At 49.8% G+C, this 52,439-nt stretch carries 38 protein-coding genes and 2 pseudogenes; 24 read left to right on the top strand and 16 right to left on the bottom strand.

Annotated features, from left to right (window positions below; all coding sequences use genetic code 11):
- Window positions 1–650 precede the first annotated feature (650 nt).
- The 13 genes and pseudogenes from AB1552_07045 (at window position 651) to AB1552_06985 (ending at window position 19,848) form a co-directional block, all read left to right on the top strand.
- The gene (locus AB1552_07045) at window positions 651–2,276 is read left to right on the top strand and encodes a sigma 54-interacting transcriptional regulator (GenBank protein ID MEW6053527.1); all 1,626 of its coding nucleotides are present in this window, start codon (window positions 651–653) and stop codon (window positions 2,274–2,276) included.
- Window positions 2,277–2,684: 408 nt separating this feature from the next.
- Window positions 2,685–3,038 carry a putative quinol monooxygenase gene (locus AB1552_07040; GenBank protein MEW6053526.1) on the top strand — a complete coding sequence of 118 codons (354 nt, stop codon included), beginning with the start codon at window positions 2,685–2,687 and terminating at the stop codon, window positions 3,036–3,038.
- Between the two features lie 188 nt (window positions 3,039–3,226).
- On the top strand, window positions 3,227–3,541 hold the full coding sequence (locus AB1552_07035) for a BON domain-containing protein (GenBank protein ID MEW6053525.1): 315 nt from the start codon (window positions 3,227–3,229) through the stop codon (window positions 3,539–3,541).
- 18 nt (window positions 3,542–3,559) lie between these two features.
- A complete protein-coding gene (locus AB1552_07030; GenBank protein MEW6053524.1) occupies window positions 3,560–5,065 on the top strand; it encodes a DUF4070 domain-containing protein in 1,506 nt (501 codons plus the stop codon).
- A gap of 334 nt (window positions 5,066–5,399) precedes the next feature.
- Complete coding sequence (locus AB1552_07025; protein MEW6053523.1) at window positions 5,400–5,564, top strand: hypothetical protein; 165 nt, start codon at window positions 5,400–5,402, stop codon at window positions 5,562–5,564.
- 112 nt (window positions 5,565–5,676) lie between these two features.
- Window positions 5,677–5,883 carry a LapA family protein gene (locus tag AB1552_07020; protein ID MEW6053522.1) on the top strand — a complete coding sequence of 69 codons (207 nt, stop codon included), beginning with the start codon at window positions 5,677–5,679 and terminating at the stop codon, window positions 5,881–5,883.
- A gap of 115 nt (window positions 5,884–5,998) precedes the next feature.
- Window positions 5,999–6,382, top strand: a complete 384-nt coding sequence (locus AB1552_07015; protein MEW6053521.1) for a hypothetical protein — start codon at window positions 5,999–6,001, stop codon at window positions 6,380–6,382.
- Window position 6,383: 1 nt separating this feature from the next.
- A complete protein-coding gene (locus AB1552_07010; GenBank protein MEW6053520.1) occupies window positions 6,384–6,839 on the top strand; it encodes a cyclic nucleotide-binding domain-containing protein in 456 nt (151 codons plus the stop codon).
- Between the two features lie 226 nt (window positions 6,840–7,065).
- Complete coding sequence (locus tag AB1552_07005; protein MEW6053519.1) at window positions 7,066–15,669, top strand: glucoamylase family protein; 8,604 nt, start codon at window positions 7,066–7,068, stop codon at window positions 15,667–15,669.
- 494 nt (window positions 15,670–16,163) lie between these two features.
- Window positions 16,164–17,249, top strand: a complete 1,086-nt coding sequence (locus AB1552_07000; GenBank protein MEW6053518.1) for an AAA family ATPase — start codon at window positions 16,164–16,166, stop codon at window positions 17,247–17,249.
- A gap of 230 nt (window positions 17,250–17,479) precedes the next feature.
- Window positions 17,480–18,592, top strand: coding sequence for a site-2 protease family protein (locus AB1552_06995; protein MEW6053517.1), 1,113 nt, complete (start codon window positions 17,480–17,482; stop codon window positions 18,590–18,592).
- Between the two features lie 7 nt (window positions 18,593–18,599).
- Window positions 18,600–18,824, top strand: a pseudogene (locus AB1552_06990) (pyruvate kinase).
- Between the two features lie 109 nt (window positions 18,825–18,933).
- Window positions 18,934–19,848 carry a transposase gene (locus tag AB1552_06985; GenBank protein MEW6053516.1) on the top strand — a complete coding sequence of 305 codons (915 nt, stop codon included), beginning with the start codon at window positions 18,934–18,936 and terminating at the stop codon, window positions 19,846–19,848.
- A gap of 26 nt (window positions 19,849–19,874) precedes the next feature.
- Here AB1552_06985 and AB1552_06980 read toward each other — a convergent pair whose 3' ends face one another.
- Complete coding sequence (locus AB1552_06980) at window positions 19,875–21,365, bottom strand: S1 RNA-binding domain-containing protein (GenBank protein MEW6053515.1); 1,491 nt, start codon at window positions 21,363–21,365, stop codon at window positions 19,875–19,877.
- Between the two features lie 750 nt (window positions 21,366–22,115).
- Between AB1552_06980 and AB1552_06975 the strand changes: the two genes are divergently transcribed.
- Window positions 22,116–22,904, top strand: coding sequence for a PilZ domain-containing protein (locus AB1552_06975; GenBank protein MEW6053514.1), 789 nt, complete (start codon window positions 22,116–22,118; stop codon window positions 22,902–22,904).
- 24 nt (window positions 22,905–22,928) lie between these two features.
- Here AB1552_06975 and AB1552_06970 read toward each other — a convergent pair whose 3' ends face one another.
- The 11 genes from AB1552_06970 to selA form a co-directional block, all read right to left on the bottom strand.
- Window positions 22,929–23,822 carry a universal stress protein gene (locus tag AB1552_06970; GenBank protein ID MEW6053513.1) on the bottom strand — a complete coding sequence of 298 codons (894 nt, stop codon included), beginning with the start codon at window positions 23,820–23,822 and terminating at the stop codon, window positions 22,929–22,931.
- A gap of 125 nt (window positions 23,823–23,947) precedes the next feature.
- Window positions 23,948–25,240, bottom strand: a complete 1,293-nt coding sequence (locus AB1552_06965; GenBank protein ID MEW6053512.1) for a TldD/PmbA family protein — start codon at window positions 25,238–25,240, stop codon at window positions 23,948–23,950.
- Window positions 25,240–26,604, bottom strand: a complete 1,365-nt coding sequence (locus tag AB1552_06960; GenBank protein ID MEW6053511.1) for a TldD/PmbA family protein — start codon at window positions 26,602–26,604, stop codon at window positions 25,240–25,242. Before AB1552_06960 ends, AB1552_06965 begins: the two co-directional genes overlap by 1 nt.
- A 173-nt stretch (window positions 26,605–26,777) precedes the next feature.
- Window positions 26,778–27,470 (bottom strand): TIGR04283 family arsenosugar biosynthesis glycosyltransferase, encoded by a 693-nt coding sequence (locus AB1552_06955; GenBank protein MEW6053510.1) that lies wholly within the window; start codon window positions 27,468–27,470, stop codon window positions 26,778–26,780.
- Window positions 27,467–28,174, bottom strand: coding sequence for a TIGR04282 family arsenosugar biosynthesis glycosyltransferase (locus tag AB1552_06950; GenBank protein MEW6053509.1), 708 nt, complete (start codon window positions 28,172–28,174; stop codon window positions 27,467–27,469). Before AB1552_06950 ends, AB1552_06955 begins: the two co-directional genes overlap by 4 nt.
- 147 nt (window positions 28,175–28,321) lie before the next feature.
- On the bottom strand, window positions 28,322–30,757 hold the full coding sequence (locus AB1552_06945) for an HD domain-containing phosphohydrolase (GenBank protein MEW6053508.1): 2,436 nt from the start codon (window positions 30,755–30,757) through the stop codon (window positions 28,322–28,324).
- A gap of 196 nt (window positions 30,758–30,953) precedes the next feature.
- The gene (locus AB1552_06940; GenBank protein ID MEW6053507.1) at window positions 30,954–31,382 is read right to left on the bottom strand and encodes a response regulator transcription factor; all 429 of its coding nucleotides are present in this window, start codon (window positions 31,380–31,382) and stop codon (window positions 30,954–30,956) included.
- A 122-nt stretch (window positions 31,383–31,504) separates the two neighbouring features.
- Window positions 31,505–32,158, bottom strand: coding sequence for a response regulator transcription factor (locus AB1552_06935; GenBank protein MEW6053506.1), 654 nt, complete (start codon window positions 32,156–32,158; stop codon window positions 31,505–31,507).
- 4 nt (window positions 32,159–32,162) lie between these two features.
- Window positions 32,163–33,596, bottom strand: coding sequence for a response regulator (locus AB1552_06930; GenBank protein MEW6053505.1), 1,434 nt, complete (start codon window positions 33,594–33,596; stop codon window positions 32,163–32,165).
- Window positions 33,597–33,685: 89 nt separating this feature from the next.
- Window positions 33,686–35,626, bottom strand: a complete 1,941-nt coding sequence (locus AB1552_06925) for a response regulator (protein ID MEW6053504.1) — start codon at window positions 35,624–35,626, stop codon at window positions 33,686–33,688.
- 270 nt (window positions 35,627–35,896) lie between these two features.
- Complete coding sequence (gene selA / locus AB1552_06920; GenBank protein MEW6053503.1) at window positions 35,897–37,300, bottom strand: L-seryl-tRNA(Sec) selenium transferase; 1,404 nt, start codon at window positions 37,298–37,300, stop codon at window positions 35,897–35,899.
- A gap of 84 nt (window positions 37,301–37,384) precedes the next feature.
- On the opposite strand from selA, the gene purF reads away from it, so the two are divergent.
- From purF to selB, 3 genes are all read left to right on the top strand, one after another.
- Entirely contained in the window at window positions 37,385–38,785 is a 1,401-nt protein-coding gene (gene purF, locus AB1552_06915) for an amidophosphoribosyltransferase (GenBank protein ID MEW6053502.1), read from the top strand.
- A gap of 46 nt (window positions 38,786–38,831) precedes the next feature.
- Window positions 38,832–39,998, top strand: coding sequence for a peptidase (locus AB1552_06910; protein ID MEW6053501.1), 1,167 nt, complete (start codon window positions 38,832–38,834; stop codon window positions 39,996–39,998).
- Between the two features lie 140 nt (window positions 39,999–40,138).
- A complete protein-coding gene (gene selB, locus AB1552_06905) occupies window positions 40,139–42,019 on the top strand; it encodes a selenocysteine-specific translation elongation factor (GenBank protein MEW6053500.1) in 1,881 nt (626 codons plus the stop codon).
- A 237-nt stretch (window positions 42,020–42,256) separates the two neighbouring features.
- Here the strand turns inward: selB and ispF are convergent, their stop codons facing one another.
- The 4 genes from ispF to AB1552_06885 all read right to left on the bottom strand — a co-directional run bounded on the left by ispF (window position 42,257) and on the right by AB1552_06885 (window position 46,121).
- Window positions 42,257–42,730, bottom strand: a complete 474-nt coding sequence (gene ispF, locus AB1552_06900) for a 2-C-methyl-D-erythritol 2,4-cyclodiphosphate synthase (protein ID MEW6053499.1) — start codon at window positions 42,728–42,730, stop codon at window positions 42,257–42,259.
- Between the two features lie 59 nt (window positions 42,731–42,789).
- The gene (gene ispD, locus AB1552_06895; GenBank protein MEW6053498.1) at window positions 42,790–43,512 is read right to left on the bottom strand and encodes a 2-C-methyl-D-erythritol 4-phosphate cytidylyltransferase; all 723 of its coding nucleotides are present in this window, start codon (window positions 43,510–43,512) and stop codon (window positions 42,790–42,792) included.
- Window positions 43,513–43,547: 35 nt separating this feature from the next.
- The gene (locus AB1552_06890) at window positions 43,548–44,552 is read right to left on the bottom strand and encodes a PIN domain-containing protein (GenBank protein ID MEW6053497.1); all 1,005 of its coding nucleotides are present in this window, start codon (window positions 44,550–44,552) and stop codon (window positions 43,548–43,550) included.
- Between the two features lie 102 nt (window positions 44,553–44,654).
- Window positions 44,655–46,121, bottom strand: a complete 1,467-nt coding sequence (locus tag AB1552_06885) for a DegQ family serine endoprotease (GenBank protein ID MEW6053496.1) — start codon at window positions 46,119–46,121, stop codon at window positions 44,655–44,657.
- Between the two features lie 137 nt (window positions 46,122–46,258).
- On the opposite strand from AB1552_06885, the gene AB1552_06880 reads away from it, so the two are divergent.
- The 7 genes and pseudogenes from AB1552_06880 to AB1552_06850 all read left to right on the top strand — a co-directional run bounded on the left by AB1552_06880 (window position 46,259) and on the right by AB1552_06850 (window position 52,311).
- The gene (locus tag AB1552_06880) at window positions 46,259–47,398 is read left to right on the top strand and encodes an alanine--glyoxylate aminotransferase family protein (protein MEW6053495.1); all 1,140 of its coding nucleotides are present in this window, start codon (window positions 46,259–46,261) and stop codon (window positions 47,396–47,398) included.
- A 9-nt stretch (window positions 47,399–47,407) separates the two neighbouring features.
- Window positions 47,408–48,985, top strand: a complete 1,578-nt coding sequence (gene serA, locus AB1552_06875) for a phosphoglycerate dehydrogenase (GenBank protein ID MEW6053494.1) — start codon at window positions 47,408–47,410, stop codon at window positions 48,983–48,985.
- Between the two features lie 15 nt (window positions 48,986–49,000).
- Window positions 49,001–50,287, top strand: coding sequence for an adenylosuccinate synthase (locus AB1552_06870; GenBank protein ID MEW6053493.1), 1,287 nt, complete (start codon window positions 49,001–49,003; stop codon window positions 50,285–50,287).
- A complete protein-coding gene (locus tag AB1552_06865) occupies window positions 50,287–50,619 on the top strand; it encodes a PilZ domain-containing protein (GenBank protein MEW6053492.1) in 333 nt (110 codons plus the stop codon). The genes AB1552_06870 and AB1552_06865 overlap by 1 nt, the downstream gene beginning before the upstream one ends.
- Window positions 50,620–50,772: 153 nt before the next feature.
- Window positions 50,773–50,868, top strand: a pseudogene (locus tag AB1552_06860) (hypothetical protein).
- A 57-nt stretch (window positions 50,869–50,925) separates the two neighbouring features.
- Complete coding sequence (locus tag AB1552_06855) at window positions 50,926–51,429, top strand: ComF family protein (GenBank protein MEW6053491.1); 504 nt, start codon at window positions 50,926–50,928, stop codon at window positions 51,427–51,429.
- 3 nt (window positions 51,430–51,432) lie between these two features.
- Window positions 51,433–52,311: a 50S ribosomal protein L11 methyltransferase gene (locus AB1552_06850; protein ID MEW6053490.1), complete on the top strand. Its 879-nt coding sequence runs from the start codon at window positions 51,433–51,435 to the stop codon at window positions 52,309–52,311.
- Window positions 52,312–52,439: the final 128 nt, after the last annotated feature.

Here is a 52,439-nt window from a genome sequence, read left to right as displayed (position 1 = left end):
CCCAGTTAGGATGTCTCATTATATATTACGTAATTACGTAATATATAGAATATAAAAAATAAGCAGGAAAGTCAATCCCTGCTTATTACCCACCAAGTCCTATTACGTATTTAAGGCGGAGTTACGGAATAATATCTCTTTTGTTTTTCGCATTGTTAGTCGCTCCGCTGCCATCTTTCCTCCTGAAATTTTATTCAAGAGAAAACAATGGCTATTTTGTCATTAGATTGTCCAGCGAAGCTATGCTTTTTAGGCGGGCTTAAGACTTAAGCCGGGTGGCCGGAATGAATCGGAATGGGTGGCCGCTTTGCGTCGGAATAGGTGGCCGACTTGGCCCGGAATTTCCAGCGCAGCTATATCAGCATATGAAATATCGTCGTGCTTGTCCTTGCGGTATCATATTTTGCTGCTGTATATATAGGGCAGAGCATGAAGCTGAAGATGCTGGTTGAGCGGATATTCCTGGTATCAAAGAGGTTTTTCGGTGTTCCCAGTTTCTTCAACTATGCCATACAAGACTGCTTTGCAGGGAATAAAACCAAATACTATCGATGACTTTGAACTATGCTTTGAGTTCGGCTAAAAACTCAGTAAACTCCAAGATGTGATGAATTGACAAACGATTAATATTTTGATAAAAAAATAAAAAAATGAAATATAAAGACAAAACAAAAGAGCAACTTATACATGAATTAGCAGAACTGCATCAGCGTATTGAGGATTTGGAAGCAGAAGCAACCAAACGCAAGAAGGCAGAGGAGGCGCTGAAGGTATCAGAAACCCGTTATCGGAGGCTCTTTGAAACTGCTCAGGACGGGATCGTTCTTCTCGATGCAGACACGGGGAAGATTCTCGATGTTAACCCATTTCTGATAAAGATGCTGGGTTACTCGCAGAAGTATTTTCTGGGAAAGAAACTCTGGGAAATCGGTCCTTTCAGCGACATTGCAGAATCCCAGTTCCAATTTTCAGAATTACAGACAAAAGGGTATGTACGGTATGAACATTTGCCACTTGAAACAAGAGATGGTCTTCTCATTGATGTCGAATTTGTCAGTAATGTCTACCTCGTTGATCATAAGAAAATTATCCAGTGCAACATCCGCGACATTACTTTGCGGAAACATGCAGAGGAGGCACTCCGGAAGACATATGATGAGTTAGAGTTGCGCGTGAAAGAGCGGACTAAAGATTTGGACGAAGCAAATCAGCAACTGTTGCGGGAAATAAAGGAACGCAAGAAGGCAGAGGAGTCACTGCGGGAAGCGCTCAAAGAAGTAAAGCAATTAAGAGACAAATTACATGAAGAGAATATCTACCTTAAGGAAGAAATTAATCTGATACACTCACATAAGGATATCGTGGGCAACAGTGAAGCGATTAGGACTGTTTTGAAGCAGATAGAACAAGTTGCGCCGACAGACTCAACGGTTTTGATCCAGGGGGAGACAGGCACAGGAAAGGAACTGCTCGCTCATGCGATTCATAATCTGAGCGCCCGTAAGGGGCGGCTCATGATTAAGGTCAACTGTGCCGCCCTGCCGCCGACCCTCATCGAAAGTGAACTATTTGGCCGCGAGAGGGGCGCGTTTACCGGTGCACTCTCGAAGCAATTAGGTCGTTTTGAACTTGCAGACTCTTCAACTATTTTTCTGGATGAGATCGACGTCCTGCCGCTGGAACTCCAGACCAAGCTGCTTCGGGTGCTGGAGTGCGGTGAGTTTGAGCGCCTGGGCAGCCCCCGGACCGTGAAGGTTAACATCAGAATCATTTCAGCGACGAACTGCGATCTTGCCAGGTTGGTCAGCGTAGGGGGGTTCCGGGAAGACCTTTACTATCGTTTGAACGTTTTTCAGATTACCGTGCCGTCTCTTCGTGAGCGTCGTGAGGACATATTGCCGCTTGTATGGTTTTTTGTACAGGAGTTCAGCAAGAGGATGGGAAAGCGAATCGAATCAATACCGGAGAAGAGCGTTCAAGCTTTGCAATCCTATCTATGGCCGGGCAACGTAAGGGAACTGAGAAATGTTACCGAGCGTGCGATGATCATCACTACCGGACCTGTGCTAAATTTGGATGTACCAAAGATTGCACGATCAGGTGCAGACCAGTCCGGGACTCTCGAAGAGGTAGAGAAACAGCACATTATCGAGGCTCTGAACACCACCGGATGGCGGGTAAGCGGCAAAGGCGGTGCAGCAGAGGTTTTAGACATCAATCCAAAGACGCTTGAATCGATGATGAAAAAACTGGGTATCCAAAGAAAGAAGAAATAAGAATCCCTGATATATCAGGAGTCTCCTGATATATCAGAAAACGGCATCTTTCAAAGTATTATTCCCTCTTTGTAACTTTCGCTGAAATTTCAATGTTTTCAACATGGTAGAGCATCTTGTCCTTTCAACAACAGTCATGGCACATATTATGCTCTTCAATAACAATAGCAAGCACCCAAAGCAAGTTCTTTTTGATGCGAGAGACGCATCAAAAAGAGACATTAACGTTTATTTGAAGGAGAGAGAAATGATAAGGAAGATTGAAGCAACAACTATGCTTCTTATGTGTATGTGGATACTATTGGGCTGCCATACCGTCTACGGTATCGGTCAGGAATAGAGAGTGGCGGACGAGCCATCGAAAGGTCTTCAGGACAATAGTCTGAATCCTAATAGCCAGGAGGCACTGTGATACTTGTGACATTAAGAATGATTGTCAGACCTGCAATGCGGAGAGATTTTTTAGAAACGATGCGGGGGATGCTCGAACCCACGCGGGTCGAAAGGGGCTGTCTGAGTTATCGCCTCTATGAAGATGTAGAAGACAGAAATACCTTCATCCTGGTGGAGGAATGGAATACACAGGAAGATCTTGAGACCCACATACGCACAGACAATCAGCGGCGACTGCTCGTGCTCATGGATCTCCTGAGCGAGCAACCTGAATTGCGCTTCAACACTGTGTCTCATACAGCGGGAATGGAACTCATAGAAATTTTCCTCAAGACAGATGGCTCGGAGATGGCGAGGAAGGTTATTTAAGCCCTCTCCTTTATGGGGATATGCTGTCAGGTTCGATGTATGCACGTGAGGTATGATGTCATATAACAAGCGGTCGTTGCGCTGCTGATTAGGATCATTCAGGGACGAAGACTTGTGTGAATGATTTGCTAATTTGAAGGTGCACAGTTAGTTCTTTTAACGGTGCATCAAAAGAAAGGAGGAGAGCAATGAAGAACGTTATTTTGCTGACAGTATTAACGGTCTTTGGATTAGCCTTGTTTTCAGGCTGCGCTTCTATAACGGGCAGAACAGCAGGGGAATATATCGATGACTCGAACATTACTACGCAGGCGAATGCGATAATCATCAATGAACCTGACGCTGGTTATTGGAAAATCGATGTTTCCTCTAATCAGGGAAATGTTGTGCTCGATGGGTTCATACATGACAAAAAGGCTGAGGAGCGGATTGTGTCAAAAATCAGGCAAATCAGATGCGTTAAATCTGTTGTGAGCAGCTTGAAGGTGGAAAAGAAAAAATAAATGGATAAGGAGAATTCCATGAAAGCACTCCTCATATATCCTGAATTCCCGGATACCTTCTGGAGTTTCAGGTATGCGTTGAAATTCATTCACAGAAAGGCGAGCAGTCCACCTCTCGGATTGTTGACCATTGCAGCCATGTTTCCTGAAGCATGGGAGAAACGACTGGTCGACATGAACGTGGAAAGCCTGGATGACGAGGCCATAAAGTGGGCTGACCTCGTTTTTATAAGCGCGATGTCTGTCCAGAAAGAATCGGTCAAAGAAGTGATTCAGAGATGCAAAACCGTCGGCGTCAGGATTGTCGCCGGAGGTCCTCTTTTCACGACCGAATATGAGGCGTTCGGAGCGATTGATCATCTGGTGCTGAACGAAGCCGAAATTACCTTGCCCAGTTTTCTGGAAGATCTCGAGAAAGGTAATGCAGGCCATTTCTATACCACTGATCAGTGGGCAGACATACGGAAGACACCCATTCCGCTCTGGGGACTTATCAATATGAAGCACTATGCCTCAATCAATATCCAGTATTCCCGGGGCTGCCCCTTCAACTGCGAGTTTTGTGACATTACCCTGCTTTGTGGTCGTACGCCACGCACAAAAGATAAAGACCAGATTATCAGGGAGATCGAAAGTGTTTACGTATCAGGGTTCAGGGGCCAGGTCTTCTTTGTTGACGACAATTTTATCGGGAACAAGAAAAAGCTAAAAGAGGAGGTCCTCCCCGCCATCATCGAGTGGATGGATTGGAGAAAACATCCTTTCTCCTTCAATACGCAAGCATCCATAGAACTATCCGACCATAAAGACCTCATGGAGATGATGGTAAGGGCAGGATTCGATGTCGTCTTCATCGGCATTGAGACTCCCCATGAGCAGAGCTTGGCAGAATGCAACAAATTCCAGAATAAGAACCGAGATCTCCTCGTCAGTGTCAGGAAGATACAGAAGTCCGGCCTTGAGGTGCAGGGAGGATTCATTGTCGGTTTTGACAACGATCCCCTTACGATTTTTGATACCCAGATAAAGTTCATTCAGAAAAGTGGTGTTGTCACGGCCATGGTCGGCATTCTCATTGCCCTTCCGCGCACACAACTCTACGAGAGATTGAAGAAGGAGCAGCGCCTGGTGAAAGAGACTTCAGGGAACAATACGGATTTCTCGACAAATTTTATCCCCAGGATGGACTATAACCTGCTGATAAACGGCTATAAGAAGGTCCTCAGCACCCTGTATTCGCCAAGGCACTACTACGAAAGGGTCAGGACATTTCTGAGGGAATACATCCCTCCCAAGAATAAGAAGAAGGTTTTACGATTTCGGCCACACTATTTTGGCGCATTCTTCAGGTCAATTGTTGTCCTCGGGATAGTTGGAAAAGAACGCTTCCACTATTGGAGGCTGCTGTTCTGGACTGTGATCAGCCGTCCCCGCCTTCTTCCCCAGGCCGTTACCCTCTCGATTTACGGTTTTCATTTCCGCAAGATCTTTGAAAAACGCCTTTTTGGCGAGGGCACTCAATGACACAGCAAATCCTGCAGAAAACTCTTGAAGCAGGGGAAAAGATAAAAGAGTCTGCAGAGGAAGCGGGAGAAAAGGTGAAGGAATCTACTGAAAATTGAAAGGGATCAAAGGAAGAGAAGCCACAAAGCAACGTTCCATTAAATACTTAAGAGGAAGATAAGACATGTATCGAAAAATTATTTCCATCATTGTCATTCTTACGTTTTTTGCGGGAGTGTTAGGATGTGCAACTTTTGGGGAAGAGCATTAGGGTGCGACAACAGGAGCCGGAATCGGTGCAGCAAGCAGCGCAGCAGCCGGTGCGCTCTTGGGTTCAAAAGGGGCAAAGACTGAAATGGCAATACTTGGAGGGCTTGCGGGAGCACTTGCGGGAAGCTTAATCGGGCATTACGCATATGACCAAGAAAGGACAAAAGATGAGACTGCACAAAAATATAACTATAATGATTCCCAAGGAAAGTTGCTGCGCATTGAAAAGGTAATGGTAACCCATAGTTGACCGGGGCGGTATATTGCCGATCTGGTTTCTGCCCGAACAGTAATCGAGCTTCTGGTTTCGAAAAGTTTAAGAAGGAAGTAGTACAAATTATTAACAAAACAAAGAGGGTAATATGATCACATTAATAATCATGGTTATCATCATTGCGGTAGTGACGATCTTTTCTGTACAGAATGCGATACCTGTTGTAATTTCTTTTTTCGCATGGAAATTCGAGGCGTCCCTTGCAATCGTTTTATTTCTCACTGGATTGGCAGGTGCTATTATCGGAGTAAGTGCAGCATCTCTTTTTAGGATGAAGTTATTCAAGAAAAATTAAAATTTTATTTACCGAACAATGGTACGCTTAAGACAGTAATCGAACTCATTGGGTAGAAGGGATTGACGTGGGCTGAAGGATTTGCATGTAACGGATTTAACAATCAGGAGGTTTTATGGATAAATCGTCTCAATATATCACGCTGTGTGAAAGTTCAAAAGTAATACAAAAGCGGTGGAAACCTGATTTTGGAGATTTTTTTGTCTCGATGTCATTAGGTCTGACCTCAGCATGTCAGCCAATTACAAGTGATCTTGAGAAGAAGGTATCTTACTTAAAAACAATAAAGGCTGTCTGGCTTCCAAGACAGGACCAGCTACAGGATATGGTAATCGAAAAATATGCAACGGCCTGGGATTTAGCCATAGCATTCAGTAATGTTTTGATGGGCGACAAGGCATCATACTTTGATAAGTTTGATAGTATGGAAAAACTCTGGCTTGCTTTTATCATGCTTGAAAAATACAAAAAGAGATGGAAAGATGGGGAGTGGGTTTGATATGAGTAATGCATTGAAAGACCTCTTTACTTCTATGAAAGGAAGAAAGAGCGTATTCAAATTTCTGAGCGATGAAGATTTCGAAGATCTGTCCGCTTTTTTTGAAAGCAAGCATATCCCAGCAGGTGAGACTCTCTGGAAAAAAGAGGACCCTTTCGATTATATCGCTGTTATTGTTTCAGGCAGGGTGGAAATAAAGAAAGAGGCGGAGTTCGGAGGCATGAATGTGATTATGGGCATATACAGCAAGGGTGCATTATGCATTCTTGATGAGAGTCTCAGGAAAGTTACAGCGGTAGCACTTGAAGATATCTTACTTGCGATTATTACTCAGGAAAACCTGGATAGACTTATCGAGACAAATCCCGGTGTGGGAGCCAAACTCCTGAAGGGGATGTTACTTACAGTATCAGATCGTTTAAGAAAGTCCTTTGATCGCATTGTAGCGTTCTTCTGACCTGTCCTCTATCGTTGATCAATGACTCATGAAGGGTGTTTTGCTCCTGCTTTATTAATAGTTACTATGAAAGGTGAAGAATGAGCTGGTATCAATTAACTGTCAAGAAAACTACCAAAAGGGGATAGACTAAAGTCACCACCCTGATTGCTATCCTATTTGCTGAGACTTTGTTTCTCAGAAGGAGGCCTTAAACTTGAAGATAAGCAGCAGCATTCTTGGAAACCTGTTCCATTTACGGACAAGGCTCCGCGGAAACAGCCAGACACAAAAGTGGGTTGACAAAGAGCCACCGCTACGATCAGAACTGTTCAGCAGCTATCAGATGGAGCAGCATGGCAAAACCCTAGCGGGCTTGCACAAGTTGGGTCTGGGACGTGCACGGGACCGGCTTCTGAAACGGCTGGCTGAGAACGAAAACGTGCTGCTTGGAGTCCGCAACCTGCTGATGGAGGCTATTAAGGCAAACCGCCGTATTACGCCGGCCGGGGAATGGCTGCTCGATAACTTCTATCTTATTGAAGAGCAGATTCGCGCGGCCAGGAGACACTTGCCAAAGGGGTACAGCCGTGAACTGCCTCGACTGCTGAATGGTTCATCGGCTGGTCTTCCGCGCGTGTATGACATCGCGCAGGAGACGATCTCACATGGCGATGGGCGGGTAGATCCGGAGAGCCTCTACAATTTTATTACAGCCTATCAAACGGTCACCGCCCTGAAGTTGGGAGAATTGTGGGCAATCCCCATCATGTTGCGCCTGGCACTGATCGAAAATCTCCGGCGCATTGGAACCCGGATTGCCGCTGACAGAATAGATCAAAACCACGCTGACTATTGGGCGGATAAGATGACGGAAATAGCTGAAAATGACCCGAAAAGCCTGATTTTAGCGATTGCGGACATGGCACGCTCGAACCCGCCGATGGTGAGTTCGTTTGTTGCGGAATTTACGCGCCGTTTGCAGGGACATGGTCCCGCATTGGCAATGCCTCTCACTTGGATTGAGCAGCAACTCTCCGAGTATGGCCTGACGATCAAGCAGCTGGTACAGTCGGAGAACCAGAAACAGGCCGCTGATCAGGTCTCGATGAGCAACAGCATTGTCAGCCTCCGTTTTCTGGACGCGATGGACTGGCGAGAGTTCGTCGAGACGATGAGCATTGTTGAACAGACTCTGCGTGAGGACACGGACGGCGTTTACGGAAAGATGGATTTTGCGACCCGTGATCGCTACCGTCACGTGGTGGAGAAGATAGCAAAGAGCAGCCGGCTATCTGAGGGCGAGGTAGCACGCAAAGCGATTGATCTTTCGCACGATGCCGCCGCCAGAAAAGGCGGTGACGATAGAACTGCACATGTCGGCTTTTACCTGATCGACAAGGGATTTCCACAACTTGAACAAACGGCGGGGGTTCATTGTTCTGCCCTTGAGGCTCTTCGGAGAATTGGCCGCAAATTTCCTTTGCCCATCTATATAGGCACAATAACGTTGCTGGCGGTAGTCTTCACCGGGAGTTTGCTGGCTAAAGCTCATACCGACGGGATTCACGGTTGGTCACTCGCGCTGGTCGGAACCCTCTCGCTTCTCTGCTCAAGTCACCTTGCGGTGGCTCTGGTGAACTGGATGGCGACGTTACTGGCAACCCCGCATCCCCTGCCGAAAATGAACTTCTCCAAAGGAATTCCGCCTGATTCGAGCGCTCTGGTCGTGGTCCCGACCATGCTCATACGCACTCAAACCATCGAGGATCTGATCGAGGCACTTGAAGTCCGGTTCTTGGCAAATAGGGACGATAACCTGCACTTCGGCCTGCTGACTGATTTTCTGGACGCGGCCGAGGAAACAATGCCGGAGGACGAACCGCTGTTGCGGCTGGTCCGGGAAAAAATCGAACAGCTGAATAAAAAGTACAGGCGAGCAAAAGACGATACTTTTTTCCTTTTTCATCGCCCGCGCCTATGGAATCCTCAGGAGCGGATTTGGATGGGTTACGAGCGTAAACGAGGGAAGCTCGCGGAATTGAATTCGCTTCTGCGCGGCGGCTCAAGGGACCGCTTCTCACTCGTCGTTGGTAATACTGCAGTTTTATCGAAGGTGAAGTACGTGATCACCCTTGACACGGATACGCAGCTACCACGCGACTCGGCGCAGCAGTTTGTGGGAGCCATGGCGCACCCGCTGAATCGCGCGCACTACGACGAAGACAAGCAGCGTGTCGTTGCTGGGTACGGCATTTTGCAGCCACGCGTGGCTGCGAGCTTACCGGGCACAAACCGGTCGCGGTATGCGAGAATGTGCGGGAGTGAGCCTGGCATCGATCCGTATACGCGAACCGTCTCAGATGTTTACCAAGACCTCTTTCATGAAGGATCGTTCATCGGCAAGGGAATCTATGACGTCGATGCATTCGAGCGTGCGCTTAATGGACGCTTCCCCAAGAACCGGATCCTTAGCCATGATCTTCTGGAAGGGTGTTATGCACGGGCGGGGCTGTTGAGCGATGTAATAGTGTACGAGGAATATCCATCTCGCTACAGCGCGGACGTGAGCCGACGGTACCGCTGGATTCGCGGGGATTGGCAGATTGCGCGGTGGCTGCTGTCGGGTGTGCCTGGTTCCGATCCTGATGCGCGCCTTCAGAAGAATCCACTCTCTGGACTGTCCCAATGGAAGATCTTCGACAACCTTCGGCGTAGTCTCGTGCCTTCGGCGTTGACACTGCTGTTGCTGCTGAGCTGGACGGTCATGCCATCGGCATTGTTTTGGACTCTGTCGGTGATCGGCATCATCCTGATTCCTTCCTTGTTTGCCTCTGTCCTGGATATGCTTCAGAAGCCGGGTGATGTGCTTTTGAGGCAGCACCTTGCTGCCTCAGTGCGCTCTGCGCGCAGGCGTTTCGCTCAAGTTGTATTTTCGCTCGTCTGCTTGCCTTACGAGGCATTTTACAGTCTCGATGCGCTTATGCGCACCACGTGGCGGATGCTGGTTACGCGTAAGCGACTTCTCGAATGGAGTCCGTCGGGCATCACGGCCCATAGCAGCCACGCGGAAATCGTCGCATCTTACCGAATGATGTGGATCGCCCCCATTATTGCTTTTGTCGCGATGATTTATCTGACTATTTCGAGGCCGGAGGTATTAGCTGTGGCTGTGCCTATACTGGGTTTCTGGTTTGCTTCCCCTGCTATCGCGTGGTGGATTAGCCGACCGCTCGCCCGCCGTGGAGCAAGGTTGACGGAAGAACAGACCTTCTTTCTCCGGAAGCTTGCACGAAAGAGCTGGGCGTTCTTCGACACATTTGTCGACCCGGAAGATAATTGGCTGCCGCCGGATTACTATCAGGAGTATCCGGTTGCCGTGGCCGTCCATCGCACCTCGCCGACCAACATGGGCCTTGCGCTGCTCGCGAATTTATCCGCCTACGACTTCGGCTATATTTCAACAGGACAGCTCATCAAGCGCACGGCGAATGCATTCCACACAATGAAAACATTGGAACGATACCGGGGACACTTTTACAACTGGTACAGCACGCAATCTCTGAAACCACTATCGCCCTACTACATTTCTACGGTAGACAGCGGCAACCTTGCAGGCCATCTGTTGACATTGCGGCAGGGTCTGCTCGCGCTTCCCGATCAAAAGATCATTGGAGCGAGATTGTTTGACGGCCTCAGCGATACACTAATGATTCTCGTGGGGATTTTTGCGGATACTCCTGGAGTAATCGCACCAGCGGGGATTGCCCATCTTCGGCAAGGCATGGAGTCAGCGCTCAAGTCCCCGCCAACTACACTTATGGCGGCTCGGCAGTGCCTTGATCATCTGGCACTATCTGCTGCAGAAGTGGTCGTTGGCTTTGATGCCGACCGTGAGAACCTGGCCGGGTGGTGGGCGCGTGCATTTGCCCGGCAATGCCGTGACGCCCTCGATGAGCTGACCCTTCTTAACCCGCCAGCAGTTAGCGTCATCGATGAGATACCGACACTGCGCGAATTGGCAGGAACTGGCAACCAAAGTGCCATTGAGAGAATCGCGGCTATCGAGCAGCTTGCATTGCAATCCGGCGAACTCGCCCGTATGGAATATGATTTTCTTTTCGACGAGGAGCGCCATCTATTGACTATCGGGTACAACGTAGGTGAACGCCGGCGGGACTCGAGTTACTACGATCTACTGGCTTCAGAAGCGAGATTGTGCAGTTTTGTGGCGATTGCGCAGGAACAACTGCCGCAGGAGAGCTGGTTCACCCTGGGGCGCCTGCTCACCACTACGAGTGGAGAGCCGATTCTCCTTTCGTGGGGCGGATCGATGTTTGAGTATCTCATGCCATTGCTGGTAATGCCTACGTATGAAAATACGCTACTCGACCAGACTTATAAGGCGGCTGTGGCTGGGCAGATCGAATATGGAAAGAGACGCGGAGTGCCGTGGGGTATTTCGGAATCCGGCTACAACGTGATCGATGGCCATCTTAACTACCAGTACCGCGCTTTTGGCGTGCCTGGCCTGGGGCTCCAACGCGGGCTCTCCGGGGATCTGGTAATTGCCCCCTATGCCTCAGCGCTTGCGTTGATGGTAGCGCCAGAGGAAGCGTGCATGAATCTGCAGCGGCTCTCTGCTGAAGGGTTCGAAGGAAAATACGGCTTCTATGAAGCGATCGACTACACACCTTCACGTCTGCCGCGCGGACAGTCGAGTGCTGTGGTTCGCTCCTTCATGGCACATCACGTTGGAATGAGCTTGCTCTCTTTGGCCTATCTGCTCCTGGACCGTCCGATGCAGAAGCGATTCGAGTCGGACCCGGTGTTCCAGGCAACCATGCTGTTGCTCCAAGAGCGGGTACCAAAGGCAACGGCGTTTTATTCGCACACCGCCGAACTCTCCTACATAAAGGGGGCTTCCAGTGTCACAGGGATGCCGGTCCGCGTTTTTAACAGCCCGGATACGCCGCTCCCTGAAGTGCAGTTGTTGTCCAACGGTAGATACCACGTGATGATTACAAATGCGGGGGGCGGTTACAGCCGTTGGAAGGATATCGCAGTGACACGATGGCACGAAGACACTACCCGCGACAACTGGGGCACATTCTGTTACCTCCGCGACGTGGCGAGCGGAGAGTTCTGGTCAACCGCATATCAGCCGACGCTCAAACGACCGGCCAATCAATCGAATAATTACGAAGCGATTTTCTCGGAGGCGAAAGTAGAGTTTCGCTGCCGGGACCACGACTTTGACACACATACGGAGATCGCTGTTTCACCCGAGGATGACATTGAACTGCGCCGAGTCCGCATCACCAACCGGGCTCGGACACGCAGAGCGATTGATGTTACGAGTTACGCGGAAGTGGTTCTTGCACCGTCTGCCGCGGAAGCACTGCATCCGGCGTTCAGCAATCTCTTTGTTCAGACCGAGATCATTCGCCAGCAGCAGGCGATCCTCTGCACTCGCCGACCCCGCTCCCAAGGCGAGCAGACGCCTTGGATGTTTCACCTGATGGCTGTGCATGAGGCGGAGATCGGAGAAGTTTCCTATGAGACGGATCGCATGCAGTTCATCGGCCGTGGAAACACCGTTGAAAATCCGCAAGCGATGAGCGGGGCAGATGGTTTTTTTACGGGTGCTCTCTCGGACAGTGAGGGTTCCGTGCTCGACCCGATTGTCGCGATCCGGTATCGGATAACGCTGGATCCGGAAAAATCGGTAACGATAAATATTGTCTCGGGCATCGGCGAAACCCGCGACGTGTGTCTGGGCCTTGTGGAGAAATACCGTGATCGACATCTCGCGGATCGCGTCTTTGATCTGGCATGGACACATGGCCAGGTCTTTCTGCGGCAGTTCAATGCCACAGAGGCCGACGCGCAACTCTATGGGCGCCTTGCCAGCTCGATAATTTATGCTAATTCTTCGCTGCGCGCTGAACCGAGCGTCCTCATTAAAAACCACCGGGGTCAATCCGGTCTCTGGGGCTACGCCATCTCCGGCGATTTGCCGATCGTGCTGGTGCAGATAGAAGATCCTACAAATATCGAACTGGTGCGCCAACTCGTGCAGGCTCACGCATACTGGCGTTTGAAGGGACTGGCGATTGACCTGGTGATCTGGAACGAAGATCACGCCGGTTACCGGCAACTTCTGCAAGACCAGATCATGGGGCTCATTGCCGCGGGCACCGAAGCTAACGTGACCAATCGACCCGGCGGCATTTTCCTAAGACCTGCGGACCAGATATCGGAGGAGGACCGCATCCTGATCCAAACGGTCGCTCGCGCCATCATCACCGATAGCCGTGGGGCGCTGGCAGACCAGATCAACCGTCGCAGTCTTGTGGAAGTAACAGTGCCGCTCCTTACACTGACCAGAACCCACCGCTCCGAACCCTTGGCGGTCGGCGCGCTGCCTCGCCACGATCTGGCGTTCTTCAACGGGCTGGGCGGATTCACAGCTGACGGTCGCGAGTACGTTATTACGACCGCTTATGGCCAGATGACGCCGGCGCCGTGGGTGAATGTGCTGGCAAACCCGCACTTCGGGTCCATCATTTCAGAGAGCGGGCTTGCCTACACCTGGAGCGAGAATGCCCATGAGTTCCGCCTCACTCCCTGGGGGAACGATCCCGTGAGCGATTCGAGCGGAGAGGCATTTTACATCCGTGACGAAGAGCGCGGCCACTTCTGGTCCCCCATGCCGCTGCCCAGCCGCGGGGCGACACCTTACGTCACCCGACACGGATTTGGTTACAGCGTCTTCGAGCACACAGAGCGTGGTATCCACTCAGAAGTGTGGGTTTATGTGGCCATGGATGCACCTATCAAGTTCACGGTGCTCAAAGTGCGAAACGAGTCGGGGCGATCACGCCGACTTTCCACTACTGGATACGTTGAATGGGTTCTTGGCGACCTGCGGACGAAATCGTCCATGCACGTTATCACCGAAATTGACCCGAATAGCGGCGCGCTCTTTGCGCGCAACTCATATAACACGGAATTTCGCAACCGGACTGCTTTCTTCGATGTGGACGATACGAACCGGAGCTTAAGCGGCGACAGGACAGAGTTCCTTGGGCGCAACGGCACACTTCGGAGTCCGGCTGCGATGAAACGCTCTCGGCTTTCCGGGAAGGTAGGAGCCGCTTTGGATCCCTGCGCCGCTATACAGATACCATTCGAATTAGCCGACGGACAAGAACGCGAGATCATCTTCAGACTCGGCGTAGGGCAAGATGCCAATGACGCCGACAACCTGCTGCGGCGCTTTCGTGGATCTGCTGTAGCGCGCTTTACGCTTGAAACAGTCTGGCAGTACTGGAATAAGACGCTCGGCGCAGTGAATGTGGAAACACCCGACCCGACCGTAAATGTACTGACCAACGGCTGGCTCTTATACCAAACTATAGCGTGCCGCCTTTGGGCGCGCAGCGGATACTACCAGTCGGCAGGCGCCTTCGGTTTCCGCGATCAGTTGCAGGACGTGATGGCACTCATCCACACAGAGCCGCGTCTCGTACGCGAACACATCCTCCTCTGTGCTGCCCGTCAGTTCCAGGAGGGAGATGTTCAGCATTGGTGGCATCATCCGTCAGGGCGCGGCGTGCGTACTCACTGTTCGGACGATTTCCTTTGGTTACCGTTGGCCACGTGCCGTTACGTTATCAGCACCGGAGACACCGGGGTATTGGATGAATCCGTCTACTTCATCGAGGGCCGCCCGGTAAATGCCGACGAGGACTCGTATTACGATCTTCCCAAGCGGTCTGAACAAGCGACCAGTTTATACGATCACTGTGTGCGGGCTATCCTGAGAGGCATCAGCTTAGTAGGCGTACACGGCCTGCCGCTCATCGGCTCGGGTGATTGGAACGACGGCATGAACGTTGTGGGCGAACACGGCAAAGGCGAAAGTGTATGGTTGGGATTCTTCCTCTATGAAGTGCTCATGAGGTTCACTGATATTGCACGCATACATGATGACCTGCCCTTCGTCGAACGCTGTGAGAGGGAGGCGGCTCAGCTGCGCCGGAACATCGAGCAGAATGGTTGGGATGGTGAATGGTATCGCCGTGCTTACTTCGACGACGGATCGCCGCTCGGATCGGCGAGTAATCCTGAATGCCAAATTGATTCCATTCCGCAAAGCTGGTCCGTTCTATCAGGTGCCGGAGATGCTGAACGCTCGCGTATGGCAATGGAAGCTGTGGATAAGCGCCTCGTTAACCGAGAGCATGCGCTGGTCCAGCTCCTGGACCCGCCCTTCGATAGATCGAATTTGAATCCCGGCTATATAAAAGGGTACGTCCCCGGCGTCAGGGAAAATGGCGGACAATACACTCATGGGGCAATCTGGACAGCAATGGCGTTCGCTCAATTAGGCGACAGCAGACGTGCATGGGAACTGCTGGCAATGATAAATCCGATAAACCATGCGAAATTACCGGAGGGGATTGCAACCTATAAAGTGGAACCGTATGTTGTCGCTGCGGACGTATATGCGTTCCCGCCGCACACCGGCCGCGGTGGATGGACATGGTACACTGGATCTGCCGGTTGGATGTACCGGCTTATCGTGGAATCACTTCTAGGGCTGCGGCTTAACATAGACAAACTGAGTTTCGCACCGTGCCTCCCTGCTGATTGGGAGACATTCAAGGTACACTACCGATACCGGGAAACTATCTACCATATCACTGTCCTGCAAACGCGCACCGGAAATGGCGGGACACGTGTGATAGTCGATGGTGTTGAGCGCGACGATCAGGCTATCCCCCTTGTTGACGACCGTCAGGAACACTCGGTCGAGGTGAGAATACCTTCCCCAGGCGATTAAAAGAAGACGCCCGCTCTAAAAAGCTCTTATAATTAGTAGTATACTGAAATAGTTGAGATGATCTGATATCTAAAGGAAAAATTATGAAAACAACAGCCGCCAGAGAAGGCTTACGGGAAATCTCAATATCTACTACGATGCGGTAATTGCGAGTATTCGTGATGCAGAAGCTATACTGATATTTGGTCCTGGTGACGCAAAAGACGAACTGAAAAAACGTCTTAAAAGAAACAACCTCGGTGGACGAATCGTAGGTATTGAAACAGTAGACAAGATGACAGATCGTCAGATTGCTGCAAAAGTTCGGAAGTACTTTCAGAAGTAGGAGGCTGGCGTAGTAATCATGAAAACCGTTGATATGAGAAAGTCATTTCTATCCCTCTGATCAGTGGGCAGACATACGGAAAAACATCCATTCTGCTCCAGGGGCTTATTAAACAGAAGGCCTTTATAATATTTTGCAATACAATTTTAAAAAGAACAAAAAGAGGTAAATGATGAATATAAGTTTTCCGGAAACACCGTCACCAGATGAATGTGCGAGCACTATCTTTGAAATTAGTGGTACAAAATTTGATCCTGAAACCGCCACTGACATTTGGGCAAAAATATTGCAGCATAAATGGCTCATGTCTGAAAAACTCGGCCGCGATGCAGGATTGCGGACTGCATGCATCGATTTTCTCGAAAATATGGATCAAGCCCTTAATGAATATATGGACTACGAAAGACAGAATATCCTATCTGAGATGGGAGCTCAGATCATCAGCAGAGAAATATGGGACACTATATCTGATTCTCAGCCTCCAAAACAGATGGTTCAACGAAGAATTATCCTTCCCCTGACGGAAGAAAGCCTGTCAAAAAAGCATGGAGTAATTCCGCCGAAGACCATTATTTTCTTTGGACCTCCAGGCACCGGCAAGACTCATTTTGTTAAAGCAATAGCAGGTGTCTTGTCATGGTGGTATATCGAAATTTTGCCCAGCATGCTCATGGTAGATGGTGTGGATAGAATTGGAATTAATTTACACAAAACAATGGAAAAGGCGAGAAACCTGGAAAAATCAGTTATCTTTATTGACGAGTTCGAAGAAATCGCGGCAAGTCGGGATATCGCATCAAGGGTTGACAAGTCCATCACCAATGAATTTCTCAAACAAGTTCCCCTGCTCAAGAATCAAGGGAACAAAATATTGCTCGTGTGTGCCACCAACTATATCCGTCAGCTGGATGCCGCGCTGCTTCGTCCAGGACGGTTCGATTGCATCATACCGGTTGGTGGTCTGGACGAGGATGGAAGGAGAACGATTCTTGAATATTACCTGTCCAAGCTCAATACGGAAGAAATCGATCTGAATCTAATTGTCAGGATGACTTCCCGATTTACGCCTGCGGATATTGAATACCTCTTTCAACAAGTTGCTCAATTCGCGTTTGAACAGGAATATGCCAGCAGGGAAGATTATCGGGTAACCACAGATATTTTTATGCAAATATTGTCAGCAATTCGTCCTTCTCTGACCGATGAAATCATTGAAGAATTTCAAAAAGACAGTATTACCTATTCCCGGACATAAAGACTATGCTGGAGAATATATAAATCTGCACTATTATGAAGAAGGAAAAAGCGCATTCAATTTCCTGAGTGATGAAGATGTCGAGTATCTATCCGCTTTTTTTGAAATCAAGCATGTCCCGGCAGGTGAGACTCTCTGGAAAAAAGAGGACCTGTAATCCAGGACAGGGTACGGAGATAACGATAGAGTTGCCATATAATTCGATAGAACTAAGAAAGAGGTGACAACAAATGAATAGCGCATTATTTCAGGGCGCATGGAGAATCGGGAAAATAATGGGGATACCGATACGGGTGCATTTCTCATGGCTTATTGTCTTTGGCTTGATAACATGGTCCCTGTCTACGTACTATTTCCCGAATGCAGCGCCTGATCTTCCGACAGCCTCATACTGGATAAAAGGCACTCTCGCAGCCCTATTGCTTTTTGCCTCGGTAGCATTCCATGAACTCGCCCACTCCTTTGTCGCCCAGAGATATAAGATATCTATAGAAAGCATTACCCTCTTTATTTTCGGCGGCGTTGCGCAGATGAAAGGGGAACCGCCTAATCCAAAGGCAGAATTCAGGATTGCCATTGCAGGCCCGCTTTCAAGCTTCTTCCTGTCTGTTCTTTTTTTCTTCTTATCGGGGAATACAACAGGTGGCATAAAGGCGCTTTTTTCTTATCTCGCACAGATCAATCTTATTATCGGTGTGTTTAACCTCATCCCTGGTTTTCCTATGGACGGCGGTAGGGTATTGAGGTCCGTAATCTGGGAGAAGAAAAAGAATTTTTATTACGCAACCCAGAAGGCCTCAAGCATCGGGCAGAAAATCGCCCTGTTTTTTATCATTTTTGGAATATTCTCCATATTTACCGGTATCCAGGTGGGATTGTGGCTGATGCTCATAGGGTGGTTCCTCTATACAGCAGCGCAGGCGAGTTACCAGCAATCAACCCTTCAGGAAAGCTTGTCAGGGATTAAAGTTAGAGACATAATGGTGAAGGATATAGTGACACTCAGTTCATTCATTACCGTCGATGAGGCTGTGACTAATTATTTTCTCAGATATGGCTATGGTGGATTCCCAATCATCGATGACGAAAAATTTCTCGGCATTGTTACCCTCAAAGAGGTTAAAAATATTCATAGAGAAAATTGGGGGAGGGAGAAGGTAGCTGATATTTTAGTGCCACATGACAAAAGATGGGAGGTCTCTCCTGAAGACGAAGTCATGAAAGCACTTGAATTAATGATAAAAGAAGACAAAGGACGGTTAGTCATTATAGAAAACAACAAACTTTCCGGCTTGATTACCAGAAACGGCATTGCACGGTATGTGCAGATTAGGGGGAAATAGTGTGGGTGTGAAATTGTCTGATCACAAAACGAAAATCGTATGCACAATCGGCCCGGCCTCTCGTTCAGAAACCGTCCTTGAGGAATTGATGAGGTGGGGAATGAACGTCGCCCGGCTCAATTTTGCTCACGGCACGATTGAGGGACACAGGGAAGACATCCGGCGTATACGTTTGGCAGCAGCTAAATTAGAGCGGTCATGCATGATTCTTGCCGATCTTCCCGGCCCTAAAAAAATTTCAAAAGGAATAAAATAGTGTCGCTTTATAAAAATTAACGGGGTCTTAACGGGGTCAGGTCTCAAAATTTGACATAAATAGCCTTGTGTGGTAATCTCCCAATATGGCGAGACCTTTGAGGCTCTCCTTTGAGAATGCAGTGTATCATATCACTGTCCGGGGCAACCGGAGGGAACCAGTCTTTCATGATGATGAAGACCGGCAGACATTCCTCCGGAAGATTAATGAGACCTGCCTGAAATATTCTTTTGTCTGTTTTGCGTATTGTCTCATGGACAACCATTACCATCTTTTCCTTAAGACCCCTTTGGCCAATATCTCTGAAGGCATGCACTATCTCAACACCTCCTACGTCAACTGGTTCAAGGCGCGTCATAAACTTGTGGGGGTGGTTTTCCAGGGAAGATACAAATCCCTCCTTGTCGATGAGAACAATTATGGAATCCAGCTCTCTACGTATATCCATCTCAATCCTTACAGGGCAGGTATTGTCGAAAATTTAAAGGGATATCCGTGGAGCAGTTATCGAGGTTATGTCATTGGAGAGAAATCATCGGTAAAGCTCGATACAGGGTTTATTCTGGAGCAGTTTGACACTGATCCTGAGAGGTCCCGAAAGAAATACGAATCGTATGTGATGGAAAATCTGAAGATGGAGAACCCTGTGAAAGACTCCTTCAGGGGCGTTGTGCTTGGCGATGAAGACTTCCTGCACGCCATCAGGGAACGGGCGGAACAAATAGGCAATATGCGGGAGATTCCGGAGACCAGAATGCTCACCGCACATACGGCTGAAGAGATCATTCAGCAAGTCATGTCTGAGTTTTCAGTCTCCAGGGAAGAAATACTTAGCAGGAGGAGGGGCAATTTTCTGCGCCAGATGACACTCTTTCTGATAAAGCAGTTCACCCCAATGAGCCTGAGAGAAATAGGCGCCTTGTTCCAGATGGATTATGCCGCGGTCTCCCAGGCATGCAAGCGGTATGAAGAGAAGACGAAAAACAAGACAACCATTTAGCGTGAGAGGGCAGGAACAAGAAATGTTTAATGTTGAGACCTGACCCCGTTTTTTTCTTCCAGTTTAGACTTCAGGATGTCGCCCAAATTTCCGAGTCCTCCAGAGGATGCAGCAGATTTCCTGACAGATTCCGTGTACTCTCTAAACTCATCCTGTGCAGTCTTTTCGAGCACCGCCTTGCGGCTGAGGCGGACCTTGTTGTGAACCGTATCCACTTCAATCACCGCAACCTGCATCTCTCTGCCGGGAGGGAACATGCTCCTGTGATCTGTGCCTGAGGGAGTTCCCATTTCCTGGTTCGGTACCAGACCGGTAATGCCGGTATTCAATTTTACAAATATCCCGTACGGCATGATTCTTTCGACTATTCCGTCTACGATATCTCCCTCGGAGGGGAGAATGATCTTAGCCGGCTCAACCCTCGGCTGCATGGAGAGCGCAATCTTCCGGTTCTGCGGGTCTACCGAGAGCACATAGACATCCACCCATTGACCAGTTGCCACAACTTCCTTCGGATGGTTGATCCTTCTTCCGGCGCCGAGATTGGAGATATGGACGAGGCCGTCAATGCCGGGTTCAAGCCTGACAAAAGCTCCAAAGGGAGACAGACGTACAACAGTGCCGCTCACTCTGCTGTCTGCCGGATACCTGACCGCTGCAGAGTCCCAGGGATCAGGCTGCATCGCCTTGTAACTCAAAGTGATACGGTTTTTCTCCCAGTCCAGAGAAAGAATCCTTGCACTGATGTGTTGCCCGACAGAGAGCACGTCCCCGGGACTGATATTCCTGTCCCACGATATTTCGCTTACGGGAATAAGTCCGTCAATGCCTCCCAGGTCTACGAAAACCCCGAACTTCTGTACGGATTTCACTTCTGCAGGGACATCCATGCCCTCAACGAGGGTCTCCCTTAACTTCCGGACCTTTTCCTCCTTCTCCTGTTCAAGGAGCACCCGCCTTGAGAGGACTATTTTTTTTCCTTCATCTCTGTATTCGAGTACTTTAAAGGGGAATGTCCGTCTGACATACCCGTTATTGTCACTTCCACCTTTCAGGTCTATCTGAGAAAAAGGACAGAAACATCTTACGCCTCCCACTGATATCTCGAAGCCTCCCCTAATCTCCCGCTTGACATCTCCGTTCACCGGAACGCCGGCTTCGTGCGCATCCCTGATTGCGTGCAATGTCGCTGCTGAATACCCGCCTATAAGGGTCGTGAGCTTCAGAAGACCGTCCTGGACAGAGACAAAAAACGCCTCTATCTCATCACCCTCGCGGACACCGATTCCACCATCCTTACTGACGAATTCGTTCAGGTCTATCGCGCCTTCAGTTTTTCCGCCAAGGTCGATGTATACAAATTCGCCCGATATACTCACCACCTGTGCCCTGACCTTCTGCCCGGGAAACAGCCTTTCGGCCATATTGCTCTGTGCGAACAGTACGGCGAAGTCCTCTTCCTGTTCTCCGTGCATTTCATTGCCAGTGGAATTATTTTCGATATGCTCATCAGACATGATTTCTCACCCTCTCTGTTAAAAATTGAGTCTTTTCAGGGAACTCGGCCCTTCGGAAACTGCGGGTATAACCGTGCAGGCACACCTAAACAAGAGTTTAAAGTCTAAAGGATTTGTGATGTCTGAGTCAATCCGATGCTCCGGCACGAGTAATGATATGTCTGAAGGGATACAATACTGTTCTATCTCCAGCCGGGATGCGCTCCTTCATGAGGTGTCAGCAGGCAACACACGCACTTCCACACTGAAAAACGCATACATGCACGCGTTCCTTAGGGCTTCTGGCCGGATTGCCAGTCAATATCTGCGCTCCGCGGAAATCCCTCTGCGGAATTGATGCATCCGGATTGGTATAACCATTCAGGGTACGCCGGAAAGAGATGGCGCTGAACGATTATTACCTGGTCACTCCCCTCAGAGATACCGGAATCAGGCTGCTTTTTTGGGTTTCATGCGCTTCACGCAGAACTCAAGATTTGATGACTTGCGCTTGTCCCCCGGTCTGATTCCTGTGCAGGCAGGACATTCACTTACATTGTTTTCCGCTCTTTTCCTGCAGAAATCGGAACTGGTGAATGAGCAGCTGTACCGTGTGCACAAAAAGCCCGTTTGTGTTTTTTCTCTGTATTTCGGCTTCATGGAAAATATTATAACATTTTCTTATTTGTTTATAAAGCACTAATGCGGGATTTTTTCCTGCCTGCCGAAGGAGCAGAAAAATGACGATATGTTCACATCTGATCGGTGTATTTGCATTCAGGCAGCGATACCCTCATAATATCTGTAAAACATTTTCTTGACGGAAAGGAGAAGACTGTCTCTTTTGCCGGAGACTGTCACAGGATCACCACCATGAAAAAGATCATCATCACCGATACCCTGAAGGATTTCGTCCGGCAGCATGTAAGCCTGCTTGCCGGATATGACAATACTGTTTTCTACGTAAAGTCAGGGCATGAGGCACTGGACATTCACCGGAAGGAAAATGTGGATCTTATCATTGCCGCACTGGATTTTTCTGATCTGCCCTGTGAACAGTTCTGTGCAACTATCAGGGGGGATGATATGCTGAAAAAGGTATCGATACTCATAGTCTGTCCGGACTCCCTGGCCGACATCGAAAGGTGCCTCACGTGCGGGGCAAGCGACTACATCACCGAGCCTCTGGCACCCGCAACGTTCTTGTGGAAGGTCTTGCAGCTTCTGAATATTTCAGAGAGGACGTCTTACCGGGTTGTCGTGAAGGTTTCCCTGAGCGGTGACGTACACGATCCGCCTTTTTTCTGTACCTCGCAGAATATCAGCGCATCGGGAATCCTGCTCGAAACAGACAGGGTTCTGAAGGAAGGCGACAGGATAAGCTGTTCTTTTTTTCTCCCGAATTCAATTCGGATCCATGCCGATGGGGTCGTAGTGAGAGTAACGGACAAAGAACCCGGACTGAAAGACTATGGGGTACGGTTTGTTGACCTTCCCTCTTCGGTCAGCCTGCAGATCGTCTCATTCGTCGAAAACTGGCCGAGAAGAAAAACGCGATAGACGATCTTCTGTTCCCTAATTCGTTTACCCCTGTATTTTTGCGACCAGCACAGAACATTCCGCAACGCTGAGGATATATCTGGATATGCTGCCTACTACCCCTTTAAACCCTCCCATGCCCTTGCTGCCAAGGACAATCATGTCCGCACCGATATCATGTGCGGTCTGAAGTATTTCATCTGATGGTTCCCCGGTCTTTGCACGCACGCTGATACGGGAGAATTTCCCGCGTAAATGCTCCCTTGCCTGTTCGAGAATCGTGTGAGATTTCTCTGATTCAGCAACGCTGTATGTTTTCAGGTCTTCCGTGAATCCCGCATCTATACTGGACATGAACCTTTCCGGAATGTCATGGAAGGCAGGGGCTGTTACATTCAGGACGGTTACTTCCGCGTTGTCATGAAACGGGATTCCCATCAATGTCTCTCCTGCTTTTTTGGCATGATCAGAACCGTCTGTAGTAAAAAGTATGGTAATCCTGTCCTGCGTGTCTTTTTTGACAGGCTTGATCACCAGAACCGGTTTGGGAGAACTGATAGATACGGATTTTGTCACGCTTCCCACGATATGTGACCGAATTCCCTTCAGCCGCTTTGGCCCCATGATGATAAGGTCAGCGTCCGCAGCAACCGCAGCTTCAACGATACACTGATCAGGATACCCGTTCATGACCGCGGTGCGGATTACTGCCGCAACGGGTCTCAGACTGTTTTCTGCAGCGTGCAGTATCCCTGGTGCCACTGCCTGTTTGATCTGTCTGATCCGCAAATAATAGTAATCATCTTTATCCTGAAACGGGTCATCACTGATTACATGAAGCAGGGTAATCTCGTCTCCGGACGTCAGATTGAGCCGCTTCAGAAACAGTGCTGCTGATTCAGCGTTTTCCGAGCCGTCTGTCGGCAACAATATTTTCATGGATGTGTCTTTCTGCACATGAGATGTCAAGGAAACTTGCTGTATATTACCAGTTTCCCGCAGCTATTGCGTATACAATACTGCTGACGTGATGAGGGTGAATCCCCGGGGACGGTAAGTCAGGACTATGTTTTGCACGTTACGTGGACATTGTCCAGTAACAGCGCAGGGAATTCGCCTCCGAAAGAGGGATGCAGGGTGTTCTCCACCTCAATGATATCTGACAGGGCGTGGTATATGTTGCCGGCGACCATCACATCTTTTATATGCCCGGTTATTTCGCCCTTCTCAATATAGAGTGCAGGTGAAACACCTACAGAGAAGTCCCCGTTGGGTATGTTGCCGCTGTGTGCACCCAGCGCTCCGGCAACGATTATGCCGAAGTCAACGGACTGCACGATTTCGGAAAATGATCTGCTGCCGGGCATGATCACAAGATGATTGAGCGACGGAAGCGGCTTTGACGAAAACGATCCTTTGAATCCATGCCCTGAGGAGACGGTTTTCAGCTTGCTGGCAAAATACAGATCATAACAGAAATTGCGGAGCACACCGCGTTCGACCAAAGGGAAGCTGCCGCACAGGGTCCCTTCATCATCAAATGCCCTTGCACCGGGAAGAGAATCATTCAGAGGATCATTCACGACAGTGAGTTTTTCATCAAATATCTTCTCGCCCAATTTTCCTGCAAGAGGCGATGTTCTCTGGTAGATGCTCATCCCGTTGACCGCGTGCTGCAGTCTCCACATGAGCACATAGACAGTTTCAGGAAGAAACAGGACTTTCAGTTTCTTCCGGTCAGGCGTCGCTTCCCTTACTGACTGATTGTACATTCCGGCAAGATGATCCAGGTATTCATCAGGGACTCTTTTGAAAGTTTTTACGACATGGGGGCGGTTCAGGGATGCAGAGGAATAGGGATAAAGGACCCGTGCATTCAGCACATATGCGGATGACCGAAGGCCAAGGTCTGACCCTGAACTGTTCATGAGCCTTTTCCTGTGAACCGACCTGTTCGCCGATACATTGATCTGTCCTTTCGTCTTCTGGGACAGGAGATCACATATCCTTGCGCTTTCCCCGACCAGTGCGGAATTCGTGAGGGTCTCGAGAGAAGCATCGAAGGTATCCAGGGAAGGCACTCTCTCTGTGAGGGGAAGGCGAAAGGAACCTTCTACACCTCCCTTCAGGGAATCAAGGGCGTTCCGTATAAGTTCGTCTTCGTCCGCAAGATTTTTCGTGTAGGCAAACCCCAGTATATTATCCCTGATGATCCGCAGGCTCACTCCGTACTGGAAGCTGCTCTCAATGTCCTTTAACCGCCCGTTCTCGAAGGATACCCTGTCTCCCCTGCTCTCCGAGGCGTACACCTCTGCCTGGTCACAGATTTTTCCGGCTTTCTCCAGGAGGTGTTCCATTATATTCCTCCTATAATCACCGTATTGACGAGCGTATGAGGAGCCCCGTGACAGGAGCGGATATTCAGCTGCCCTTTCCCGCATCCCCCTGAATTACTCAGCACAAGATCGTTCCCGACTGCAGAGATGTTCTTGAGGGTATGATAAAGGTTGCCGGAAATGTTTATGTCCCGTATCATGGACCCGATCCTGCCTCTCTTCACGATATAGCCGTATTGTGCGCCGAAGGTAAAATTTTCCCCGCTCGTCTGTCCCCCCTTATGATCAAGAATATACAAGCCGTCTCCAAGCATCGACAGGAGGTCTTCAAGGGAATGCATGCCGGGTTCGATAAATATGTTCCCCATCCTCACCAATGGGGCATACCGGTAATCCTCCGCGACACAATGTCCGGTCAATGCCTCTCCGAAGGCAGCAGCAGTTCTCCTTGAATGCAGACGGCCCGCAAGGACGCCCTGTTTCATCAGTGTTACAGGACGCGCCTTCACCCCTTCATCGTCGTAGCAGTAAAAACCCAGCTGCCGCGGCACGGTAGGGTCATCAGTGATGCTGAGCACTTCGCTGCCAAGACATGCGCCGATCTGCATCCTTTCCCTCATGGTCGGGGAATCCTCAATCAGATCAGCCTCTGAGAAATGCCCGAATGCCTCATGGGTAAAAACGCCTGCCAGGTCCTGATTGAGCACCACATTATATGTGCCCCCTTGCACCGGCTGTGCAGAAAGCAGATCTATGGCTATTGCGGTTTTTTTCTCGAATTCCTCTTCCTGGTTCCTGAGCAGCGCAAACCCGTGACTCCCCCCTGCAGATACCCGTACATTCTGTGTCAATGTCCCGTCCTTGCTGGTAATCATTCCTCCCACATAGGTAGTAATAAGATCTTCCCTTATTTCAGATCCCTCTGTACTCAGGAAGTGCTTTTCGCGTATGACTTCGCTGTAGTGGATATGTGTCGTGGCTATCTTTTCGTGCCGTATCGGTATGGAATTATAGTGCTCTGTCAGCCGGAGTTTCTCATCGATATGGATAATCCGGGGGTCCTCTTCGATATCAGGAAGGAACGTATCCTTAATCGCATCGGTATTCGCAAACACCACAGGTTTTTTTGCATGGCTGGCCATGAGTGCGGCATTTTCCTGCACAGTGCTTACCGCTTTTACGGCATCCTCCGCACGCGTGAATGCAACAGAAGACAATCCCCCGTCTTTCAGGATTCTTACGACAAACCCGTCCGTTGCGTTCGAGCCGATATGAAAAAGCTCCCTTCCGTGAAAAACTATCCTTGTATCCTTTTTTACCTCGTACCGGATATCCGCATACTCAGCTGTTGCGTGCGAAAGTATAGACCGTAATCTGTCAAACATGGTACTCCCTGTGTATTAATTGAGTCGTTATCCCGGGTACTCAGCCCGTTCCCTTGCGGACGATGTTTATTCATGCCCTGGTAGTATTATAAAGTATCACCGAATCCTCATGGGAATTTCCGGGGAACAGCGGAACAGGATTTTCAGAGGGCAGTTCTGCGGTCAATTCAGGGTCAGGGGTCTCTGTGATAGAATTTTGTCAGCCTGTCAGGATGCACGCCCAACAGGTAAAGACTGATCAGCATCCAGTTGCGCAGTGTGCAGAAGAGCACGCCCTCTTTCTCCCACCTCCGTGAAGACGTCATTACCTTGCATGGAATGATGCAGAACCTGCGTGCAGCCCTTTTAATGCGCCTCATGAAGTCAACGTCTTCCATGACCGGAATCTCCCTGAACCCCTTCACCTCTGCAAAACACTCCTTTGTGACAAAAATGGCCTGATCCCCGTATGGTATCCCGGTAAGACGTGTCCGGATGCGGACCATCTGTTCGATCAGCCTGAATACAAACCGCTGCGATTTGATGCCCAGATCGAATGCCCCTCCTGCATAGTGATTGTCGATACATGACGCGATGGCGCTGAAGGCCTGGTCAGGAAGTTCCGTATCCGCATGAAGGAACAGCAGGATATCTCCGCGGGCAACAGATGCCCCTGTATTCATCTGCCGCCCACGGCCTTTCGGAGATATCAGCGTCACCGCCTTTTCATGGCGAATGCAGCGGATCGTACTTCCCCCGGGATCTCCATCGACCACTATCACTTCGAGACTAACGCCTGCCCCCGCATTGCAGACATGCTCAACAGTCCGGTTGATTATCGATGACTCACTGAGGACCGGAATTACCACGGAAAATGCATGGTTCATTGGTGTGTCGTGAAACCCCGTCCTGTGTATTGAAAAAACGTTTCCTGATTTTCCCTCAGAATCGCCATTGTCCTTGATTCTGCAAACTGCGAATCCCTGTTTCTCGCAAACAACTCCCTGAGATCCCGGAGCCTGTCCACATCCTGCCATTGCGGCAGCAGGTGCACGTTGCTCCTGCGTTCCGCAAATATCTCCATTGTCTTTTCGAAGACTGTATCAGTGCCCCACGCGATCCCGCTGAATATGTCAGGGAGAAAGGAGTGACGCGTAAACCCGATCAGATAATAGCCTCCGTCAGATGACGGTCCGATGACTGCATCGGCTGTGTCTGATGCCAGTGCCTCATTGAGCAGTGCATATGGGATATCCGGGATGTCACTGCCGATGATCAGGACCCTGGAAAACCCTTCCGCAAAGGCAGCGAGAAAGGCATTCTTCATTCTTTCACCCAGATCGGAACCTCTCTGGGGCAGATATGCATAGCCTTCTCCGAGCCAGTCAGTCAGCTGTTTTTCCGAATCCGGGGGAAAGAAACAGATTTTCAGCCTGTGTTCCACCCCTTTCAGGGTATCCAGCATATCAAGGACAAAATTTTCATACAGGTGCAGGGCACTCTCTTCGCCCAGTTCCGCTGCGAGGCGCGATTTTACCTTCCCCCGTGCGGGGGTTTTTACAAAAAGGAGTATGCACTTTTCATCAGACATCCCGGCATCCCTGGAAAAAGCTTCTCAGGAAGATCTTCAGTGTATTCAGTATCAGGATCTTCATTTTTTCATGATACCACACCTGCACACCCCTTCATGTAAAACCTATTTACAGAGAAGGAAGCTGTTTATGTGTACCTGGCGGGATTACTTTCCGTTTTTTGCGAGAAATTTGAGAAACGCATCTACAGCGTCCGGGTCAAACTGGGTGCCTTTGCATTTTTCCAGTTCGGAGAGCGCGTATTCCGGTGGCGGAGCAGGCCTGTACGGCCGGTCGGATGTCATGGAATCATACGAATCGGCGATACAGATAATCTTTGACAGGAGCGGTATCTGTCCGTCTGTAAGTTTGTCGGGGTATCCCCTTCCGTCCAATCGTTCGTGATGATGCCGTACAATCGGAAGCAGATCCTGGAACTGTTTTATGGGTTTCAGGATCTCCTCCCCCCGCACCGGATGCATCCGTATGAGGGCAAATTCTTCGTCGGTCAGCTTTCCCGGCTTATCCAGAATCTGGTCGTACGTGCCGATCTTGCCGATATCATGAAGGAGGGCAGCGATCCTGAGCATATCGATCTCTTTCTCCCTGAGATCGAGCTCGCGTGCAATAGCAACTGCATAGCGGGTGACCCGTTCGGAGTGTCCTTTTGTCCACGGGCTTTTTGCATCTATCGCATTGACAAATGAATGGATGAGGCTCTCATAAAGCCCTTTGAGCTCCTTATAGGAAACGTCCAGTTCCTTGAGCATGTTGAAAAACGCGTCCTTGCCTTCGGTCAGTCTCTGTTCCTTTTCCTTGAGCTCGGAGATATCGATCAGGGAGATCACAAAAGCCCTTATCAGCCCTTCATCGTCCAGTACAGGGGTTCCCTGCATCAGAAAATGCCGGTTGAGCACCGTATCATGAAATTCCAGTTTCTCTGTGGCATGTGTATCCTTGGTCCCGAGCATAGTGCAGAACTCTTTCGGCCCGCTGTGAGTGAATGGCAATATGCTGCAATCAGCCCCTATGAAATCCTGAATAGGTTTCTGAAATATGCCGGAAAGGTAGATATTGGCCCGCATGATTTTCAGGTCTCTATCAAGCAGCATGGCGCCGTACGGCATGGAGTCGAATGTTGCACGCCATTCATTTGATGCACGCATAAGCCGTTTCTCGTATACCATCTTTTCGCTGTTGTCACGAACAATCGTCCGTGTTCTCACAAATCGTCCGTGTTCATCATTCACCACAGTGGCATTAATCACCACAGGGAGCAGGGTGCCGTCTTTCCGCCGAACAGAATACCCGATGTTTTCGACTGATCCCTTCTGTTTCAGCTCGGCAAATGATTGCCGGAAGATTTGTTTCCCTTCCTCGGTGAGGAGGTCAGGAAATGTACTTTTACCGAGGATCTCATCCCGATCGTATCCGAACATCTCAAGCCATGTATTGTTTACTTCAAGGATTGTGCCGTCAGGTCCCAGTGAATGGTAGCCGTCAGGCGCATTCTGATAGAGGTCAAGGTATTTCTTTTCGCTCTCCCTGAGCGCTGCTTCCATATGTTTGCGTTCAGAGATGTCTTCATAAATGACAACGATGCCCTGTTGCTCCAATGCCGGACCAATCACCGATGCGCTCACCATGCACATCATGTCTGCGCCGTTCTTCTTCCTGCAGGGAAATTCCTCCCCGTGGACTCTCTGCGTTTCAAGAACAGGATAGAAGTGCCTTCCTATCTCCTCATACTCTTCGTCACTCCGGTACAGAACGCGCGTGTTCCTGCCGATCAGCTCTTCCGGTTTCCATCCAAAAACCGCTTCAACCGCGTTATTCGCAAAAAATATCCTGCGCTCGCGGAGCCCGACGACCGCGTGAGGGATCGCGCTGAGGATCGATGATTCAAGCGCCTCCAGACTCCGCAGGGTTTCCGCGGTCTGCCTGCGCTCGGCAATTTCCCGTTCAATGCTCACGATCATGTCATTGGTGACGTTTTTGAGCGCTTCCAGCAGTTCAATGGGAGATTTTCCGGAGACCCGTGCATGCAGGTCCCCCTGTGATACCCGATGCAGGACATCAAAATGTTCGGCAAGCACCATCGCGAACTCGTGAGACTGGTTAACAATCTCCCCGATATTTTCCGCGGTGAGGTTCACGATCTGTTTCAATTTCCTGACCAGCTCGATTTTCGAAGCTTCCCCGATTCTTATCGAAGGGTCGCCCAGGGAAATCTTTTTCAATGCCTCAAAGACCTCGGACATCCCTATCGCGAGTTCCATATTCATGTGTTCCTGTTCGCGGTCATGGGCAGCAACCTTTTTCCTGTATTCTTTGAGCTGGACGCTGACCGATTTCAGGGTCTTGTGCATTGCAGCAACATCCATATTGGCTTTAAATACCTTACACGCAAGGCACATTTCCAGCTTTTCCACAAATTTGCCATGGATCTCTTTCCTGCAGTGAGTCCCTGATTTGAGCCAGCATTTCAGGTCGCGTTTCCTGAATGCGGGGCAGTCTCTTTCTGCACACTGAAAAACCTCCCAGCATTTCATCTTTGCAGGTAATTCGGTGCTGCGCGCTGTTTTTTTCCTTTTCTGTGTCATTTGTCTGATCCGGACAGCGATACAATACACACAAGTTTTTTCCGGGGCCATATCCGGATGGTGTTCATGTCAGATTGCGTTATCATGATTTTATCACATATTTTTTTGAATATTCGCATGTTGCCGAAAAAAGAGGAGATTGGGAAGATTGTTTCCTGTGGGCAATAAGGTCCGGTATATGTCATGTTTCACAGCATTATATTGACAAACCCGCATTTCTGAACCCCTGACCATACAGCAGCTTTGTAATGACCGGAATCAATTCAGTTCCCATTTTCCGCTTTGACACATATGCATCCACCCCTGCGTCCGCTGCATCTGTCTTATACGCAGGGTCTTCATAGATACTCAGCATTACCACACTGACATCCGGCAGCGAATGCTTTATCTTCCGGACAGTTTCGATACCGTTCATCCCCGGCAGCATGACATCCATTAAGACGACATCCGGCGGATGGTCCGAAAGCGCATCCAGCGCCTCTTCTCCGCTTCTGGCCTGGAGCACGCTGCAGTCCTGGAAAATCGAACTGAGCCATTTTTTCAAAGAATCACGCAAGGCGTCATGATCTTCTACCACAAGGATCGTTGGCTTCTGAGGTTTCTGTGTGCTATCTGCGCCAGACACAAGTTTTACCCAAAATTTTTACATAAATATTTAAATAAATACTATTGTAGTATTTTGTTGTGTTGTTGTCTGTCAGGAGATCTTGACAGAACCTGAGGGGATATTTTGACGACGGTACGGATTTATTTGACTGTTGTCAGTCCATGCCTGATCGCAAATTTTACCAGAGCGGGTAGGTCATGTATGTTGAGTTTTGCCATCAGGCGGCTTTTGTATGTTTCCACTGTCTTAATGGAAAGAGAAAGGTGTTTTGCAATCTCGGCATTGGATCTTCCGTCAACAATACACTGCAGGATCTCCCGTTCACGGGTACTGAGACGTTCCACCGGACTTCTGGAAGACATTGCGCCTGCCTTTTGCATATAGCCTTCGAGGACTGTTTCGGTAATCTGCTGGCTCAGATACCTCCTGCCGCTGTAAACGGTACGCACAGCATTTACCACCTCTTTGCCCGCCGATTCCTTCAGAAGATATCCCCTCGCACCTGCCTTCAATGCCTGATAGACGTATTCATTTGAGGCATGCATGGAGAGCACAACCACCTTAATGGAAGGGCAGCATTCGAGGATCTGACGGGCAGCATCTATGCCATTGAGCTTCGGCATGGCAACATCCATTAGCACGATATCAGGACGCGACTGCTTTACCATTCTCACTGTCTGGCGTCCGTCTGCTGCTTCGCCAACGACCACGATGTCACCATGCGCCTCCAGCAGGAGTTTCAGTCCATCCCGCACCACCGCATGGTCGTCAGCAATAAAAACCCTTATCGTCATCCCTTCATCTCGCTATTTCAACTGCGACCCGTGTACCTTTTCCCGGCGCGGAGGTCACCTGCACATTTCCGCCAATTGTTTCCGCTCTCTCCTTAATGTTGATCAGCCCCAACCCTTTCCTGCCGGGAATCTCTTTCAGCAGAGTGTGTGCAAATCCCTTGCCGTCATCAGTAATGGCCATCTGTACAATTCCCCTCTCTTCTTGAAGGGAGATTGTGATGTGCTGTGCCTGCGCATGCTTCGCCACATTGGTCAATACTTCCTGGGCAATGCGGAAAAAAGTCGTTTCGGCTTCAACGGGCAATCGCGGAACAAGTTCATTGCCCTGCAGAACGATATCGGTGCCGGTGCGCTTTGAAAACTGGTCGCTGTACCAGCGCATTGCGGCAAACAGGCCATAGTCATCAAGAACAGAAGGACGAAGATCGGTCATGACATCCCGTATGCTCTTTGCTGTCTCCGCAAGTATGGAGAGCGCATCATTCAGCCGCATCCCGATCTCTTGTGTCATTACCGGGGACAGCTGGTCATGAAGCATATTCAGATTAATCCCGAGCGCCGTGAGGTTCTGTCCCACCAGGTCATGCAGTTCGCGGGCAAGTCTCCGGCGCTCAGCCTCTTCTGCCTCTGCCAGGCGCTTGGTGAGCGCTTTCAGCTGATCTCTCGACTCTTTCAGCTCCAGCTCTGCCTGTACACGTTCGGTAATGTCATGGCCCACTGACTGAAATTCGATAAGGCGTCCGAGGTCATCGAATAATGCCCGGCCCGTCCACCGGTGCCAGCTGATTCCCCCGTCAGGTTTAGTCATGCAAAGCTCATAGGCTGTGACCGGATTCCCCGGACTCAGGGAAGAGTAATGCGTTCTTACACAATCTCTCACCGCGTCAGACAGAAACTGAAAGAAATTCCGGCCGATAAGCTCTTCGGGTATGCTGCTGAAAAAACGTGAATATGCCTTGTTGATGTAAGTAATGGTACCATCGGGCAGGAAACGGCAGATAAATTCCATCTGATCTTCAACAATCGCACGGTATTTTTCCTCTGATTTCCGAAGCTGGCTGACTTCCATTGCCCGTTCCAGTATCAGCCGCAGGTTTTTCCATTCTATGGGCTTTGTGATGTAATCAAATGCACCGGCCTTCATTGCTTCCACTGCGGTCCTGACCGTCGCATGTCCGGTCACCACAACACACACAAGAAGAGGGGTTTTTGCCTGAGCTTTCTTAATAAAGGAAATGCCGTCCATTTCCGGCATCATAAGGTCGGTAATCAGCAGGTCAAAATCCTTTTCCTCCAATACCGGCAAAGCCTCATTTGGCGAAAGGTACCCTACAACCTCATAGCCCATTTCGGACAGAATGTCAGATAGCGGGGCCAGTACGGCAGTGTCATCATCGACAACAAGTATGCGTCCTGTGCGAGTCTTATGTCTCGTCATGGCATACGGTTTTCACTCCCTCATGTTCAGTGTTTCCGGCTCCTGCACATGCAGCAATCATCTGTGCCCATATACTCCTTCATGCTGAATCACCTGTCAAGCAGTTCCCGCAGCTTTCTCAGCAGCTCGGTCGGCGAGACAGGTTTCAGGACAAAATCCAGTCCTTCCTCGGCAATCCCTTTCTTGTGGATGATGTCCGCGGTATACCCGCTCATGAAGAGCACTTTCATTTCAGGGGTTACCTTTGTTATTTCATCATATACCTCTTTGCCGTTCTTCTTCGGCATGATGACATCGATGAGGAGGAGATGTATCCGGTCCTGATATTCCCTGAACCTGCGTATTGCGTCTTCCCCGTCCGACGCCTCCACGACGGTATATCCGAACTTCTGAAGCAGGGATTTGGTGAATATCCGGACACCGTCATCATCCTCTGCAAGGAGTATGGTCTCCGAACCACCAGCCAAAGGGCTCACGCTCTCCGGCTGCACTTCTTCTGTTCTTGCGGTGATCAGGGGAAGATATATCTTGAATGTTGTCCCCTTGCCGGGTTCGCTGTAGACATTGATGAATCCCTCATGCTGCTTGATGATGCCATACACGATGGACAGGCCAAGACCTGTACCCCTGCCAAATTCCTTTGTGGTGAAGAACGGTTCAAATATCCTTTCCCGGATTCCCTGATCCATGCCTGTTCCTGTATCCGTAACTGTCATCAGCACGTACCTGCCGTTTTTTCCATATCCGTGCATCTTCACGAATGCTTCGTCCAGTTCGATCACCTCGGTTTCTATCCTGAGGAGCCCTCCTTCGGGCATTGCATCCCTTGCATTTGCCGCAAGATTCATCAATACCTGTTCAATCTGTCCGGCATCTGCCATTACCCCGGTATCTTTCCCGGTCAGGATAGTACTCAGCTCTACGTCTTCCCCGATAATCCGGAGGAGAAGTTTCTGGATATGTTCGACAATTTCGTTTAATCTCAACGGTTTCGGGTTGATGATCTGCTTTCTGCTAAAAGCCAGAAGGCTCTGGGTAAGTTTTGCCGCCCTTTCTGCGGCTGACAATATCTGGTCGACATATTTCCGTGCAGGTTTATCAGCAGTCAGGCTTGCCTTCAAAAAATGCACATACCCCATGATTGCTGTCAGAATGTTATTGAAGTCGTGGGCGATGCCGCCGGCAAGCTGGCCGATGGCTTCCATTTTCTGGGCCTGAAGAAGTTGCTCTCTCAGCCTGAGTTTTTCTTCCTCAGCCTTCTTGAGATCAGTCACATCTTCTCCGATGGATTGATACTCAATGAGCACGCCGTGCGGGTTGAAGATCGCACGGTCAATCCACCGCTGCCACCTGATTGTTTCGTCAGGGGCCAATACGGTATGCTCATAGTGAATGATCGGTTTCTCAGGAGTCAGCGACGAATACAATTTTCTGACATGCGTTCTTTCATGTTCCGGGATGAAATGCAAGAAATTGCTCCCTATGAGTTCCGCACTGTTTTTGTTGAAATACCGGCTGTATGCCTCGTTGACAAAGGTAAGGGTGCCATCGGGCAGGAAGCGGCAGATAAGCGCCGGCATATCCTCAATAACAGCACGATACTGTTCCTCTATCTGGCGCAGTTTCTCTTCCGCCTGCCTGCGTCTCTTGCGTCCTTCCGACTCTCTCAGTTCTCTCTGCACTGCGGGAGCGAGACGCGACAGTTTGCCTTTCATCACACAGTCATGGGCACCGGCTTTCATGGCCTCAACAGCCATATCTTCGGTGATATTGCCGGTAACAATAATAAACGGGAGGTCAAGACCTTTCTCCTGCATGAGTTTCAATGCGTCCAGTCCGCTGAAACTGGGCATCACATAATCCGAAACGACGATATCCCACATCTGTTGCTCAAGGGCTTTTCTCATCGCCTGGGCGGTTTCAACCCTTTCATATCGGGGATCATAACCCGCCTGCCGCAGTTCGCGGACAATGAGCAGAGTGTCATCGTCCGAATCCTCTATGATCAGGACAGCAAGCGGGATATTCACGCTCCTTTTCCTCCTTTGATATAGCAACCGGACAGCCTGCCTGCGTATGCCATGTCAAATCCTGCTCTGTTGTCGCGTATGAAAAAGCCTTTTCTGTTCGTAACACATATGCTTTGCATTTCAATTATCGCATGTGTCTGCGTATTTGTAAATTTCCAGGTATTATGCAGAAGGATTGGAATTGCACGGGCATTGCGTATTGCTGCAGTTGAACACTTTCCGGCATTCCACCTGTACGGAGTGAGACTGCTCAGTCCGGCACAGGTCGCGTTACGGGGAATTCCCTGACAGCACCGCCTCGATTCCCTGCAGGATGCCGTCGAAATCTCTTTCCCTGATCGTCCTTGCATCAAAGATCAGGGAATCCTCCTTGATCCTCGTGATAATCGGCGGGGTACCCTTACGCAACCGTTCTTCGAATTCGTTGACCGAGAGTTCATTGGAAGTGACTGCTACTGCATAGGTAGGAAGGTCAACCTCAGGGAGCGCTCCGCCGCCTGCCCTTGATACATCCTGAATAACCTTAATCTGCAGGCCGCTGATCCGGCCCTTTATTTTCCTTGCTATCCTGTTTGCCCTGGCCCTTATCTCTTCAGGCTTTTGAAGGAGCATCCTGAGAGTCGGGATATTCTTCATTGCCTTCTCCTCATCGACATACTCCATCAGTGTTGCCTCGAATCCTGCAAGTGTCAGCTTGTCTATCCTCATCGCCCGTGTCATCGGGTTTTTCTGGAGTCTCTCTATGTATTCCTTTTTCCCGACAATGACCCCTCCCTGGGGGCCTCCCAGGAGCTTGTCCCCGCTGAAGGTCGTGATGTCAACCCCTTTTGCGACGATCTCCCTGACAGCCGGTTCATCGTGCAGGCCATATTGCTTCAGATCGACAAGACATCCGCTTCCGAGATCGAACATGACCGGAAGCTGATGTTTCTTCCCGAGCGTTACAAGTTCCTCTATGGATACTTCTTCGGTGAATCCCACGATCCTGAAATTGGATGTATGTATTTTCAGGAGCAGAGAGGTATTTTCATTGATTGCCTGTGCGTAATCATGGAGATGGGTCTTGTTGGTCGTCCCCACTTCCCTGAGAATACCGCCGCTTGCGGCCATGACATCCGGCATTCTGAAAGAACCTCCTATCTCGACCAGTTCTCCCCGTGAAACGATCACCTCTTTCCCTTTCGAAAGGGTATTCAGGCAGAGCAGCACGGCCGCCGCGTTATTGTTCACGACCAGTGCGTCCTCTGCTCCGGTAACCTCCCTGAGGATGCGCTTGATATGCGTATACCGTTTTCCTCTTTTGCCCTGCGCGATATCGTATTCAAGATTCGAATAGCTCTCGGACACCCTTCTGATATTCTCAAGCGCCCGCTCCGATAATGTGGAGCGGCCGAGGTTGGTATGGATTACTACCCCGGTTGCATTGATGAGCGGTTGCAGGCTGAGAGAAGCAAGTTTTTCCAGATTCCTCGCGATGTCAGCCATCATCACCTCGTCCGAGAGGTCAGCAGCGAGGCCTTCGATGATTTCTTTTCTCTTCGCATCTATCCCCTGCCGCACCGCCTGCAGGACATATCTTCTCGGATAGGTGTGAAGCCATGCAATGCATTGCTCTTGCTTCAAGATCTCATCAACCGAGGGCAGATGGGAAAGCATTTTCTGCTTTTCATTCATCTAATTTTCTACCATAGAACGAATTTTAAGGTCAACAAAATTTCTTTTTTTCAAGGAACTTATATATGTTAAAATATATCTGTCATGTTCCATGATATTCATGAAGAGTGCGGCGTATTCGGGGTCTACGGACATCCTGAAGCAGCAAATCTGACATATCTCGGGCTGTATGCACTGCAGCACCGGGGCCAGGAAGGTGCAGGCATATGCTCTTCTGACGGAAAGCAGATTTTTCTCGAAAAGTCCATGGGGCTTATCGCCGACATCTTCAGTGAAAAACGTCTGAGAAGGCTTCCGGGCCACATAGCGATCGGCCATAACAGATATTCGACCGCAGGAACGAGTGTGCTCAAGAATGTGCAGCCCATCGTGGCGAACTTTGCGCTCGGTACGCTCGCGATCGCGCACAACGGAAACCTTGTCAGCGCATCGGACCTCAGGAATTCTCTGGAGGATGAAGGAGCTATTTTCCAGTCATCATCTGACAGTGAAGTCATCGTGCATCTTATCGCTCATTCAAAGGGAAATGACTTTTATGAAAGAGTTGCCCACGCCGTTTCCCAGATCAGCGGGTCATTCAGCCTGCTTATTCTGAGAGAAAAAGAGCTCATCGCCGTACGCGACCCCTTCGGAGTGAGACCGCTCAGTCTCGGAATGAAAGATGGCGCGGTGGTTATCGCGTCAGAGACTTGCGCATTTGACCTGATCGGCGCAACCTATATCCGTGACATTGAACCGGGCGAGGTGCTGATCGTCAATGAACAGGGGCTTGAGTCTCTGAAGATATTCAACAGTCACCGGAAAGCATTCTGTGTATTCGAGTTCATCTATTTCTCACGACCGGACAGCAACATCTTCGGGGGTCAGAACGTGAACGAAATGAGGAAGGAATTCGGCAGGCAGCTTGCAAGGGAGTCCAGGATAGATGCTGACCTTGTCATCCCTGTCCCTGACTCCGGTGTTCCTGCTGCCATCGGGTTTTCGGAAGAGAGCCGAATTCCCTTCGATTTCGGTCTCATACGAAACCACTATGTCGGAAGAACATTCATCGAACCAAAACACAGCATCAGGCATTTCGGGGTAAAGATAAAACTGAACCCCGTTCGGAAGCTTCTTGAGGGGAAACGGCTCATTGTGATCGACGATTCGATCGTCAGAGGCACTACGAGCAAGAAGATTGTCAAGATGCTCCGGGAAGGCGGAGGCGCGAAAGAGGTGCATCTCAAGATTAGTTCCCCGCCGACCATCGGTCCCTGCTTTTACGGTATCGACACCCCTACGAGAAGGGAACTGATCGCGTCTACCCATCTCCTTGACGAGATCAGGAAGTATGTCACCGCAGACACGCTTTCCTATCTCAGCCTTGAAGGGCTCAAGAAGATCGTCCCGGATTCTCACAATTACTGTACTGCCTGTTTTGACTGTGATTATCCGATAAGTTTCCCTGGCGAACATCTCAAACAGATGGAATTTTTGTTCAAGTAAAAATGCTCGGCTCTGCACTGTTCCTTCACGCCGGGTTTTTTCGGTATTGGAAAAAGAGCAGAAGATCGGAAATGTCCTGGATACGTTAATTAACACTACCCTAAGGGATATATTCAGAATCAACCTCGGTGTCAGAAGACATGAGAGGGTGCTTATCTTCAATGACAGGATTTCTGATAATGAAGAAGTGACAGAAGCGGAATGGGACAGGCGGCTGAAGATCAGAAGCCTTTCCCTTTTGGCATCAGAAATCGGCAAGGCGTTCTGCAACTCAGTCATATACTTTGAATTTCCGGCAACCGGCACACACGGTGCTGAACCTCCTGCGGGGCTCTGGAAGCTTTCGTTCGGTGAAAAAGCAATAAAAGCTCTGCAGAAAGAGCACCTTCTGAAACCTATACTGCAAAAACGCGCAAAGGACCCGGAGATCAGAAAGGCACGGGAAATCATCGGGCGACACAAGAACGCTGCGGTAAACTGCGTAATCGCGCTCTCCAATTACTCCACAAGCCATACCAGCTTCAGGGATCTTCTGACGACTGTCTGCGGGTGTAGATACGCGAGCCTGCCTCTTTTTGACATCACGATGCTTGAAGGGTCAATGAACGTTGACTGGAAGGAACTGGCCAGAAGAACCATGGGCATTGCAAAGGTTGTGAACCTGGCGGAACGGATCGAAGTGCGGACCCCGAACGGCACCCGCATCTCTTTTTCGAAAAAAGGACGCAAGGTATTGTCAGATACAGGCATCCTGACCAGAAAGGGGGCCTTCGGAAACCTTCCTGCGGGTGAGGTATATCTTGCACCGGTGGAAGGGACCGCACAGGGCAAGCTCGTCCTCGAATGGGCACCCACAAGGCAGCTTCGGTCGCCGGTCACGCTTATCATAAAAAACGGCTATGTGGTACACATTTCAGGTGCCGATGAATATGTCGGATACCTCAGAAAAAAACTCGCTGAAAAAAAGGAAAACGGCAATATCGCGGAGCTTGGCATAGGGACAAACAATGCGGCTACAAGACCGGATAATATACTGGAGTCAGAAAAAATACTGGGCACTATACACATGGCGCTCGGAGACAACAGCTCCATGGGCGGAACCATCAAGACGCCCTTCCATCAGGATTTTGTTTTTTTCAGACCGACGGTTACCCTGGTCCATCCTGACAAAAGCAGAAAAGAGATTCTCAGGGCCGGCAAATTGCTCTGCTGAGCAACATAACTGCCAGTTGAGTGCAGCGACTCATCTCCGTGCACCTCCTGTGTAGACAGGCGGTGAGGGGAGATTTCTCGAAGGTTCATTCATGAAAACATTTCTTGCGCTATAATAGAACGCGAGGCAGGGTTATGAATATGCGCCATATCATTCTCGGGACAGCAGGACATATTGATCACGGAAAGAGCTCCCTGGTCAAGGCACTGACAGGGACGGATCCGGACAGGCTTAAGGAGGAAAAGGAGCGGGGCATTACTATTGATCTCGGGTTTGCTGACCTGAGCTATCCTGACGGACTGACCGTTGGGATTGTGGACGTGCCCGGCCATGAAAGGCTTGTCAAGAACATGCTTGCAGGGGCCGGAGGCATAGACCTTGTACTGCTGGTTATTGCAGCGGATGAGGGGATCATGCCGCAGAGCCGTGAGCACCTGCATATCTGCGACCTTCTCAGAATCAAGTCCGGCCTTATCGCGATTACGAAGGCAGACCTGGTTGAGAAGGACTGGCTCGACCTTGTGAAAGACGAAGTGAGAAGTTTTGTCAAGGGCTCCTTTCTGGAGGGTTCAGCGATCGTGCCTGTCTCTTCAAGGACCATGGCAAATCTCGATCTGCTGAAGGAAAAAATCAGGGAAGTGGCATTGCAGGTTGACCCCAAACCGACAAAGGGTCTCTTCCGTCTGCCGATTGACCGGGTATTCACCCTGAAGGGATTCGGGACTGTAGTGACCGGAACAGCCATTGCAGGAAGCATCTCGGTTGATCAGGACATCGAGATTCTTCCCAGCAGGATAAAGAGCAAGGTAAGGGGTCTTCACAGTCACGGCAAACCGATCCCGACCGCGTTTGCCGGTCAGCGGGTAGCCATCAACCTCCAGGGAGTGGACAAGGATGAATTGTCCAGAGGCGATACGGTAGTCGTCCCTGAAAGGCTCACCCCGACAAAAAAGATCGATGCAAAGGTTGAGTTGCTGCCGGACGCTCCTGTCCTGAAAAGCAAGGCGCTCGTGCATTTCCATCTCGGCACGTCAGAGACCACGGCAAGGATAATCCTGTTCGGCAGGACGGAATTAAAGGCCGGGGAAACCTGTTACTGCCAGCTCAGACTGCAGGAACCGGTCGTTGCCATGTCAGGAGACCGTTACATAATACGGAGATTTTCTCCACTCGATACAATTGGCGGCGGTGAAGTGCTGGACCCGTTGTCCTTCCGCCGCAGTTACAAAGACGGACTGGATGACATGCAGATATTCGAAAACGGCACCTTTGCAGAAAAGATTGCGGCAAAGGTGAAGAGGGCCGGCATCTACGGGATCAAGATTTTCATGATCGAAGGATGGATCAAGGAAGAAATTCCCTCCATACAGAAAGCAGTCCATGATTTGAAGGAAAAGGGCATCATCATGCAGTTTGACGATATCCTGCTGCACAGAAATGCCTGTCATGCCCTGAGAGAGACGGCAAAAAAGGTTATGGAGGATTTTCACAAAAAAAACCCGCTCAAACCTGGCATGCTGAAAGAGGAACTGAGGGCGCATCTTTCTGTTGACCCCCGGCTTTTCGGTAACGTACTGCCTTCTCTCAAGGACATAGTTGCCGAAAAGGAGCTCGTCCGTCTTGCTACATTTAAGATCGCCCTGTCCCAGGTTGACGAGACAATCAAGACAAAAATCCTTGCCTTGCTCGAAAAAAACGATTTTCAGCCTCCGACGAAGGAGGAACTTTCCCAGTCCCTGAAAATGGACCAGAAGCGTCTGTCGGATATTCTGAAACTCATGGTCAATGAAAAAAGCCTCGTACGGATCAATGAATCATTGTATGTCTCCGCGCGTACTTACGAAAAGCTGATCCGGAACCTGAGAGACTTTTTCAGCACAAAGCCTGAAATGACGGTGGCGGAATTCAGGGATGTCCTCAATACCACAAGAAAATACGCCCTGCCTTTTCTTGAATATCTCGATTCAAGCAAGGTTACCCTGAGAGTCGGCGATGTGAGGAAGCTCCTTCTGAAGGATTAGACGGCAGGAACGACCCTCCGCAGGACATGCCCTGCCCTGTCAGCAAAGAGCGGGCTAGCCTGTAGTATTCATAGATATCTTCCTCAATTACAGATGAGATGCAGTATCAGCGCGGATTTACAGAGTGTTCGATGCCTTCGAAGAACACTCTGTACCTCGGAGGTCTGCAACGCAGACCGAGAATGAGCGATGATGCTGTATCTCATCTGCTATTCCACGCATCATGAATAATCTGGGTTACGTGATCCTTCTCAGCAGACATACGGCGCAGGCTGCAATACCTTCTCCGCGACCAGTAAACCCCATGCCTTCATTCGTCTTTGCCTTAATATTGATCGCACCCGGCGGAATCCCCGATTCTGAAATGGCCTGTTTCATGGCTTCGATATACGGGGAAAGTTTCGGCCTCTCTGCGATGATATTCGAATCTACCCACGTGATCTCGTATCCATTGATATGAATAAGCTTCACAATCCTATGAAGGAGTTCGATGCTCGAGGCGTCCTTCCACTGCGGATCCGTATCCGGAAAATGCTGTCCGATATCTCCAAGCCCGAGAGCTCCGAGAAGCGCGTCGATAATCGCATGGCATAACACATCAGCATCAGAATGACCGAGCAGCCCTTTTTCGAACGGGATGGCGATCCCTCCTATGATGAGTTTTCTGCCCTCAACCAGCCTGTGAGAATCATAGCCTATGCCGACTCGCATCTCCCGAACACCTTTTCCTTCACTGAGAACCATAGGTGCATAAGCAATGCAGCCATATCCTAATCCCTGCAGCCGGCAGACCCGCACTTTATGAATGCCTCTGCGATGATAAGGTCCTCCGGTGTAGTGATCTTGATATTCTTATATGAACCCTTGACAACTCTCAGAATACCGCCGTTTCTTTCCACAAGGGCAGCGTCATCTGTTGAGTAAAACCCCTCTTTCCCTGCTCTCTCATAGGCCCGCATGACACTTTCGTACGGGAAGGCCTGAGGCGTCTGGATCGCCCAGAGGGAGCTCCGCCTCAGGGTCTTTGTGACTATTCCCTCTGCGGCTTCCTTAATGGTATCTTTTGCCGGTACCCCCGGGATCACGCCGTCACACGGTATATCGCCATCCTGCAGTGCCCCGAGGACCCGTTCGACAAGATTCCTGTCTATACACGGTCTGACTCCGTCATGGATGAGGATAACACTTTCCCTGTCTTCAATGAGCCTGAGGCCGCTGAACACAGAGTCCTGACGTTCCTTCCCTCCTGGTGCAATCCTTTGTATCTTCTGAAGACAGTACTCTTCGATCAGACCCCGCCCGAATTCCATCTCGTCGCGCTTGAAGACCGGTATGATCTCGTCGATCTGACTGACCGAAGCAAGCACATCCAGCGACCAGACAATGAGCGGTTTGCCATCGAGTTCCTGAAAGGGCTTGTTTGTTCCAGTACCGAACCTCCTGCCCAGTCCCGCGGCAGGGACAATCGCTATCACCTTTTTCTGTTTTTGCATAGATTCACTTTCCCGTCTTCGCGCGGTACTGTCCTCTACTTTGCGTTCTTTCCTTCATCCCTTTCATAATCTTCTCCGAGCTTCGAGAATATCATTCTCCCTGCGGTAGTTTGCAGGACACTGGTCACAATCACCTCAGAGTTCTTTCCGATAAGCCTCCGGCCGTTTTCCACCACAACCATCGTGCCGTCATCAAGATATGCAACTCCCTGATTGTATTCCTTTCCTTCCTTCAGAATAAAAACTTTCATGGATTCTCCGGGAAGCACCACCGGTTTCAGCGAATTCGCCAGTTCATTGATGTTCAGCACCGAAACCCCCTGCAGTTCGGCAACCTTGTTCAGGTTGAAATCATTGGTGATGACTTTTGCGTTCAAGACCTTTGCAAGGGCCACAAGTTTTGCATCAACCTCCTTTATCTTGGGAAAATCCTCGTCAACAATCCTTACAGTAATGCGGGACATTTTCTGGATCTTGTGGAGCACATCGAGTCCCCGCCTTCCCCTCGCTCGCTTCATGTGGTCAGGAGCATCAGCAATATGCTGCAACTCCTGAAGGATGAACTGCGGCAGGATAAAAACTCCTTCAAGAAACCCTGTCTCGCAGACGTCCGCGATGCGTCCATCTATTATTACGCTCGTATCAAGAATTTTCAGGTTTTCATCAATGCCCTGTCCCCTGAAAAACCTGAAAAGACTTGTAAAGGATATTGCCTTCCCCTTGCTCAGGCCAAGGAGCAGTCCTCCGTATCCGAACACGGCCATTAATCCGAATGATATGGCTTTTACCTCCTCGGAAAGAATCAGTCGCAAGGGAAGCATAATGAGGTAAGCAAATAAAAGACCTAAAGAAATACCTATCAACCCTCCTATAAAGGGACCCAGATCAATCTTATGTATTTTTAGCTCTGCAACTATCGCAATAAGACCTATGCCTCCTCCCATCAGGACACCATACACAGCAAGATCATACTCAGATCCGATAATGAATCCTGACAGTACAAAGAGCAGAAAAACCCCGGCTCTTGTGATGAGAAACATGTGTATCACCTCCTTTCAAAAAAAAGTAATGTGCCCGACGGGGCAGACCGTGTATTACGGAAAACAGGCGGAAGTGCCCGGGTTTGTTTGCATATTCGATCGCTATGCAGCTTTGAGGATGATATAGAACCGTTTGCCGGCTCTGTTGACAAAAAGGAGAACGGATTCATTCTGTTTTATGCTGGCGGCTATTCTGTTATATTCCTCCAGACTGCTGATCGCCTTTTTATTTATTTCTTTGATTATATCTCCTTTTTTAATCTCTGCATCCTCCGCAGGACTCCCCGGTTCTACCCTCACGACAACAACCCCTTTTTCATCTTTACTGAACCCGAGCTGCCTGACAATCTCTCTTGAGAGGTCCATGACCGTTAGACCGGCGAGCACTCTTGCTTCCTGTTCGGCCGGCAAACGGTCGGGTATCACCTCAGCGACGTCTTTTGGCAGTTCGACAATTATCACCTTCACCGTAAATTCCCGCCCATCCCGGAGCAGCTTCATGTGAATCTCGTTTCCGGCTTTGCTCTGGGCTACCAGATTCCTGAGACTGCTGACATCTTTCACTTCCCTGTCGTTGTACTCAAGAATGACGTCCCCCTGCATAATTCCTGCCCTGGATGCCGGGCTGTCCTTCACCACATCGCTTACGAGAGCCCCTTTCGATTTCTTCAACCCGAATTCCTGAGCGAGTTCAGGCGTAAGCTCCTGAATGGTAACTCCGATCCATCCCCTGACAACCTTTCCTTTCTGGATTAGCTGGTCCATCACGAGTCTCACCATATTGCAGGGAACCGCAAAACCGATTCCCTGATATCCGCCGGTCCTCGAAAATATTGCGGTATTAATCCCGATAAGCTCCCCTTTTATGTTCACGAGAGGCCCTCCGGAGTTTCCCGGATTTATCGCGGCATCCGTCTGGATGAAATCCTCGTAATCCGCAATTCCCACATTAGCCCGTCCGACTGCACTGATAATGCCCATCGTAACCGTATTGCTCAGGCCGTAAGGGCTGCCTATTGCAAGGACAAACTCCCCCACCTGCAGTCTTTCCGAATCACCCCATGTCAGCATGGGAAGATTGCTTGCGTCTATCTTTATTATGGCAATGTCTGTTTTGGTATCAGCACCCACGATACGGCCTCTGAATGTCCGCCTGTCGAGCAGGGTCACCTTAATTTCATCAGCCTTTTCCACAACATGATTATTGGTGATGATATATCCGTCCGCAGATACAACCACTCCTGATCCCAGACTCCGTTCCTTGAATCTTTTCGGCGCACCGAACTCATGAAAAGGGCTGAATAAATCAAAAAAGGGGTCGTCAAAGGGAGCAACATTTCTCTTTACGACTTTTGTGGTAGAGATATTCACTACCGATGGTGAGACAGCATTGACAATATCCGAAAATGCTCTTCCTGTCTCCATAATCTGGCGGGGGACGTTCGGCGCGACAGCATAGGGCGAATACCGGTACTTCCCGTTGATCTTGCCAAGAAAATAGAATGATATCCCTCCGAGCAGGAAACCAAGAAGGAGAATCGAGATACTGATCGCTATTTTTTTCTTCACGATAATTCATTATAATAATGATATTAAGCCGTTGTAAAGTAGCTGCCCTTGACCAAATAGCCTGTCTTGTGCTAATTTCCAAAGTCTGGCTAATCAATACAATTACCTGTAATAAAAAGTTTTCAGGAGGGTTTTGCATGTTAAAACGTTATCTTTTGGCACCCGGCCCAACACCCGTGCCTTCAGAGGTACTGCTCGCCATGGCAGCGCCGATCATCCACCACCGTTCCCCGGATTTCCTGCCTGTTCTCGATTCCGCGAAGAAAGGCCTCCAGTGGCTGTATCAGACGAAGAATGACGTGCTTATTTTAAGCTCTACCGGTACCGGCGGCATGGTTGGCGCCGTAAACAATTTCTTCAATAAGGAAGATAAGGTGCTTGTAATAAACGGCGGCAAGTTCGGGGAGAGATGGACAAAAATCTGCCAGTCCTACGGCCTCGATGTGGAAGAGATAACCGTTGAATGGGGGTATGCGATCAACCCCGAAGAAGTGGAAGAGAGACTGCAGAAGAACAGAAACATCAGGGGCGTGTTTGTGCAGGCATCAGAGACATCAACAGGCGTGTACCATGACATAGAAGCTCTGGCATCAGTGGTGAAAAAATACCCTGATACCCTCTTCATTGTAGACGCGATCAGCGCATTGGTCGCCCACGACCTTAAGACAGATGCGTGGGGTATTGACATCATGGTGGGCGGCTCGCAAAAGGGTGTAATGATGCCGCCGGGCATCGCTTTTGTCAGTGTCAGCGAAAAGGCATGGGCACGGGCAGAAACTTCGAAGATGCCAAAATTCTATTTTAATTTCAAAAAAGAACGGGAGAACCTTGCCAAGAACCAGACCAACTTTACCTCACCGGTAACCCTTATCATCGGATTGAACGAAAGCCTGAAAATGCTCCAGGCAGAAGGTCTAGAGAATGTCTTTAAGAGACATGAATTGCTTGCAAATGCAACCAGAAAGGCTGTTCTGGCTATCGGCCTGAAGCTGTATCCTAAAGAGTCGCCATCGAATGCGGTGACCGCGATCATGACCCCTGACGGAATTGACGGACAGGCAGTCTACAAAAACCTCCGTGAAAAATACGGGATTACTGCAGCAGGGGGACAGGACAGGGCGCGGGGCAAGATTTTCAGGATCGCTCATTTGGGGTATGCAGACAGATTCGACGTAATCACCGCAATTGCCGGTATTGAGATGGTACTGAAGGGGATGGGGCATCCGGTCACACTCGGCACAGGTGTTGCGGTTGCGCAAGAGTTATTAATGGTTTAGGGAGGATACATGAAGGTTCTCGTCAGTGATAACATCTCTCCAAAGGGAATTGAGATATTGAAAAACTCCGGTCTTGAGGTCGACGTAAAGGTAGGCATGAAGACCGAAGAGCTCAGGGCGTGTATCGGAGAATACCACGGTTTGGTGATAAGGTCAGCAACAAAGGTGAACGCTGATATTCTTGACGCTGCGACAAACCTGAAGGTCATAGGACGCGCAGGTTCAGGGCTTGACAATGTCGACAGGGTAGCGGCGACAAAGAAAGGTATCGTGGTGATGAATACCCCGGGAGGAAATACCATTACCACTGCAGAACATACGATTGCCCATATCGTATCGCTGGCCAGGCAGATACCACAGGCTACCATGTCCATGAAGAACGGTCAATGGGACAAGAAGAAATTCATGGGGGTGGAGCTCTTCAATAAAACGCTCGGAATCATCGGCATAGGCAATATCGGCGGTCAGGTTGCCAAGAGAATGCAGGCTTTCGCCATGAACATCATCGCGTATGACCCGTTCCTGAGCGAGGATAAGGCAAAGAGCATGGGCGTTGAAAAGGTCGATGTCGAGGAGGTATTCAGGCGCTCTGATTTTATTACCATCCACACTCCGCTGACTCCGGAAACGAAATACTTGATGAACAAGGATGCCTTCAGGATTATGAAGCAGGGAGTGAGAATAATCAACTGTGCGAGAGGCGGCATCATCAACGAAAAAGACCTCTATGATGCAATCGTGGAAGGAAAGGTTGCCGGAGCGGCCCTTGACGTCTTCGAAAAAGAGCCTCCGGACAACAACCCGCTCCTCACCCTTGACAATATCATCTGCACCCCCCATCTTGGCGCTTCAACAAAGGAAGCCCAGGAAAATGTGGCAATTGCGGTGGCAGAACAGATCGTGGATTACCTGATCAACGGAACAATAAGAAATGCGGTCAACTTTCCCTCAATTCCGGCAGACCAGATTCAGAAGTTACAGCCTTACATTAATCTGGCAGAAAAACTGGGCGGATTCGCAACACAGATATTCAAGGGCGGTGTGACTGAGATTACCATTGAATTCAAGGGCGAGGCGTCAAAGATCAATACCGCTCCTGTTACCATCGCCGCCATTAAGGGATTTCTCACACCCATTCTTGAAGAGACAGTGAACTTCGTCAATGCCCCCATAATAGCCAGGGAACGGGGAATAGAAGTAAAAGAGATGAAGACCTCCGATGAAGGGGACTATCAGAGCATGGTCGCGCTCAGGCTGAAGGCAAAAGAAAAGGAAAGTTATGTTGCCGGCACGCTGATCAGCAAAAAGGACCCGCGCATTGTATTTATTGACAAGTTCAAGGTAGAGATTGTGCCTGAAGGTGAACTGCTTTTCATGTACAACAACGACAGGCCCGGGGTGATAGGAAATATCGGGACTCTCCTGGGCAAAAACAAGATTAACATCGCCAGGATGCATTTCGGCAGGGAAACTCCCGGCGGGATGGCTATCTCTGTGGTCAGCATAGATACACATGCATCACCAAAGGTCATAAATGAAATCAAAAAGCTTCCTAATATCCTGTCAATCAAACAGATACGTCTGTAAAATCGAGGGATTACCATGCCTAATGTAATTGTAGTGGGTTTACAGTGGGGTGACGAAGGTAAGGGAAAAATCGTCGACGTCCTCTCAGAAAAAGCAGATATTGTTGCACGATATCAGGGAGGCCACAATGCCGGACATACCGTTGTCATCAACCAGGAGAAATTCATTCTCCACCTTATCCCATCAGGGATACTGAACGAGAACAAGACCTGTCTCATAGGGAACGGCGTGGTGGTTGACCCCGCAGCCCTGCTGAAGGAAATCAGCGGCCTCAGGGAGAGAGGGATTCAGGTAGGGAAAAACCTGCTTCTGAGTAAGAATGCCCATCTTATCATGCCCTACCACACGGTTCTTGACAGGGAAAATGAAAGGCTCCGGGGAGCAAAGAGTATCGGCACTACGGGAAGGGGTATCGGGCCTGCATATTGTGATAAAGTCAGCAGGGGGGGGATAAGAGTAGCAGACCTCCTGCAGCCTGACCTTTTCAGGGAAAAACTCAGCGCAAACCTCGTGCATGTCAATTTCCTGATCGAACACCTTTACAAAGCCCCTCCCCTGGATGCCGAGCGTATTTTTCAGGAATACATGGGCTATGCGGAGAAGCTTTCTGAGCATATCGCCGACACTGATATTCTCATCAACGAGCTGATTGCCCGGAAGAAGAACGTGCTGTTTGAAGGTGCGCAGGGCACTCTTCTCGACATAGACCACGGGACATATCCCTATGTAACCTCCTCCAACGCCATCGCTGGAGGCGCATGTATTGGCCTCGGTGTCGGGCCGACAAAGATAACAAGGGTTCTTGGTGTGGTAAAAGCGTATACGACAAGGGTTGGCAGCGGTCCGTTCCCGACGGAGATCAGGGACGCTCTCGGAGAGCACCTCAGGGAAAAGGGCGGGGAATACGGTGCGACAACCGGGAGACCGAGGAGATGCGGATGGCTTGACATGATCGTCCTCAGGCATTCCGCCCGAATCAACGGGGTCACAGGAATCGCCATCACCAAACTCGATATCCTCGATGGCCTGGAAACCATACGAATCTGCACCGCATATAAACATAACGGCAAAACATATACAGAATTCCCGAAGGAGCTGAATATCCTCGAGGAGGCCGAGCCCGTCTATGAGGAGACAGATGGCTGGAGCGAGAGCACCCTCGGCATCCGGGACTTCAAAAAGCTCCCGAAGGCCGCAAAAACCTATATACGGAAGATCGAAACAATGCTTGGCGTGAAGGTGCATTTAATCTCCACTGGCCAGAGGCGACACGAGCTTATTCTGCTCAGGCAGCAGTTCTGATGGAGCGCCAAAGAGGGTATCAACGACACCCGAGACGCCTTAAAAGGCTTGAAGCAGTGTTCACTTCAGGGGATTTAACCTACAGGGGGATTCTCAGCGATATATCCTCAAACGGCATCTTCATCAGGACCAACCGGGGTTTCACCCCCGGAACAATCGTCAGCATCCAGCTGATTCTGCCAAACAATCAGTTGTCATCTCTGAAGGGGATTGTCCGGAGGTCCACAAAAACTCCCCTTGCAGCCCAGAAGAACGGGATGGGCATTGAACTGCTTGAAAAAGACAAGACATTCATCGATTTCGTGGCTTCAGTATTTGAAGCCCGCGAGTAGAGTAGAAACGTCAGTCTGTGTCTGCGCGTTGCCTGGATTTTCGTTCCGCACAATCCGTAGCACGTTTGCCCGATTCCGAATTACCCCATGCCACGCTTAGCTGACCGCCTGTGCGGTCTGATGTCCGGTTTCCTGAATGTTCTCTATCCTGCCTTGTGTCCTTCCTGCGGAAACCCTGCTGATACCTTCAGGCATTCCCCTATCTGCAGCCTATGCTGGTCGCAGATACAGAGGTTTCCGGGCCCTGCTTGCGCGGTTTGCGCAATGCCGTTTTCCTCCGCACACGCTCGAATATGCGGACAGTGCATGAAAACCCCTCCGCCTTTCTCAAAAGTCATCGCCTTTGGTCCTTACGAGGGCGCGCTTTCAGATGCGATCAATCATTTCAAGTTTCAGGGCATCAGGAGACTTTCGAAACCGCTCGGGGAATTGCTCGCACAGTGCGCCCTGCCGGTTACCGACGGTATAATTCCGGTCCCGTTGACCAAGCGAAGCCTGAGAACGCGTGGATTTAACCAGGCCCTGCTGCTTTCCAGGGTCGTCGCAAGGAAGCACCGCGTTCCCCTGCTCTGGGACCATCTGGTGAAGATACGGGAGACGCCTCCCCAAATAGGTCTGTCGGCACAAGAGAGGCTACGGAATGTGAAAAATGTATTTGAGGTACAGGGTGATATGAACAGCATGCGTCTGTTGCTCGTTGACGATGTGATGACCACCGGTGCAACCGTGACGGAATGTGCACGAGTATTGTTGCAGGCCGGAGCGAAAGATGTGACTGTTTTGACCCTTGCGCGGGCAGGGGGGACATAAACGATGGTCTGGCATGAAATAACCGTACACCTGCCGCTGACGCTCCTGGAATCCACCTATAATTTTCTGTGGCCCTATGTGAACGGAATCACGGTGAAAAAGCTGCCGAGCGGCTTTTTGATGAAAACCTATCTGCGTTCCCCTGCTCCTGACAGGCTGGTGAAAAAGCTGCACAGTTTTCTGAAGATACAGGCGAAAAGCAGATCGTCCTGCAGCCGCGGCAGCACACAGGGACAGGGTACTCCCTCTGCCGCAGATGCAAAGTCCCTATCTCCCTCAGTAACGCGGAGAGATGCTCTCCAGTCAGAAGAATTCATTATTGTGCCAATTCCCACTTCTGACATACCCCCTTTCGGTATTCCCATTTTCCTCCGGAGAGGAAGGGCTTTCGGTATCGGCAGCCACCCATGTACTATTTACTGTCTGGACGCCCTGATACATATCTTCAGGAATCCTGATATGCTTCCCTCGGAAACGAAGTTCCTCGATGCGGGAACCGGCACCGGCATTCTGTCTATCGCCGCAGTCAAACTGGGGGCTGAAGATATTACCTGCGCCGAGATCAGCCTTGAATCGCTCAATGAGGCGCGGGACAACATGTCCCTTAACGGGATCACCCGCGGCATTGTGATTCGCCACTGTTCGGTTACCGAGATACAGGAACAGTTTGATATCATTCTTGCCAATCTGTACGGGTTTCTTCTTGCGGAAATCGCTCCTTCCCTTGTCCGTCTTCTTGCTCCTGCCGGACAGCTCGTGCTGGGCGGCATGGCAGTCCCTCACGATGATGAGGTCACCGCCATATACCAGCATTATGGCCTCAAAGAACAGGTCCGTTATCGTGATGAGGAATGGGGTACGGCTGTTTTGCACAAAGTCTGACACATGTCATCCGTATAATTTTCTCAGATATGCTCCGCGTTCCTGAACAATCAGGGCGTGAAATTCCATAGACGGTATGATGATTTTTGAAAAGAACTTCTGATAGAATATTTGTTCAGGCAACATTC

The organism is Nitrospirota bacterium, from assembly GCA_040754395.1.
Lineage (GTDB): Bacteria > Nitrospirota > Thermodesulfovibrionia > Thermodesulfovibrionales > SM23-35 > JBFMCL01.
This window is presented reverse-complemented; position numbering and strand designations above follow the sequence as displayed.

Excerpts from the sequence above, each read along its gene's own strand:
- AB1552_06985 (MEW6053516.1), top strand. The coding sequence starts at position 18,934 with ATGGCGAGACCTTTGAGGCTCTCCTTTGAGAATGCAGTGTATCATATC.
- AB1552_06980 (MEW6053515.1), bottom strand. The coding sequence starts at position 21,365 with ATGTCTGATGAGCATATCGAAAATAATTCCACTGGCAATGAAATGCAC.
- AB1552_06890 (MEW6053497.1), bottom strand. The coding sequence starts at position 44,552 with ATGTTTCTCATCACAAGAGCCGGGGTTTTTCTGCTCTTTGTACTGTCA.
- ispF (MEW6053499.1), bottom strand. The coding sequence starts at position 42,730 with ATGCGAGTCGGCATAGGCTATGATTCTCACAGGCTGGTTGAGGGCAGA.
- AB1552_06880 (MEW6053495.1), top strand. The coding sequence starts at position 46,259 with ATGTTAAAACGTTATCTTTTGGCACCCGGCCCAACACCCGTGCCTTCA.
- AB1552_06930 (MEW6053505.1), bottom strand. The coding sequence starts at position 33,596 with ATGACGAGACATAAGACTCGCACAGGACGCATACTTGTTGTCGATGAT.
- AB1552_07035 (MEW6053525.1), top strand. The coding sequence starts at position 3,227 with ATGAAGAACGTTATTTTGCTGACAGTATTAACGGTCTTTGGATTAGCC.
- selB (MEW6053500.1), top strand. The coding sequence starts at position 40,139 with ATGCGCCATATCATTCTCGGGACAGCAGGACATATTGATCACGGAAAG.
- AB1552_06995 (MEW6053517.1), top strand. The coding sequence starts at position 17,480 with ATGAATAGCGCATTATTTCAGGGCGCATGGAGAATCGGGAAAATAATG.
- AB1552_07020 (MEW6053522.1), top strand. The coding sequence starts at position 5,677 with ATGATCACATTAATAATCATGGTTATCATCATTGCGGTAGTGACGATC.
- AB1552_06950 (MEW6053509.1), bottom strand. The coding sequence starts at position 28,174 with ATGTCTGATGAAAAGTGCATACTCCTTTTTGTAAAAACCCCCGCACGG.
- AB1552_06855 (MEW6053491.1), top strand. The coding sequence starts at position 50,926 with ATGAAAACCCCTCCGCCTTTCTCAAAAGTCATCGCCTTTGGTCCTTAC.
- AB1552_07015 (MEW6053521.1), top strand. The coding sequence starts at position 5,999 with ATGGATAAATCGTCTCAATATATCACGCTGTGTGAAAGTTCAAAAGTA.
- purF (MEW6053502.1), top strand. The coding sequence starts at position 37,385 with ATGTTCCATGATATTCATGAAGAGTGCGGCGTATTCGGGGTCTACGGA.
- AB1552_06965 (MEW6053512.1), bottom strand. The coding sequence starts at position 25,240 with ATGGAACACCTCCTGGAGAAAGCCGGAAAAATCTGTGACCAGGCAGAG.
- AB1552_07025 (MEW6053523.1), top strand. The coding sequence starts at position 5,400 with ATGGCAATACTTGGAGGGCTTGCGGGAGCACTTGCGGGAAGCTTAATC.
- serA (MEW6053494.1), top strand. The coding sequence starts at position 47,408 with ATGAAGGTTCTCGTCAGTGATAACATCTCTCCAAAGGGAATTGAGATA.
- AB1552_06955 (MEW6053510.1), bottom strand. The coding sequence starts at position 27,470 with ATGAACCATGCATTTTCCGTGGTAATTCCGGTCCTCAGTGAGTCATCG.
- AB1552_07045 (MEW6053527.1), top strand. The coding sequence starts at position 651 with ATGAAATATAAAGACAAAACAAAAGAGCAACTTATACATGAATTAGCA.
- AB1552_06870 (MEW6053493.1), top strand. The coding sequence starts at position 49,001 with ATGCCTAATGTAATTGTAGTGGGTTTACAGTGGGGTGACGAAGGTAAG.
- AB1552_06945 (MEW6053508.1), bottom strand. The coding sequence starts at position 30,757 with ATGACACAGAAAAGGAAAAAAACAGCGCGCAGCACCGAATTACCTGCA.
- AB1552_07010 (MEW6053520.1), top strand. The coding sequence starts at position 6,384 with ATGAGTAATGCATTGAAAGACCTCTTTACTTCTATGAAAGGAAGAAAG.
- AB1552_06935 (MEW6053506.1), bottom strand. The coding sequence starts at position 32,158 with ATGACGATAAGGGTTTTTATTGCTGACGACCATGCGGTGGTGCGGGAT.
- AB1552_06960 (MEW6053511.1), bottom strand. The coding sequence starts at position 26,604 with ATGTTTGACAGATTACGGTCTATACTTTCGCACGCAACAGCTGAGTAT.
- AB1552_07030 (MEW6053524.1), top strand. The coding sequence starts at position 3,560 with ATGAAAGCACTCCTCATATATCCTGAATTCCCGGATACCTTCTGGAGT.
- ispD (MEW6053498.1), bottom strand. The coding sequence starts at position 43,512 with ATGCAAAAACAGAAAAAGGTGATAGCGATTGTCCCTGCCGCGGGACTG.
- AB1552_06850 (MEW6053490.1), top strand. The coding sequence starts at position 51,433 with ATGGTCTGGCATGAAATAACCGTACACCTGCCGCTGACGCTCCTGGAA.
- AB1552_06865 (MEW6053492.1), top strand. The coding sequence starts at position 50,287 with ATGGAGCGCCAAAGAGGGTATCAACGACACCCGAGACGCCTTAAAAGG.
- AB1552_07000 (MEW6053518.1), top strand. The coding sequence starts at position 16,164 with ATGATGAATATAAGTTTTCCGGAAACACCGTCACCAGATGAATGTGCG.
- AB1552_06970 (MEW6053513.1), bottom strand. The coding sequence starts at position 23,822 with ATGAAAATATTGTTGCCGACAGACGGCTCGGAAAACGCTGAATCAGCA.
- selA (MEW6053503.1), bottom strand. The coding sequence starts at position 37,300 with ATGAATGAAAAGCAGAAAATGCTTTCCCATCTGCCCTCGGTTGATGAG.